The 57,671-nt window shown below is 38.7% G+C and carries 64 protein-coding genes and 1 pseudogene (2 of these 65 only partly in view); 57 read left to right on the top strand and 8 right to left on the bottom strand.

The window, feature by feature from the left end:
* From rplX to DBO93_RS16615, 17 genes are all read left to right on the top strand, one after another.
* Positions 1-35 carry the 3' end of a 50S ribosomal protein L24 gene (gene rplX, locus DBO93_RS16695; RefSeq protein WP_108457341.1) on the top strand. The gene continues 280 nt to the left of window position 1, outside the view, so 35 of the gene's 315 nt are visible here — the last part of the coding sequence; the start codon falls outside the window, past its left edge; its stop codon occupies positions 33-35.
* A 12-nt stretch (positions 36-47) separates the two neighbouring features.
* Positions 48-593 carry a 50S ribosomal protein L5 gene (gene rplE / locus DBO93_RS16690; protein ID WP_085301061.1) on the top strand — a complete coding sequence of 182 codons (546 nt, stop codon included), beginning with the start codon at positions 48-50 and terminating at the stop codon, positions 591-593.
* A 4-nt stretch (positions 594-597) separates the two neighbouring features.
* The gene (gene rpsN, locus DBO93_RS16685; protein WP_081151052.1) at positions 598-903 is read left to right on the top strand and encodes a 30S ribosomal protein S14; all 306 of its coding nucleotides are present in this window, start codon (positions 598-600) and stop codon (positions 901-903) included.
* A 13-nt stretch (positions 904-916) separates the two neighbouring features.
* Positions 917-1,312: a 30S ribosomal protein S8 gene (rpsH, locus tag DBO93_RS16680; protein WP_182253916.1), complete on the top strand. Its 396-nt coding sequence runs from the start codon at positions 917-919 to the stop codon at positions 1,310-1,312.
* An 11-nt stretch (positions 1,313-1,323) separates the two neighbouring features.
* Positions 1,324-1,857 (top strand): 50S ribosomal protein L6, encoded by a 534-nt coding sequence (rplF, locus tag DBO93_RS16675; protein ID WP_108457340.1) that lies wholly within the window; start codon positions 1,324-1,326, stop codon positions 1,855-1,857.
* Positions 1,858-1,866: 9 nt separating this feature from the next.
* Entirely contained in the window at positions 1,867-2,220 is a 354-nt protein-coding gene (gene rplR / locus DBO93_RS16670; RefSeq protein ID WP_108457339.1) for a 50S ribosomal protein L18, read from the top strand.
* Between the two features lie 9 nt (positions 2,221-2,229).
* On the top strand, positions 2,230-2,739 hold the full coding sequence (gene rpsE, locus DBO93_RS16665) for a 30S ribosomal protein S5 (RefSeq protein WP_081151056.1): 510 nt from the start codon (positions 2,230-2,232) through the stop codon (positions 2,737-2,739).
* Between the two features lie 6 nt (positions 2,740-2,745).
* A complete protein-coding gene (gene rpmD / locus DBO93_RS16660) occupies positions 2,746-2,925 on the top strand; it encodes a 50S ribosomal protein L30 (protein WP_077287469.1) in 180 nt (59 codons plus the stop codon).
* 2 nt (positions 2,926-2,927) lie between these two features.
* Positions 2,928-3,362 (top strand): 50S ribosomal protein L15, encoded by a 435-nt coding sequence (gene rplO, locus DBO93_RS16655; RefSeq protein WP_085331336.1) that lies wholly within the window; start codon positions 2,928-2,930, stop codon positions 3,360-3,362.
* Between the two features lie 8 nt (positions 3,363-3,370).
* Positions 3,371-4,696 carry a preprotein translocase subunit SecY gene (gene secY, locus DBO93_RS16650; RefSeq protein WP_081179730.1) on the top strand — a complete coding sequence of 442 codons (1,326 nt, stop codon included), beginning with the start codon at positions 3,371-3,373 and terminating at the stop codon, positions 4,694-4,696.
* Between the two features lie 30 nt (positions 4,697-4,726).
* Positions 4,727-4,840: a 50S ribosomal protein L36 gene (gene rpmJ / locus DBO93_RS16645; RefSeq protein ID WP_085301067.1), complete on the top strand. Its 114-nt coding sequence runs from the start codon at positions 4,727-4,729 to the stop codon at positions 4,838-4,840.
* 133 nt (positions 4,841-4,973) lie between these two features.
* The gene (rpsM, locus tag DBO93_RS16640; RefSeq protein WP_081151060.1) at positions 4,974-5,330 is read left to right on the top strand and encodes a 30S ribosomal protein S13; all 357 of its coding nucleotides are present in this window, start codon (positions 4,974-4,976) and stop codon (positions 5,328-5,330) included.
* Positions 5,331-5,343: 13 nt separating this feature from the next.
* Entirely contained in the window at positions 5,344-5,733 is a 390-nt protein-coding gene (gene rpsK, locus DBO93_RS16635) for a 30S ribosomal protein S11 (protein WP_076420861.1), read from the top strand.
* 33 nt (positions 5,734-5,766) lie between these two features.
* Positions 5,767-6,387, top strand: a complete 621-nt coding sequence (gene rpsD, locus DBO93_RS16630; RefSeq protein ID WP_077287458.1) for a 30S ribosomal protein S4 — start codon at positions 5,767-5,769, stop codon at positions 6,385-6,387.
* A 24-nt stretch (positions 6,388-6,411) separates the two neighbouring features.
* Entirely contained in the window at positions 6,412-7,401 is a 990-nt protein-coding gene (gene rpoA, locus DBO93_RS16625; protein WP_081151061.1) for a DNA-directed RNA polymerase subunit alpha, read from the top strand.
* Positions 7,402-7,443: 42 nt separating this feature from the next.
* Positions 7,444-7,851 carry a 50S ribosomal protein L17 gene (rplQ, locus tag DBO93_RS16620; RefSeq protein WP_108457338.1) on the top strand — a complete coding sequence of 136 codons (408 nt, stop codon included), beginning with the start codon at positions 7,444-7,446 and terminating at the stop codon, positions 7,849-7,851.
* Between the two features lie 168 nt (positions 7,852-8,019).
* Complete coding sequence (locus tag DBO93_RS16615; RefSeq protein ID WP_108457337.1) at positions 8,020-8,919, top strand: phosphoribulokinase; 900 nt, start codon at positions 8,020-8,022, stop codon at positions 8,917-8,919.
* A 73-nt stretch (positions 8,920-8,992) separates the two neighbouring features.
* Here the strand turns inward: DBO93_RS16615 and DBO93_RS16610 are convergent.
* A pseudogene (locus tag DBO93_RS16610) lies at positions 8,993-9,396 on the bottom strand (OsmC family protein).
* An 818-nt stretch (positions 9,397-10,214) separates the two neighbouring features.
* Between DBO93_RS16610 and petA the strand changes: the two are divergent.
* From petA to DBO93_RS16585, 5 genes are all read left to right on the top strand, one after another.
* Complete coding sequence (gene petA / locus DBO93_RS16605; RefSeq protein ID WP_108457336.1) at positions 10,215-10,805, top strand: ubiquinol-cytochrome c reductase iron-sulfur subunit; 591 nt, start codon at positions 10,215-10,217, stop codon at positions 10,803-10,805.
* Positions 10,805-12,073 (top strand): cytochrome bc complex cytochrome b subunit, encoded by a 1,269-nt coding sequence (locus DBO93_RS16600; RefSeq protein WP_108457335.1) that lies wholly within the window; start codon positions 10,805-10,807, stop codon positions 12,071-12,073. Before petA ends, DBO93_RS16600 begins: the two co-directional genes overlap by 1 nt.
* Positions 12,070-12,768: a cytochrome c1 gene (locus DBO93_RS16595; protein ID WP_108457334.1), complete on the top strand. Its 699-nt coding sequence runs from the start codon at positions 12,070-12,072 to the stop codon at positions 12,766-12,768. The genes DBO93_RS16600 and DBO93_RS16595 overlap by 4 nt, the downstream gene beginning before the upstream one ends.
* Positions 12,769-12,863: 95 nt before the next feature.
* Positions 12,864-13,505, top strand: a complete 642-nt coding sequence (sspA, locus tag DBO93_RS16590) for a stringent starvation protein SspA (protein WP_081150077.1) — start codon at positions 12,864-12,866, stop codon at positions 13,503-13,505.
* Between the two features lie 10 nt (positions 13,506-13,515).
* Positions 13,516-14,007, top strand: a complete 492-nt coding sequence (locus DBO93_RS16585; protein ID WP_108457333.1) for a ClpXP protease specificity-enhancing factor — start codon at positions 13,516-13,518, stop codon at positions 14,005-14,007.
* A gap of 133 nt (positions 14,008-14,140) precedes the next feature.
* Here the strand turns inward: DBO93_RS16585 and hemL are convergent, their stop codons facing one another.
* From hemL to DBO93_RS16565, 4 genes are all read right to left on the bottom strand, one after another.
* On the bottom strand, positions 14,141-15,424 hold the full coding sequence (gene hemL / locus DBO93_RS16580) for a glutamate-1-semialdehyde 2,1-aminomutase (RefSeq protein ID WP_204100631.1): 1,284 nt from the start codon (positions 15,422-15,424) through the stop codon (positions 14,141-14,143).
* 40 nt (positions 15,425-15,464) lie between these two features.
* Positions 15,465-16,475, bottom strand: coding sequence for an aspartate carbamoyltransferase (locus DBO93_RS16575; protein WP_182257482.1), 1,011 nt, complete (start codon positions 16,473-16,475; stop codon positions 15,465-15,467).
* Between the two features lie 198 nt (positions 16,476-16,673).
* On the bottom strand, positions 16,674-17,105 hold the full coding sequence (locus DBO93_RS16570) for a CopD family protein (protein WP_108457331.1): 432 nt from the start codon (positions 17,103-17,105) through the stop codon (positions 16,674-16,676).
* Entirely contained in the window at positions 17,102-18,793 is a 1,692-nt protein-coding gene (locus tag DBO93_RS16565; protein WP_108457330.1) for a chloride channel protein, read from the bottom strand. The genes DBO93_RS16570 and DBO93_RS16565 overlap by 4 nt, the downstream gene beginning before the upstream one ends.
* 59 nt (positions 18,794-18,852) lie before the next feature.
* Here DBO93_RS16565 and DBO93_RS19040 point away from each other — a divergent pair, with 59 nt between their 5' ends.
* The 3 genes from DBO93_RS19040 to DBO93_RS16550 all read left to right on the top strand — a co-directional run bounded on the left by DBO93_RS19040 (position 18,853) and on the right by DBO93_RS16550 (position 21,698).
* Entirely contained in the window at positions 18,853-19,353 is a 501-nt protein-coding gene (locus DBO93_RS19040) for a DUF6776 family protein (RefSeq protein ID WP_239059027.1), read from the top strand.
* Positions 19,354-19,659: 306 nt separating this feature from the next.
* Entirely contained in the window at positions 19,660-20,001 is a 342-nt protein-coding gene (erpA, locus tag DBO93_RS16555; RefSeq protein WP_108457329.1) for an iron-sulfur cluster insertion protein ErpA, read from the top strand.
* Positions 20,002-20,288: 287 nt separating this feature from the next.
* Complete coding sequence (locus DBO93_RS16550) at positions 20,289-21,698, top strand: M20/M25/M40 family metallo-hydrolase (protein ID WP_108457328.1); 1,410 nt, start codon at positions 20,289-20,291, stop codon at positions 21,696-21,698.
* A gap of 105 nt (positions 21,699-21,803) precedes the next feature.
* Here the strand turns inward: DBO93_RS16550 and DBO93_RS16545 are convergent, their stop codons facing one another.
* Positions 21,804-22,973: an HD-GYP domain-containing protein gene (locus DBO93_RS16545; RefSeq protein ID WP_108457327.1), complete on the bottom strand. Its 1,170-nt coding sequence runs from the start codon at positions 22,971-22,973 to the stop codon at positions 21,804-21,806.
* Positions 22,974-23,053: 80 nt separating this feature from the next.
* Positions 23,054-24,076 (bottom strand): DUF484 family protein, encoded by a 1,023-nt coding sequence (locus DBO93_RS16540; RefSeq protein WP_108457326.1) that lies wholly within the window; start codon positions 24,074-24,076, stop codon positions 23,054-23,056.
* A gap of 267 nt (positions 24,077-24,343) precedes the next feature.
* Between DBO93_RS16540 and DBO93_RS16535 the strand changes: the two genes are divergently transcribed.
* The 8 genes from DBO93_RS16535 to DBO93_RS16500 all read left to right on the top strand — a co-directional run bounded on the left by DBO93_RS16535 (position 24,344) and on the right by DBO93_RS16500 (position 32,541).
* Entirely contained in the window at positions 24,344-24,961 is a 618-nt protein-coding gene (locus tag DBO93_RS16535; protein ID WP_108457901.1) for a tetratricopeptide repeat protein, read from the top strand.
* Positions 24,962-25,074: 113 nt separating this feature from the next.
* Positions 25,075-27,516, top strand: coding sequence for a ribonuclease R (gene rnr / locus DBO93_RS16530; RefSeq protein WP_108457325.1), 2,442 nt, complete (start codon positions 25,075-25,077; stop codon positions 27,514-27,516).
* Between the two features lie 184 nt (positions 27,517-27,700).
* Positions 27,701-28,459, top strand: coding sequence for a 23S rRNA (guanosine(2251)-2'-O)-methyltransferase RlmB (rlmB, locus tag DBO93_RS16525; RefSeq protein WP_108457324.1), 759 nt, complete (start codon positions 27,701-27,703; stop codon positions 28,457-28,459).
* A 385-nt stretch (positions 28,460-28,844) separates the two neighbouring features.
* Positions 28,845-29,288: a 30S ribosomal protein S6 gene (rpsF, locus tag DBO93_RS16520; protein WP_108457323.1), complete on the top strand. Its 444-nt coding sequence runs from the start codon at positions 28,845-28,847 to the stop codon at positions 29,286-29,288.
* 25 nt (positions 29,289-29,313) lie between these two features.
* Positions 29,314-29,628, top strand: a complete 315-nt coding sequence (gene priB / locus DBO93_RS16515; protein WP_108457322.1) for a primosomal replication protein N — start codon at positions 29,314-29,316, stop codon at positions 29,626-29,628.
* A 65-nt stretch (positions 29,629-29,693) separates the two neighbouring features.
* Positions 29,694-29,921: a 30S ribosomal protein S18 gene (gene rpsR / locus DBO93_RS16510; RefSeq protein WP_085330283.1), complete on the top strand. Its 228-nt coding sequence runs from the start codon at positions 29,694-29,696 to the stop codon at positions 29,919-29,921.
* Positions 29,922-29,941: 20 nt separating this feature from the next.
* Positions 29,942-30,394 (top strand): 50S ribosomal protein L9, encoded by a 453-nt coding sequence (rplI, locus tag DBO93_RS16505; protein WP_081150055.1) that lies wholly within the window; start codon positions 29,942-29,944, stop codon positions 30,392-30,394.
* Between the two features lie 296 nt (positions 30,395-30,690).
* Positions 30,691-32,541: an EAL domain-containing protein gene (locus DBO93_RS16500; protein ID WP_162533814.1), complete on the top strand. Its 1,851-nt coding sequence runs from the start codon at positions 30,691-30,693 to the stop codon at positions 32,539-32,541.
* On the opposite strand, the gene DBO93_RS16495 is transcribed toward DBO93_RS16500, so the two are convergent.
* Positions 32,495-33,439, bottom strand: coding sequence for a pyridoxal-phosphate dependent enzyme (locus DBO93_RS16495; RefSeq protein ID WP_108457320.1), 945 nt, complete (start codon positions 33,437-33,439; stop codon positions 32,495-32,497). The two genes, DBO93_RS16500 and DBO93_RS16495, sit on opposite strands and share 47 nt — an antisense overlap.
* 107 nt (positions 33,440-33,546) lie before the next feature.
* Between DBO93_RS16495 and DBO93_RS16490 the strand changes: the two genes are divergently transcribed.
* The 24 genes from DBO93_RS16490 to rng form a co-directional block, all read left to right on the top strand.
* The gene (locus tag DBO93_RS16490; RefSeq protein WP_108457319.1) at positions 33,547-34,446 is read left to right on the top strand and encodes a hypothetical protein; all 900 of its coding nucleotides are present in this window, start codon (positions 33,547-33,549) and stop codon (positions 34,444-34,446) included.
* 1 nt (position 34,447) lies between these two features.
* Positions 34,448-35,044: a PilN domain-containing protein gene (locus DBO93_RS16485; protein ID WP_108457318.1), complete on the top strand. Its 597-nt coding sequence runs from the start codon at positions 34,448-34,450 to the stop codon at positions 35,042-35,044.
* A 4-nt stretch (positions 35,045-35,048) separates the two neighbouring features.
* Positions 35,049-35,759 (top strand): hypothetical protein, encoded by a 711-nt coding sequence (locus tag DBO93_RS16480; RefSeq protein ID WP_108457317.1) that lies wholly within the window; start codon positions 35,049-35,051, stop codon positions 35,757-35,759.
* A 28-nt stretch (positions 35,760-35,787) separates the two neighbouring features.
* Entirely contained in the window at positions 35,788-36,069 is a 282-nt protein-coding gene (locus tag DBO93_RS16475) for a general secretion pathway protein GspB (RefSeq protein WP_162533813.1), read from the top strand.
* The gene (mshL, locus tag DBO93_RS16470) at positions 36,066-37,772 is read left to right on the top strand and encodes a pilus (MSHA type) biogenesis protein MshL (protein ID WP_108457315.1); all 1,707 of its coding nucleotides are present in this window, start codon (positions 36,066-36,068) and stop codon (positions 37,770-37,772) included. Before DBO93_RS16475 ends, mshL begins: the two co-directional genes overlap by 4 nt.
* A gap of 10 nt (positions 37,773-37,782) precedes the next feature.
* Positions 37,783-38,691 (top strand): AAA family ATPase, encoded by a 909-nt coding sequence (locus tag DBO93_RS16465; RefSeq protein ID WP_108457314.1) that lies wholly within the window; start codon positions 37,783-37,785, stop codon positions 38,689-38,691.
* Positions 38,688-39,866: a tetratricopeptide repeat protein gene (locus DBO93_RS16460; RefSeq protein ID WP_162533812.1), complete on the top strand. Its 1,179-nt coding sequence runs from the start codon at positions 38,688-38,690 to the stop codon at positions 39,864-39,866. Before DBO93_RS16465 ends, DBO93_RS16460 begins: the two co-directional genes overlap by 4 nt.
* 1 nt (position 39,867) lies before the next feature.
* Positions 39,868-41,583 (top strand): GspE/PulE family protein, encoded by a 1,716-nt coding sequence (locus DBO93_RS16455; protein WP_108457312.1) that lies wholly within the window; start codon positions 39,868-39,870, stop codon positions 41,581-41,583.
* 11 nt (positions 41,584-41,594) lie between these two features.
* Positions 41,595-42,833 carry a type II secretion system F family protein gene (locus tag DBO93_RS16450; protein WP_108457311.1) on the top strand — a complete coding sequence of 413 codons (1,239 nt, stop codon included), beginning with the start codon at positions 41,595-41,597 and terminating at the stop codon, positions 42,831-42,833.
* 28 nt (positions 42,834-42,861) lie between these two features.
* Complete coding sequence (locus DBO93_RS16445) at positions 42,862-43,368, top strand: hypothetical protein (protein ID WP_108457310.1); 507 nt, start codon at positions 42,862-42,864, stop codon at positions 43,366-43,368.
* A 124-nt stretch (positions 43,369-43,492) separates the two neighbouring features.
* Positions 43,493-44,107, top strand: coding sequence for a prepilin-type N-terminal cleavage/methylation domain-containing protein (locus DBO93_RS19145; protein WP_108457309.1), 615 nt, complete (start codon positions 43,493-43,495; stop codon positions 44,105-44,107).
* Positions 44,108-44,131: 24 nt separating this feature from the next.
* The gene (locus DBO93_RS19140) at positions 44,132-44,620 is read left to right on the top strand and encodes a type II secretion system protein (protein WP_108457308.1); all 489 of its coding nucleotides are present in this window, start codon (positions 44,132-44,134) and stop codon (positions 44,618-44,620) included.
* A gap of 238 nt (positions 44,621-44,858) precedes the next feature.
* On the top strand, positions 44,859-45,344 hold the full coding sequence (locus tag DBO93_RS19135; protein WP_108457307.1) for a prepilin-type N-terminal cleavage/methylation domain-containing protein: 486 nt from the start codon (positions 44,859-44,861) through the stop codon (positions 45,342-45,344).
* A 26-nt stretch (positions 45,345-45,370) separates the two neighbouring features.
* Positions 45,371-45,868 carry a prepilin-type N-terminal cleavage/methylation domain-containing protein gene (locus DBO93_RS16425; protein WP_239059026.1) on the top strand — a complete coding sequence of 166 codons (498 nt, stop codon included), beginning with the start codon at positions 45,371-45,373 and terminating at the stop codon, positions 45,866-45,868.
* Positions 45,858-46,235 carry a type II secretion system protein gene (locus DBO93_RS16420; protein ID WP_108457306.1) on the top strand — a complete coding sequence of 126 codons (378 nt, stop codon included), beginning with the start codon at positions 45,858-45,860 and terminating at the stop codon, positions 46,233-46,235. The genes DBO93_RS16425 and DBO93_RS16420 overlap by 11 nt, the downstream gene beginning before the upstream one ends.
* Positions 46,236-46,461: 226 nt before the next feature.
* Positions 46,462-47,289 carry a type II secretion system protein gene (locus DBO93_RS16415; RefSeq protein WP_108457305.1) on the top strand — a complete coding sequence of 276 codons (828 nt, stop codon included), beginning with the start codon at positions 46,462-46,464 and terminating at the stop codon, positions 47,287-47,289.
* The gene (locus tag DBO93_RS16410) at positions 47,279-47,731 is read left to right on the top strand and encodes a pilus assembly PilX N-terminal domain-containing protein (protein ID WP_108457304.1); all 453 of its coding nucleotides are present in this window, start codon (positions 47,279-47,281) and stop codon (positions 47,729-47,731) included. The genes DBO93_RS16415 and DBO93_RS16410 overlap by 11 nt, the downstream gene beginning before the upstream one ends.
* 224 nt (positions 47,732-47,955) lie before the next feature.
* Positions 47,956-48,504 (top strand): PEP-CTERM sorting domain-containing protein, encoded by a 549-nt coding sequence (locus DBO93_RS16405; protein WP_108457303.1) that lies wholly within the window; start codon positions 47,956-47,958, stop codon positions 48,502-48,504.
* A 256-nt stretch (positions 48,505-48,760) separates the two neighbouring features.
* Entirely contained in the window at positions 48,761-53,197 is a 4,437-nt protein-coding gene (locus DBO93_RS16400; protein WP_108457302.1) for a DUF6701 domain-containing protein, read from the top strand.
* A gap of 258 nt (positions 53,198-53,455) precedes the next feature.
* Positions 53,456-54,499: a rod shape-determining protein gene (locus DBO93_RS16395; RefSeq protein WP_081148217.1), complete on the top strand. Its 1,044-nt coding sequence runs from the start codon at positions 53,456-53,458 to the stop codon at positions 54,497-54,499.
* A 32-nt stretch (positions 54,500-54,531) separates the two neighbouring features.
* Positions 54,532-55,413: a rod shape-determining protein MreC gene (gene mreC, locus DBO93_RS16390; RefSeq protein ID WP_108457301.1), complete on the top strand. Its 882-nt coding sequence runs from the start codon at positions 54,532-54,534 to the stop codon at positions 55,411-55,413.
* Positions 55,410-55,889: a rod shape-determining protein MreD gene (gene mreD / locus DBO93_RS16385; RefSeq protein WP_108457300.1), complete on the top strand. Its 480-nt coding sequence runs from the start codon at positions 55,410-55,412 to the stop codon at positions 55,887-55,889. The genes mreC and mreD overlap by 4 nt, the downstream gene beginning before the upstream one ends.
* Before the next feature lies 1 nt (position 55,890).
* Positions 55,891-56,478: a Maf family protein gene (locus DBO93_RS16380; protein WP_108457299.1), complete on the top strand. Its 588-nt coding sequence runs from the start codon at positions 55,891-55,893 to the stop codon at positions 56,476-56,478.
* Positions 56,479-56,490: 12 nt separating this feature from the next.
* Positions 56,491-57,671, top strand: the 5' portion of a protein-coding gene (gene rng / locus DBO93_RS16375; RefSeq protein WP_108457298.1) for a ribonuclease G. Its footprint extends 283 nt past the window's final position; only the first 1,181 of its 1,464 coding nucleotides appear in the window; it begins with the start codon at positions 56,491-56,493; its stop codon lies off the right edge, out of view.

The raw sequence follows: 57,671 nt of genomic DNA, 5'->3' as shown, positions 1-57,671 counted from the left end.
CTCGTTTTTTCAAATCTAATAACGAATTAATTTAATTGGAGTAAACGATGGCGAAACTGCATGATTTTTACAAAGATACAATTGTAAGCGAACTTCAGAAGAAGTTTGAGTACAAAAGTGTCATGCAAGTCCCTCGGATTGAAAAGATCACCCTTAACATGGGTGTTGGCGAAGCGATTGCTGATAAAAAAGTATTAGAGCACGCCACAAATGATCTTACTGCAATCTCAGGTCAAAAACCTGTCACGACAGTAGCACGCAAATCAGTTGCGGGCTTTAAAATTCGTGAAGGCTACCCTATTGGCACAAAAGTAACTCTACGTGGCGAACGTATGTGGGAATTTTTAGAGCGTTTAATCTCTATTTCTATTCCTCGTATCCGTGATTTCCGTGGCTTGAATCCTAAGTCATTCGATGGTCGTGGTAACTACAGCATGGGCGTACGTGAGCAAATCATTTTCCCTGAAATCGAATACGATAAAATCGATAAGATTCGCGGAATGGATATCACTATCACTACAAGTGCGAAGAATAACGAAGAAGGTCATGCATTATTGACTGCCTTCAACTTCCCATTTAAGAAGAAGGTGTAGAGTTATGGCTAAAACGTCAATGAAAGCTCGTGAAGCTAAAAGAACCAAGTTAGTTGCACAATATGCTGAAAAGCGTAGTGCACTAAAAGCTATCATCTCTGGTGTTGATTCTTCTGAAGAAGAACGCTGGGATGCAGTATTGAAACTTCAAAGTTTACCTCGTGATTCGAGCAGTAGTCGTCAACGTAACCGTTGTAACATTACTGGCCGTCCACATGGTTTCTTACGTAAATTCGGTTTAAGCCGTATTAAATTACGTGAAACTATGATGCGCGGTGAAGTTCCAGGTCTTAAGAAAGCTAGTTGGTAATTCACGGGAGTAAATGGTTATGATGACTGATCCTATCGCGGACATGTTTACACGCATCCGCAACGGTCAATCTGCAGCAAAGACTGCAGTTACAATGCCATCTTCTAAGGTAAAAGTTGCACTTGCCAACTTGCTTAAAGAAGAAGGTTACATTTCAGATTTTTCAGTTACTGGCGAAGCAAAGCCTGAGTTAACTGTAGAATTGAAATATTTTGAAGGTAAAGAAGTAATTGAAGTGATCAAACGTGTTTCACGTCCAGGTCTTCGCGTATACAAAGGTGCTCAAGAGCTTCCTAAAGTATTAGCAGGCATGGGTATCGCTATTATTTCTACTTCTAAAGGTCTAATGACTGATCGCGCCGCTCGCAATGCGGGTCTTGGCGGTGAAGTTCTTGGTTTCGTAGAGTAAAGGAGCAGAATATGTCTCGTGTCGCAAAAGCACATGTCGCAATCCCTGCAGGCGTTACTATTACGTTATCAGGTCAAGACATTAAAGTTAAAGGTCCAATGGGTGAATTATCTCACACGATCCATGGTGCTGTTGTTGTTTCTCAAGAAGAAAACAACATTATCACTAATATCGTTGCTGATGTTAAAGGCGCTTGGGCTCAAGCCGGTACAGTACGCTCTTTAATCAATAATATGGTTGAAGGTGTAAGTAAAGGTTTTGAAAAGAAATTATTGTTAAACGGTGTTGGTTACCGTGCTAAAGCTGCGGGTAAGAACTTAAACTTATCTTTAGGCTTTTCACATCCGGTTGACCACGCAATTCCTGATGGAATTACTGTTGAAACTCCTAGCCAAACTGAAATCATACTGAAAGGTGCTGATAAACAGTTGGTCGGTCAAACTGCAGCGAACATTCGCGCATACCGTAAACCTGAGCCTTATAAAGGTAAAGGGATTCGTTATAGCGATGAGAATGTACGTCGTAAAGAAGCTAAGAAGAAGTAGGGTAATACTATGGATAAGAAAACATCTCGTTTGCGCAGAGCTAAACGCTCTCGTGCAAAAATTAGCGAGTTGGGTGCGAATCGTTTAGTTGTATTCCGTACTCCTCGTCATATTTACGCGCAATTGATTGCACCAACAGGTTCTGAAGTAATCGCGTCAGCGTCTACTTTAGACAAAGAAGTTAGTGCTCAGTTAGAAAAAACAGGTAACGTTGAAGCAGCTACGGCTGTAGGTAAGGCAATTGCAGAACGTGCAGTAGCTAAAGGCATCACTAGTGTTGCTTTTGACCGTTCAGGTTTCCGTTACCATGGTCGCGTGAAAGCGTTAGCAGATGCAGCTCGCGAAGCTGGTCTTCAGTTTTAGGGGTTGATAATGGCTAATCATAATCAAGAAAACTCACAACAAAGTGATATGGCTGAAAAGCTAATCGCAGTTAACCGCGTTTCAAAAGTGGTTAAAGGTGGTCGTATTTTCAGTTTCACAGCACTAACCGTAGTTGGTGATGGCGCTGGTCGCGTTGGTTTTGGTTACGGTAAAGCACGTGAAGTGCCTGCTGCAATCCAAAAAGCAATGGAAAAAGCACGTCGTAACTTAGTAACCGTTGATTTGAAGGGTACTACTCTTCAGCATGTCGTTATCGGCAAGCACTCTGGTTCAAAAGTTTACATGCAACCAGCTTCTGAAGGTACAGGTATAATCGCCGGTGGCGCTATGCGTGCAGTACTTGAAGTTGCAGGCGTACAGAACGTATTGTCTAAGGCATACGGTTCTACTAACCCAATAAACGTAGTTCGCGCTACTGTTTCTGCTCTTGCGAATATGCATTCGCCTGAAGCTGTTGCAGCAAAACGTGGCAAAAGCGTTTCAGATATTCTGGGGTAATTGAGCATGGCTAAAACAGTTAGAATAACTCAGTTAAAAAGTTCTATCGGTCGTTTACCGAAGCATAGAGCTACATTAAAGGGTCTTGGTTTACGTCGTATCCGTCATACAGTAGAGTTAGAAGATACTCCATCTGTACGCGGTATGATTAATCAAGTATCTTATATGATTAAGGTGGAGGATTAATAATGCATTTAAATACTTTATCTCCTGCACCAGGTGCTAAGAAAGCCAAGAAACGCTGTGGGCGTGGTATTGGTTCTGGCATAGGTAAAACAGGCGGTCGTGGTCACAAAGGTCAGAAATCTCGTTCTGGCGGTAGTGTACGTCCTGGTTTCGAAGGTGGTCAAATGCCATTGAAACAACGTTTACCTAAGTTTGGTTTCACGTCACGTAAATCTTTGGTTCGCGCTGAAGTACGTTTACATGAACTAAACAACATCACAGGTGATGTTGTCGATATCTTTGCCCTTAAAGATGCTAACTTAATCACACGTAATATTGTTGCAGTGAAAATCATGCTTTCTGGTGAAATCACTCGTCCAATTACTGTACGTGGTTTAGGTGTTACTAAAGGCGCTCGTGCAGCTATTGAAGCTGCAGGCGGAAAAATCGAGGAATAGTACAGGTTATGGCTACACCAGGAATTGATAATAAAGCAAAAGGCGGATTGTCTGAGCTTAAACAAAGATTGTGGTTTGTATTCGGTGCACTTATCGTGCTTCGTTTGGGAACATTTGTGCCAATCCCTGGTATTGACGCCGCTGTATTAGCTCAGTTGTTCGAACAACAAAAGGGCACCATTGTAGAAATGTTTAACATGTTCTCCGGTGGTGCACTTGAGCGAGCCTCTGTATTGGCACTAGGTATTATGCCGTACATCTCAGCTTCTATCATTATGCAATTGCTTACGGTTATGCACCCGGCAATGGCAGAATTGAAAAAAGAAGGTGAAGCTGGACGACGTAAGATCAGTCAATACACCCGCTACGGCACTTTAGTTCTAGCGACTGTACAATCAATTGCAATAGCAAGAAGTTTACCGGGGATGATGCCAGGTCTAGTAATGGACGCAGGTTTCGGATTCTACTTTGCTGCGGTAGTAAGTTTGGTTACTGGTACCATGTTTTTAATGTGGTTAGGTGAGCAAATTACGGAACGCGGTATTGGTAACGGTATATCTATCTTGATATTCGCAGGTATAGTTGCTGGTATGCCGTCAGCTGTTGGTCAAACAGCAGAGGCGGCGCGTCAAGGTGAATTGCACTTATTGGTATTATTGCTAATTGGCGTAATTATATTTGCTACGACTTTCTTTGTAGTATTTGTGGAACGTGGTCAACGACGTATCGTTGTTAACTACGCTAAACGTCAGCAAGGCCGTAAGGTTTTCGCTGCCCAAAGCACGCATTTACCACTTAAAGTCAATATGGCAGGTGTTATTCCACCAATTTTCGCCTCAAGTATTATCTTGTTTCCAGGCACGCTTGCGAGCTGGTTTGGTCAAGGTGAAGGTATGGTTGCTGATTTCCTACAAGAAGTATCAATTGCTATTTCTCCAGGACAGCCGCTATATGTAATGTTACTTGCAGCAGCGATAATATTCTTCTGTTTCTTTTACACGGCTCTTGTATTCAATCCGCGTGAAACAGCAGATAACCTGAAAAAATCCGGTGCGTTTATTCCTGGGATCCGTCCTGGTGAGCAAACGTCAAAATATATAGATAAAGTAATGACTCGTTTAACCTTAGCTGGTGCGATGTATATAACCTTTATCTGTTTGGTACCTCAGTTTATTATTATGGCATGGGACGTTAATTTTTACTTTGGCGGCACATCACTACTTATTATTGTAGTTGTAATAATGGACTTTATGGCACAAGTACAAACGCATTTGATGTCTCATCAATATGACAATGTACTTAAGAAAGCAAACCTTAAGGGCTACGGTCGTTAGACTGGGCCTTTAGGCAACGGAGTATATAAAATGAAAGTACGTGCATCCGTAAAAAAGATTTGTCGTAATTGTAAAGTTGTTAAACGTGCTGGTGTAATTCGTGTAATCTGCGAAGAGCCAAAGCACAAGCAACGTCAAGGCTAAATCTTTAAGCAGTAGCATTATGCAGATAAGTCTGTATAATGCCGCTTCGATTTGCAAAGAAATGCGGCTGGTTGAGTATCCTAACGGGCTTTTCAACTGGCAAATTTTAAATTAAAAATAGGAGATGTGTTTAGTGGCCCGTATCGCTGGCATTAACATCCCTGATCGTAAGCATGCAGTAATCGCCATTACTGCGATCTTCGGTATCGGAGCAACACGTGCGAAAGCAATTTGTGTTGCAACTGGTATTGCAGAGTCAACTAAGATCAGTGAATTGGACGAAGCTCAAATTGATTTGCTTCGTGCAGAAGTGGATAAATACACCGTAGAAGGTGATTTACGCCGTGAAGTTTCAATGAACATTAAACGTCTTATGGATTTAGGTTGTTACCGTGGTATTCGCCACCGTCGCAGTCTTCCTCTACGTGGTCAACGCACTAAAACTAATGCGCGCACCCGTAAAGGTCCTCGTAAGCCAATTAAGAAGTAAGAGGAACTAGACAATGGCTAAAACACCTGTACGTACGCGTAAACGCGTAAAAAAACAAGTTGCTGACGGCATGGCTCATATCCATGCATCTTTCAACAACACAATCGTAACTCTTACTGATCGTCAAGGTAACGCCTTATCATGGGCGACTGCTGGTGGTTCAGGTTTCCGTGGTTCACGTAAATCTACTCCATTTGCTGCGCAAGTAGCTGCAGATCGTGCTGGTAAAGCAGCACAAGAGTTTGGCTTGAAGAATATTGAAGTGTTCGTTAAAGGTCCGGGTCCAGGTCGTGAATCTGCTATCCGTGCTTTAAATGCTGCTGGTTTTAAAATCACCAACATTACTGACGTTACACCTATTCCTCATAATGGTTGTCGTCCTCCTAAGAAACGTCGCGTTTAATCGTACTTTTTTTAGGATAGTTGGAGAAAGAAAATGGCTAGATATTTAGGTCCTAAGTTAAAGCTTAGTCGCCGCGAAGGTACAGATTTGTTCCTTAAAAGCGGTGTTAGAGCAATTGACACTAAATGTAAAATCGAAACAATACCAGGTCAACATGGCGCCCGTCGCGGTCGTTTATCTGACTACGGTATTCAACTTCGTGAAAAACAAAAAGTTCGTCGTATATATGGCGTACTAGAAAAACAATTCCGCAACTACTATAAAGAAGCGGCTCGTCTAAAAGGCAATACAGGTGAAAACTTGTTGCAACTTTTAGAGAAACGTCTTGATAACGTAGTATACCGTATGGGCTATGCAAGCACTCGTGCTGAAGCTCGTCAACTAGTTAGCCACAAAGCTATCGTAGTTAACGGTGTTGTTGTTAATATTCCATCTTTCACTGTTAAAGCCGAAGATGTAGTTTCTGTACGTGAAAAGTCTAAAACTCAAGCGCGTATCATCGCAGCTTTAGAATTAGCTGAGCAACGTGAGAAGCCAGTTTGGGTTGAAGTAGATAACAAGAAACTTGAAGGTGTTTTCAAACGCGTTCCTGATCGTTCTGACTTGTCTGCCGAAATTAATGAACAGTTGATTGTTGAACTTTACTCTAAGTAAAGTTGCACTTTAAGAGAGGACATAATGCAGGGTTCTGTAACCGAATTCCTTAGACCACGATTGGTAGATATTGAAACTATTAGTGCTACTCGTGCTAAAGTAACTTTAGAGCCATTAGAGCGTGGTTTTGGTCACACTTTAGGTAATGCGTTACGCCGCATTCTTTTATCTTCAATGCCGGGTTGTGCTGTAACTGAAGTTGAAATTGACGGTGTACTTCATGAGTACAGCAGTAAAGAAGGTGTGCAAGAAGACATCATCGAAATACTGTTAAACCTTAAGGGACTAGCGATAAGTTTAGAAGGCAAAAATGAAGCTGTTCTTACCTTAACTAAGTCCGGTGAAGGCCCTGTAACGGCTGCCGATATCCAACATGATGGTGATGTAGAAATTGCAAACCCAACTCATGTAATCTGTCATTTGACAGGTGATGGTTCTATCAGTATGCGTATAAAGGTTGAAATGGGACGTGGTTATGTTCCTGCTTCAGCTCGACGCGACGCCGAGGAAGAAGATCGTGCAATTGGACGTTTGTTAGTTGATGCTTCATTCAGTCCAGTTGTAAGAATTGCCTATGATGTTGATTCTGCACGTGTTGAACAGCGTACAGATTTGGACAAACTGGTCTTAGACATGGAAACTAACGGTACGTTAGATCCTGAAGAAGCAATTCGTCGCGCTTCAACAATTTTAGCTGAACAGCTAGATGCGTTTGTAGAGCTTCGTGATGTAACTGAAGTTGAACCAAAAGAGGAAAAACCACTGTTTGATCCTATTTTGCTTCGTCCTGTTGATGACCTTGAACTTACTGTTCGTTCAGCAAACTGCCTAAAAGCAGAAGCAATTCAATATATTGGCGATTTAGTACAGCGTGCTGAAGTTGAGCTTCTTAAAACACCTAATTTAGGTAAGAAGTCTTTAACTGAAATCAAAGACGTTTTGGCGTCTCGTGGTTTGTCTCTAGGTATGCGCCTAGAAAACTGGCCACCTGAAAGCATAGCTGATAACGACTAAGTCGATCATCGTTTTTTTAATAGTTGAGAGAAGGATTAACTTATGCGCCATCGTAAAAGCGGTCGCCAGTTAAACCGTAATAGCAGTCATCGTAAAGCGATGTTCCGCAATATGGCAAGCTCTTTAGTAAAGCACGGTTTGATCAAAACTACCGTTGCTAAAGCTAAAGAACTACGTATGGTAGTAGAGCCATTGATTACATTGGCTAAAACCGACAGTGTTGCAAATCGCCGTTTAGCGTTTGCTCGTACACAAGATAAAGAAGTAGTAGGTATTTTATTCAACGAACTTGGTGCACGTTACCAAGAACGTCCAGGTGGTTACACTCGCATTTTAAAATGTGGTTTCCGTACTGGTGATAAAGCTCCTATGGCTTACGTTGAACTTGTTGACCGCCCAGCAGCTGAAGAAGCCGCTGAAGTAGTTGAAGAAGTTAACGCAGAAGCATAATTTAGTACTTGTACTAAATTTATTCTGAAAGAATTAAAAGCGGAGCTTAGGCTCCGCTTTTTTGTTGTGCAAAATATAGTTTTTGAAATTAGAACATCAGGTTAAAGCTTGACCCGTCTATAAATACCTCGTATAACAATTGTCCATCTATTATAAGGTTGAAGTACTATGTCGTCACGTAATCCAATTATTGCTGTTACCGGTTCATCGGGAGCAGGCACTTCGACGACAACAGAATCGTTCGAGCATATATTTCGATCGCTCGGCATTACATCAGCCACTGTTGAAGGAGATAGCTTTCATCGTTATTCTCGTCAAGAGATGGATATGGAAAAACGTAAAGCCAAAGAGCAGCAACTTAAAATTAGTTATTTTGGTGATGCAGCTAATGACTTTGATGCACTTGAAAAGCTATTTAAAGACTACTCAGAAACAGGCAAAGGGAAAATGCGTCGTTATTTGCATACCTTTGATGAAGCTGTTCCATATAATCAAATGCCAGGAACATTCACACCTTGGGAAGATCTAGGTGATGGGACTGATCTCTTATTTTATGAAGGCTTACATGGCGGAGTTGTTACTGAAAAGAATGACGTTGCTAAACATGTTGATTTACTCATAGGCATGGTGCCTATTGTAAACTTAGAGTGGATTCAGAAAATTATTAGGGATACAAACAAGCGTGGACATAGTCGCGAAGCTGTAACACAAAGCATTGTTAGGAGTATGGAAGATTACATTTCTTTTATAACACCTCAGTTTTCACGTACACACATAAACTTTCAGCGCGTACCAACTGTGGATACATCAAACCCCTTTAGTGCTAAAGCAATACCAACATTAGACGAAAGCTTTGTTGTTATTCGTTGCAGAGAAGCCAGTCAGCTAGATTTTCCATATTACCTGAGTATGATAGATGGATCTTTCATGTCGAGGATCAATACCTTGGTTGTGCCAGGTGGGAAGATGGGTTTAGCTATGGAGCTTTTACTGACGCCCTTAATTAAAGACTTAATGCTTAAAAAGAATGAAGCAAATAAGCAACTTGACTGGATGAGTGATCTATAAAATTTATTATGAATATATAAACTGTTAGTGCAGATGACATTCTTAGCACTAACAGCAGTATATTTTTAGCTTGCTAAATATTATTTATCTCAAAATCATGCGTTATATTCACTGATTTATTCAGCATTAAAGCGACAGAACAATATTTATCAGCCGATAAGCTTACTGCCCGTTCCACATGTTTCTCACTCACATCGTTCCCTTCAATTACAAAGCGTAAATGTATATCAGAAAATAACTTTGGTACTGTATCCACTCGAGTAGCTGAAATTAGGACATTACAACTTTTGATATTTTGTCGTGCCTTTTGTAAAATGCTAACGACATCCACAGAAGAACAGCCCCCTAATGAAATCAAAACACTCTCTAATGGACTTGGGCCAAAGCACCAGCATTCGCATCTAATACAATTGTATGGCCGCTCTCTGAGGTGCCTACAAACATTTCTTCACCAATCCATTTTACTTGTGCTTTCATTGTGATTATTCCTGAGTAATATTAGTGCTGAATATTAGCGATATATTGTAATTTAAGCTAGTGATCACATTAAGTATATTAGGGCTCTTTAAAACCTTTAAAAAAAACATTCTCATTAAATTATTGTGTAAGAAAAAAAAGACGAAAGCTAATTTAAATACGTGTTAGGTATATTAGAAATTTAAAATACTAACCAAAAAACAACAACATCATTATTTTGAACTTTAGCAGCCATTATATTATTTTAATGATCTTGTTTTTAGTTTGGGAAGCGAACGACATTTTATTTTTTTCGAACTTTACGAGTGAAGTTGCAGATGAAAATATTTCAACATAAAAGTCTTTAATATGATTTACGACTTCATTTTAAGAAGTCAGGCTAAATATCTCCTGACTGGAGGTTAATTTTGTATATCACATTTATATTTTAGAGAAAGATACATATTACGCAGCTGTGGAAAATGTTAGTCCAACTTCATTTAAACTGTATTTTTTAGTCAAAGGGGGAGATTGTATTTAATATTTCTAAGTTGTTTCTCGCTTTAAAGTTTTTAGCGATATATATTTGTATTAGGCTAGATAAAAAGCCGATTAATGAGAATGGTTGTTATTTACTGCAATAGACAATTTATATTTAACTTATATTCATATAAACCTGCAGTGAAAAGGTTAATTACCTTGTAAAAAACAAGGGTTTTCTTTATTATCAGAACAATTTTTTTTTCGTTGATTTAGTCGATCAGCAATATACACTTGCACTGAGGAGATTTCTTAGTCAGCTGTTATTGTTTTAGCTAGATAATAATTGGAGAGTTTGAATGAGCAATGCGCCTGTTAACAACAGCCGTCGACGCTTTTTAACTGCAGCTACTTCGGTAGTTGGTGGTGTTGGTGTTGTCGGTGTGGCTGTGCCTTTCATTGGATCTTGGAACCCTAGCGCTCGTGCGAAAGCTGCAGGTGCGCCGGTTGAAGTCAATGTAAGTAAGATAGAGCCAGGTCAATTAATTCGTGCTGAATGGCGCGGTAAACCTGTATATGTTGTACGTAGAACAGAAGAAATTCTATCTACTTTGAGTGCTCATGATGGTCAATTGAAAGACCCTCAGTCAGAAGTACCACAACAACCAGTTTATGCAACTAATGCATACCGTTCTATTAAGCCTGAATTTTTAGTGGCATTAGGCGTATGTACTCATTTAGGTTGTGCTCCTACTTATCGCAAAGGCGACTTTGATCAAGAAGTAGAAGGCGTTAAAGACGGTTTCTTTTGTCCTTGTCATGGTTCAAAATTTGACATGGCTGGTCGTGTTTTCCAAAGTGTACCGGCACCAACTAACTTGATGGTTCCTGAACATTCATTTCCTACTGATGACACATTATTAATTGGTGTGGCCGGAGGAGCAGCATAATGTTTTCTAACTTAATGGCTTGGATCGAACAGCGTCTACCTTTGATGGACGCAATGAACAAACATGCAGCACAATACCCTGCACCAAAGAATTTCAACTTTTGGTATGTTTTTGGTATTTTGGCGAGTGTTGTTTTAGTAAACCAATTATTAACTGGTGTATGGTTAACAATGAACTATGAGCCTTCAGGCGATGGCGCATTTGCTTCTGTAGAATACATCATGCGTGACGTCGACTACGGTTGGTTATTGCGTTATATGCACTCAACGGGTGCTTCAGCATTCTTTGTTGTTGTTTATATGCATATGTTCCGTGGCATGATGTACGGCTCTTACCAAAAACCGCGTGAATTACTTTGGTTATTTGGTATGTTAATCTTCTTAGTATTAATGGCCGAAGCCTTCATGGGCTACTTGTTACCTTGGGGTAATATGTCATATTGGGGTGCGCAAGTAATCATCTCTATATTTGGTGCTATTCCCGTTATTGGTGATGACTTAACACTATGGATCCGTGGTGATTATGTTATATCTGGGGCGACACTAAACCGCTTCTTTGCCTTACATGTTATTGCCTTACCATTAGTGTTAGTTGTGTTGGTTTTCTTACACATTTTAGCGCTACATGAAGTGGGTTCAAATAACCCAGACGGCACGAATATTAAAAAGCCTAAAGGTAGTGTTCCTCCTGAAGAGCAAAGTAAATTTACTTTCCATGAGCAGTACACTAAGAAATACGATATTGTTGATGCGATACCTTTTCATCCTTATTACACCGTTAAAGATTTAGTTGCAGTAGTCATCTTTTTGATTATATTTTGTGGCGTTATGTTCTTTGCACCAGAAGGTGGTGGTTACTTTATTGAGGCGCCAAACTTTGAACCTGCTAACGGCTTGAAAACGCCTGAGCATATTGCTCCAGTATGGTACTTTGGTCCTTTCTATACTATTTTACGTATTATTCCAGATAAGCTGTTAGGTGCCGTAGGTATGTTTGGTGCGATTATCGCATTATTCATGTTGCCTTGGTTCGACCGTGGTACGGTTAAATCATTGCGTTACCGTTGTACTGCCCATACGGTAAACCTTATTCAGTTCGCTATTTGTTTTATCATTTTAGGTGTTTTAGGTACTTTACCTTCAAACCCACTAAATAACATGATTGGTACGATTGCGAGTTTCGGTTACTTTGGCTTTTTCGTTGCGATATGGATTTACAGTAAAAACGAAAAAACTCAGCCAGTTCCAGAGAGGGTGACAGGAAAATGAAAAAATTAATTTTAGCAGTTTTAGCTGTGCTACCTATGTTAGCAATAGCATCTGGCCCTAGTCTAAAGTTAGATGAAGCTAATAATGATTTACGTGACAAAGAGTCTCTAAAACGTGGTTTTGAAGCTTACATTAATAATTGTTTAGCTTGTCATGAATTAAAGTATCAGCGCTATAATCGTACGTTCGCTGATCTTGGGATTTCTGATGAAGATGGCGCGGCTAATTATATGTATACCGGTGAAAAAGTCGGTGATCATATTACTAATACTATGCCAGGCAAAGAAGCGGCGAAGTGGTTTGGTAGCACACCACCAGATTTAACACTTGAAGCTCGTTTTAGAAGTCCTGATTGGATATACACTTATTTGCGCTCTTTCTATGTTGATGAAAGTCGTCCGTTTGGTGTAAACAATAAAGTATTTAAAGATGTTGGTATGCCACATGTACTACAAAATCTTCAAGGTGTTCGTACAATAGATGAGCATGGTAACCTTTCTGAGGCTACTGGCGGGTCTATGACCACCGAAGAATATGATGAGTTCGCTCGTGATTTAGCCAACTTCTTAGAATATACCGGTGAACCAAATAAACTTGAGCGTGAAAGCTTAGGTTATTGGGTTATTGGTTTCCTATTTATCCTACTATTCTTTGCATACTTACTGAAAAAAGAATACTGGAGAGATGTACACTAGTTATTAATGATTTTAATACAGTGTAAACTTTAGATATTACTGGGGGCTTTGGCCCCCTTTGTTAGTTTTTTTAATTAAAAATTTTTGGAGGCATTATGGCCATAGCCGCAAACAAACGCTCTGTTATGACTTTATATTCGCATGCAGATGATATGTACAGTCATCAAACCCGCATTGTGTTGGCAGAGAAGGGTGTCGGTGTAGACATCCATTTGGTTGACCTAGCCAATTTACCTGAGGATTTACTTGATTTAAATCCTTACGGTACTGTGCCAACGTTAATTGATCGTGAATTAGCACTTTATGAAGCGTCAATTATTATTGAGTACTTGGATGAGCGTTTTCCTCATCCACCACTAATGCCGGTATACCCAGTGTCTCGTGGTCGTAGTCGTTTAATGATGCATCGTATCGAGCAAGACTGGTACAGCTTAGCAAAAACTATTTATAACGGACCAGCAGATGCCGCAGCAAAAGCTCGTCAGGAATTAAAAGAAAGCTTGTTAAGTGTTGCTCCTATTTTAAATGAAGCACCCTACTTTATGAGTGAAGAGTTTAGCTTAGTTGACTGTTACTTGGCTCCATTGCTTTGGCGTTTACCTGTTATGGGTATTGAACTTGAAGGTCAAGGCTCAAAAGAGCTGAAATCTTATATGTTAAAAGTATTTGAACGTGAGTCTTTTCAAGCGTCATTAACTGAGTCTGAGCGTGAACTACGCTTTGGCGCACCAGTTTAAGCACTAAGTTATGACAAACGCGATGACATCAACTAAGCCTTATATTGTTAAGGCTTTCTATGACTGGATTTCAGACAATGGCTTAACACCTTACATTGTAGTCGATGTAAATGTTTATGGTGTTATGGTGCCAATGTCATATGTAAATGACGGTCAAATCGTGTTGAATGTTTCTCTATCCGCTGTTGGTAGTATTTCAATGGGTGCAGAGACGATCGAAGTTAGTGCTCGCTTTGGGGGCAAGCTTGAAAATATGAGCGTGCCCTATGGCGCTATTGGTGCCATTTATGCCAAAGAAAATGGTGCAGGTACTTCCTTAGAAATTGAGCATCCTGATCAAGATGATATTGTTGAAAAACCTGCGCAACCACCGGCTAAAGTATCTTCGGTGAAAGCAGTAGATAATAAAGTGGATGGAAAAGTGTCAGGAAAACAAGAAAACGCTGATATATCAAAAGCAAAAAGGCCAAGCCTTTCGGTTGTTAAAACCAAAAAAGATTAAGCTTTTTGAGTTCAGACATTCTAAGTTACCTAGTTTTCATCATGAAAGAAACAGCACTAAATTGAATCAGGTTGTATAAATATTAAAAAAGGTAAGCGTAATGCTTACCTTTTTTGTTTTCTGGTATTCTAAATTACAATTGAGCGAAACAACGATCCGCTGCAGCTAAGGTAAATGCAATTTCATCTTCGCCATGTGCCGTAGAAACAAAACCCGCTTCAAAAGATGAAGGCGCCAGATAAACCCCTTCTTCTAGCATCAAATGAAAGAATCGATTGAACTTCTCGGCATCACATGCAGTTGCCTGAGCAAAGCTGGTTATATTTTCTTCTTCAGTAAAGAAGAAACCGAACATTGCCCCAACGTAATTAATTGCGAGTGACACACCATTGCGTTCAGCTGCTGCTTTTAAGCCCATAGCTAGCTTTTCTGTCGCATCACTTAGCTGTTGATGTTTATTGCCTTTACAAAGCTCATTTAACGACGCTAAACCTGCAGCCATCGCTATTGGGTTTCCTGATAACGTGCCTGCTTGATATACTGGGCCAACAGGTGCAATGTAGTCCATGATTTCTTTTTTACCACCGAAAGCACCAACAGGCATGCCTCCACCAATAACTTTACCGAGAGTAGTTAAATCTGGCAAAATATTATAGTGGGCTTGTGCACCACCTAATGCGACACGAAAGCCAGTCATAACTTCGTCAAAAATTAAAACGCTTTTATATTGATCACAAATTGCGCGTAAGCCTTCCAAGAAACCTGCTACAGGCGGTATACAATTCATGTTGCCAGCGACAGGCTCAACAATAATACAAGCAATTTCATTACCAAATTTTTCAAATATCTCTTTTACTTGATCAATATCGTTAAAGCTTACCGTTAAAGTATGTTTGGCAACATCTTCGGGTATACCCGGCGAACTTGGAACGCCCATAGTGAGCATGCCAGAGCCAGCTTTAACTAATAAAGAATCTGCATGACCATGATAACAGCCTTCAAATTTTAATATCTTGTCACGACCTGTGAACCCTCGCGCTAGTCTAATAGCACTCATGGTGGCTTCGGTACCAGAACTGACCATACGTAATCTTTCCATCGATGGAACAATCTCACGTACTTTTTCAGCCATGGTTATTTCTAGTTCGGTAGGGGCACCAAAGCTAAGACCATTTTGAGCCGTTTCAATAACAGCCTCAAGAATAGCGGGATGGTTATGACCTAAAATCATAGGTCCCCATGAACCGACATAATCGACATATTTTTTACCGTCGGCATCGAAAATATAAGCACCTTGTGCTTTTTTGATAAATAATGGTGTGCCACCAACGCTATTAAAAGCACGAACGGGGGAGTTTACGCCACCGGGAATAACTTCTTGGGCTTCATTAAATAATTGCTGAGAATTTTTTGTCATAGTCATCTACTCGTTGTTAACGTTACATTTGAGATTGAAATTAGTATTTATTGGTATGCCAGGTAACGGGTTTCTCATAATGGCTAAGTCGGCTTTCAACGCCTAAACTCAATGCAAATAATGCCATGCGAACCAAAACACCATTTTGTGCCTGACGAAATATCGCCAAATTATCTAGGTCGTTTAAATCGATATCTAACTCGTTAGCTTCAACACGAGAATCGCGCGGTAGTGGGTGCATGATTACGGTGTGTTGATGGCAGTATTGCTGATATATTTTTCGGTTTAAACTAAAGTGACCACGGTATAAATCAGCTTCATCTTTGCTTGCAAAACGCTCTTGTTGAATTCTAGTTTGATAAATTACGTCACAAGCCAAGTTGCCTTCAATTTTGTCGGTCATCACCACTTCATGTCCAGCATTAGTCAGTGTATCTACTATGCTATCAGGCATTTGTAATGCTTTAGGCGCAATCATAGTGACTTTTATATTGTTGTATAAGCTGATTAATTTAGAAAGCGAGTGTACTGTTCTGCCGTGTTTAAGATCGCCCATTAAAACGATGTTTAAACCATCAAGCCCCATATCGTAACGCGCCATTTCTGACTGAATAGTAAATAAGTCCAATAAGGCTTGAGTCGGATGTTCATTAGCGCCATCTCCTCCGTTGATTACTGGAACACTGCTACCTTTAGCGAAATCAGCTACAGAGTGCATGGCAGGATGGCGCATTGCTATTACATCAGAATATCCGCTAATAACGCGTGCGGTATCAAATAACGATTCGCCTTTTGAAAGAGAAGAGTTTTCCTGCCCAACTGTTTCTCTAACAAAACCGCCTAATAAGTTAAAAGCTGTACCAAAACTAACGCGCGTTCGGGTGCTGGGCTCAAAAAATAAATTGCTTAAGATTGCACCATCGAGGACATGACAGCGTTTTTTTCGCATGGCGTAAGGGGCCATTAGCGTTGAAATCTCTAGAATACGGGAAATACTTTCTCTATCGAATTGCGATACAGATAGGATATGGTTCCCTTCAAATTTCATCATGAATAATACCTAAATTATAAAGTAGATTAGCAATGAGACAATTCGCTATATTGTTAATCTCTTTTATTTATAATAAATAGCGGGCTGATACATAAAAATAACAGCAAAAATTTGCAGCGAAATATAGCACAAAAGTTACGTGCAGAATATGTATTATCTAATTTCTATTAAGAATTTTGTTTGATTTCTAGCCAAGATTTAAAAAGGTTTAATGTAAGCTAAAATCACAATAATTAGTAATATTATGATGGGTATTTCGTTGAAAAATCTATAGAACTTCCCAGAACGTGTGTTCTTATCCTCAGCAAATGTTTTGACAAGTTTAAAGCAGTATCCATGGTAGAGCAGCAATAAAATGACTAAGCCAATCTTTAAGTGTAACCATTTAGCAGCAGCAAACCATGCATAGCCATATTGAACAATAATCGCAATACCCAGTAGCACAGTCAAAAGGGCAAAAGGTGTAACAAAATAAAGTAATCGGCGTTCCATACCTTTAAAATGTTGGTGTACCAAGGGTTCTTTAGATTCAGCATGATTTACAAAAATACGGGGTAAATAAAAAATGCCTGAAAACCAGGCTACCATAAAAAAAACATGAAATGCTTTGAGCCAAAGAATGGTTGTCATTTGTCGGTTTTTCCTTTTAATAGGTAAGAGCGAATATAGTCAAAAGTTATTATACCCATAATTTGATCGGGATTATCTTGGTATATATAAACTCCACCCTCCCTTGTTTTGACTAATAATAAATAAGCTTCAGCCAATGTAGCCTGACTAGAAAGTGGCAATAGCGTATGTTTCTCTATTGAAGGGGTATCTTCAATATTGGTGGTGTTTTGCTGATAAAAAATAAATGTTGCCTGTTCGTTATTGCGACTCACTTTACAAATAAGGTTATCTTGTGGGGTTTGTTCCGATAGTGCGGCGCTAATTGCATCTTCACTGGGGTTATCCAGTAGTGTGAAGGCTTCCTCCATTACCCCAATTACTCCTATACGTTGGAGGGATTTTTCAATAGGGGGTCTTCGGTAAGGTAAACCTTGTACTTCTAGCTGCATTATAAATATTGAGCGGTTGCCAAAAAATTGACCAGAGAAAACACAAGCACTCGTAATAACAATCATGGCAGGAACAATAATTTCAATTTGATTAGACATTTCAACTACACAAAGCAAGGCAGCTAAAGGCGCGTTGAGTGTAGCAGCCATAAAACCTGCCATGCCCATTAAAGCAAAGTCACTGGCGGAAAAATTTCCGGTCATAAAGTAGGTAGCTATAACGGAGCCACAAATTCCTGCAATAGCGCCAATGCCAAGAATTGGACCAATAATCCCACCAGGTATACCTAAGCCTAGGGCGAATATGGTCATCAGTACTTTTGCGACTAATAAGCCAAGTAATAACTGTAATTCTAAATTGTTTTGTAAAGAAAAATTAATAGCACTGAGGTCAGTTCCCATGGCATAAGGTACTGCATAGCCTAACGCCCCGGTTATAAATGCAGCTGTAAGTATTCGCGGAACAATATGAAAGCGAGCACTGTGTTTTATCACTAAAATTAAGTAGCGATTAAACACAAAGGCAATAAGACCCAATATCATACCTAAAATAGCTAAGATGAAATAATGATCAATATTTAAAGTGATATCGGTGAAATATCCGAACTCGTGTGTTGGCCCAAAAATACTACTTGTCGTCATAGAGCCAACAATAGCGGCAATCATTACCGGTATGAAAATATGGACTTTATATTCGCGTAATATTACTTCCATCACAAATAAAACCGCGGCAATAGGGGTATTAAAACAAGCAGCAATGCCAGCAGCAATACCGCAAGCACTTAAACTTCGAATTGCGTTATAGGGTAAGTTTAATTTATTGCCAATATAACTACTACAAGCGGCACCTAGATGTACCGCAGGGCCTTCCCTACCAACAGAGAAACCAGCAATCAGTGCTACTGCACTCCCAATGAACTGATTAACCGTGTTACGAAAAGGTATTACACCATTGGCAATCTTCAAACGATGCAAAACAAAAGGAATGCCACTACGAATGTATTTATATCCCGTTAGCCAAGCAAAGAATAGAATGACAACCGCACCGATTATTGGTAATTGGAAACGACTTAAAGGGGTTAAGCTGTTATAGTCGTCTTTTTCGCTCATAAAAAATGATTGAACACCTTCTATGGTGAATATGAAAAGCACAACCAGCATTGCTGATGCAAAACCTCCAATAGCCGCTAATAAACATAGCTGCCAAGATGTTTGAGGTAGAGCAAGGCGTTTTTTAAGTTGGTTTATTGTCTTCATATTGAGTTGTTTTTATTGGACATATTTACAGACATTGCGGATATCATAATACTTTTCAAATGAATTGGTTAGCAAAAATAAATTTCAGCACCGTAGTAAAGCGCTTAGGAACATTTAGTTCGGCGATTTTACTCTTGATCATTGTCGCTATATTACTATTCTGTGGTTATAGAATAGGTAATTTCTATCATGGCTATCAAACGCAAACCTTAGCACAACAACAAAACCGATTAGACTTTACTTATCAGCAACTGGTTGAGAAAACTCAGCGAATAAATACCTTAGAAGTTGAATTAGAAGTTGAGCGTATGGCGAATATCCAAAGCCAGCAAACGTTAAAGTCTATTGAACAAGCACACTATCAAGTTAAAAAAGAACTCGCTTTTTATGAAAAAGTTATGGCGCCAGAAAAACAAGCCAATGGTTTAGTTATCGATGGTGTAAGCCTAACTAAATCAGAAAGTCCGGGCATTATCGCTTTCAAGTTGTCCTCGTTCAGCAGTTATTACGCAAACGATATGCAAAAGGTTATATCGAGATCTCGATTACGGGTAGTTTAGATAACAAGCCAACTAATATTGCTTTATCTCAGCTGTCTACCTTAGAGCAGAAAGATTTATCATTTAGTTTTCAGTACTTCCAAATTATTGCGGGTGAATTAACTCTGCCTGAAAATTTTATTCCTGAAACTATTAATGTCGCTGCGATACTGCCAAAAAGTAAGTGGCAGAAATACAATCGTGTCGACCACAGTTATCCATGGCTAAAAAGTATAGATAATATTACACAGAGTCAGCCATAATACTTGACTAAAACAGTCAAGTTTAAGATAATTACCCTAGTTAACCTGTTTTAAGTTGAGTTTTATGTCAAATCCTGAATTACCTATTAAATTTTCCGACGCTGCGGCGACTAAAGTATTGACGTTGATCACTGAAGAAGAAAACCCAGACTTGAAATTACGTGTTTATGTTACGGGTGGTGGCTGCTCTGGTTTTTCGTATGGTTTCACTTTTGATGAAAAAGTCAACGACGGTGATATGACGATAGAAAAAAAAGGCGTTACTATGGTAATCGACCCAATGAGCTTGCAGTATTTAGTTGACGGTGAAGTCGATTATATTGAAGGCCTAGAAGGTAGTCGCTTTTTAGTGAAAAACCCAAATGCAACGACCACCTGTGGTTGTGGTTCTTCTTTTTCGATCTAATATTAAGCATTTAGTGTAAATAAAAGCCGACTAAGTGTCGGCTTTTTTGATCTTCGACCACTTAGAGGTAAGCGAGTTGATAACTCAATAAATAGCTTGCTCATCAATAACCTCTTAAATGACAGATCTACATTATTGCTTTAAGTGTTGAAGGGCAGTAAATCTTTACAATTGTTGCAAATATTTAAGGAATGATATCAGCTGAATCAAGGGATGTTATTGCAAGTCAGGTGCCTTTTATAGATACTTAAAGGCAAATTGTAAAAATAATTGATTTAAGGAAAAACATGGTTTCTAAAACAAAATTAATTGCCAGTACTGGTTTAGCCGCTCTAATAAGCGTAGTCAGTTTCTTCGCGTCAGCACAACAATTGAATGCTGAACAACAAACCCAATTGAATACGCTAAAGCAAACGGCGCTACAATCAGATTTATCCTATCAATTAATTGAATCGTTAACTACAGAAGTTGGTCATCGCTTAATGGGGTCTGAAGGCGATAAAAAGTCGATTATTTGGGCCGTAAATAAAATGAAAGCTTTAGGGTTCGATAAAGTTTGGACCGAAGAAGTTACCGGAAGTTATTGGTTACGTGGTGAAGCAAAAGCTCGAATTGTCGCTCCTTATCCGCATGACTTAGTTGTTTTAGCACTGGGTGGCAGTATCGGTACAAAACAAGAAGGTTTAACCGCTAATGTTGCTCATTTTGAAACCTTTGCTGACTTAAAAGCGGCACCAGATAACAGCCTTAAAGGTAAGATCGCTTTTGTTTCTTATCAAATGGAACGTCATATTGATGGTGAAGGATATGGGCCAGCAGTAGGTACGCGAGTCGGTGGTGCTGTAATTGCAGCACAAAAAGGTGCTTCAGCACTAATTATGCGCTCTGTTGGAACTGATAATAACCGAACGGCACATACTGGTGTTATGCGTTATAACGATCAAGTTAAAAAAATTCCAGCGGCCGCTTTATCGAACCCTGACGCTGATTTATTAGTGAACCAACTCAAGCGTGGTAAAGCGGTGAGTTTATACTTAAATATGACCGCTAAAACGAATGCTGAAGTTGTTGCAACATCTGCTAATGTTATTGGTGAATTTACGGGCAGTGAATTACCTGAAGAAATTGTTTCATTAGGTGCTCACTTAGATAGCTGGGATGTTGGTACAGGTGCATTAGATGACGGTTTAGGCATAGGTATGGTAATGGCTGCTGCTCACCACATTGGGCAATTACCTCAACGTCCTAAACGTACTATTCGCGTTATTCTTTTCGCTGCTGAAGAAGTTGGTTTATTAGGCGCTAAGCAATATGTAAAAGCGCATAAAAATGATATGGATGCTCATGTACTGGGTGCTGAATGGGATTTCGGCATAGGGCGCATTTATAAAATGACCCCAGGGGTTGGCGCGCAATCATTAAACGCTATTCGTGAATTAGCTCAATATTTGGCTCCAATGGGCGTAGCGTTAGCACCAGAGAATAATGCCAAAGGACAATCCGATATGAGTGCATTGAGTGATGCAGGTATGCCAAGCATCAACTTTTCACCAGATGGCTCAAATTATTTCGATTATCACCATACTGAAAATGATACTTTAGACAAAGTTGAACCAGAAGCTTTAAAGGTTAATACTGCTATTTATACTATGTATGCTTACTTCGCAGCTCAGGCGATGGTGGACTTTAGAAAATAAATAACAAATGTAAAAGGGCTAACATATCTCATATTAGCCCTTTTTATTTATACTTTTTTATACACTGAAATCTATAAGTATATCTTGCCCCAATAATCACTTTGATTAGCCTTCTTGTAATAAGAATTCGATAATCCGATTGTGATCAATATCAAAATCTGCAGCATTAACACCTCGAATAATAAAGTCGGCTTCTTTCGCTAGATCAATATTTTTTGCCATGATATATCGTTGATATTTTATATTGTAAAAACAACGTACCTTGGGGTTGATTGGATCGTCCTCATTTCTGCTTTCAACAATAGCAAGGCGGTGAGAGTTAAGCTCTACTATGCTACCAACAGGGTAGACACCTAAACACTTAATAAACAAATCTACTAGTCTAGGCATAAGTTTACCGTCAACGGCCAAGCGTCTTAATATATTGAATGCTTTAATTGGGCTGTAATTTTTTTTGTAACAGCTCTCTGCTGTTAGCGCATCAAAAATATCACAGATGGCGATCATCGCCCCGTAGTTAGAAATGTTGTCTTGTTTTAATTGTTGCGGGTAGCCAGACCCATCTGAACGCTCATGATGAAGCGCAGCAACCTCTAAACTTAATGGCGAAATATCGGGTATCGCTTTAATAATTTCAACGGAATGATTGACGTGTTCCTTTATAATATGGAACTCTTGATCTGTTAACTTTTCTACTTTATTGAGGATATGTTCGGGGACTTTAATTTTACCTACATCATGTAGAAATGCACCAATGGCAAGCTGCTGAGTAATATCACGATCTATTTTTAAAAATCGAGCAAAAACAGTCATAAGTACAGAAACAGAAACAGAATGCTCTAATAAATATTCATTTTTGTCACGAATATTTATCACACAAACTAACGCATCAGGATTTTTAAATATTGCTGTTATGATGTGTTGAGTAACTTCAATAATAGGCGCAAGGTTGATAGCACGGTTCTCTTGGACATCAAGGAAGATTTGTTGCTGAATTTTTTTTGATTGCTTGAATAACTTTTTAGCTTTGGTAACCTCGAGGATTAAAGGCCCAGGTTTTTCTAATTGTTCGGGGAGATTGGCCTTGAGAGCTTCGTCGATAGTTTTAGTGGTATCAATCAATACAGAGTCGACACCCTTAGCTTTTAAGCTGCGGATTATGTCTTTATTTTTGATATGTCCAGCACGTGCTAAATTATAGGTACCATGTTGTTCGGCAATATCGACTACAAAGTGGCCTTTTTTTAAATCATTAATACTAACTTTTATTATCATAATGCAATTACTTAGGACAGATACCTTATATAGTAGTCACTGGTTAATAAAAGGAAATTTATTTTATCAAAAAATTATTCTTATAGCTTAAACACCATGCCATTATTTGCTTTTTTATTTACATATAGGTTTTTGTCGGCAGTTTTTAACAATTCATCCATCGTCTCAGCACCACTGCTTGCCGCAGCTCCACAACTAATGCTAACAGGTAACCGGCTATTTTGATAAGGCATAGGATTCTTCTCAAAGAACTGACATAAACGATCACTAGCTTGTTCAGCTTCTAACAGTGTTTGGCTGGCAAGGACAACGACAAACTCATCACCAGCATAGCGAAAGCATTTATCATTCTCCCGCACTAACTCCTGTAATTGACTCGCCACATAAGTCAAAACTTTGTCGCCACAGTCATGCCCATAGGTATCATTTATCACTTTAAATTTATTACAATCAATAAATAACACCGAAAAAGGTACACCATAACGGCGTTGGCGAATCTGCTCTTCAGCGATACAAACTTCCATTAAGCGGCGGTTAGCTACACCGGTTAATCGATCATAATGCGCCATGTATTGCAGTTGCTCTCGAATTAAGACATTTGATAAACAAAGGCTGACTTTAACCGCGAGCTGTTCTAAATGAAAAGTACCTAAGTCTTGATGAAATCGAGCAGATGATTTATCGGTAAACAATAAGCTACCAAATAACTTACCTTCTAATGATAATGGCGTTAGTGCCGCCGACTTTGCACCGACTAATAAGGTTTTTGGTACAATGTTATCCAGTTGTTCTAACTGGTTAGTTAACATCGGTTTCTTGTCTATATGTAATAAACTTAATTTTTCAGCAGATATTTGAGAGGTGTTTTTTTGATGCCAATTAGATTGTAAATTACCATTAATGAGATAACTTATAGGTGTTGGTTCAGCAAGGAGCAAGGAAATCCCAGACAATTGAAATTTAGTTTGAATCAGCCCAAGTAAGCGCTCTAGAAGCTCCTCACTAGATTGACAAGCAAGTACTTCTGTTTCTATTTCAAATAATTTACGGGCAATACTTTCGTTTACTTTTGAATTTTCAATTAACTGATGAATTTGCGACATTGAGTTCGCCTTGATTGCTCAGATCTTTATCATTGTTATATTTTATCTTAGAGAGTGCAAGTATATTCCTAGCAGTATTAATTGTGCTTGAAGACAGAAAACTAAGCGTTAGTAAAATAAAAGGGCTTTAATGGTATTATATTTGCTTGTTAAGCAGATTAAATAGGTTAATTTTAGCAACAATTGGCTAAGCTAATTGAGATAATGGCCGATATAAAAATAACTCCAATTAAATAGCATCATAGGGAACGAAGTAATATGCAACCAATGCGAAAATTACTTATAGCAATCTTATTTACTTGTGCGCAGATTATCAGTGTTTCGGCTGCAGAATTAACTGCTGTACAAATTTATAGTGATAACGTGTTGCTTGATTTAATAAAAGAGAACAAGCACTTAAGCCAAGTTGTTATTGATGATTGCCAATTAGTACAAGATATTGAAGCGCGTGCGGTGAAATCTCAGATGCCGTCCTATCAATTTCTCTGGGGCGACATGCTGGCTTACGGAGTTTGCGTAAAGAAAGATGTGCCGTTAGGTTTGCATTATATGCAGGCTTCTGCCGATCAGGGGTTATCTGAAGCACTAGAGCAAATGGGGCGTTATTACCATGTTGGTAAGTTTGTACAAGTTGATATTAATCAAGCCATTATGTTTTTAAAGGAGTCAGCGGCATTAAATAACTTAAAAGCTCAGCTTAGATTAGCCGATTTATATTTAGCCGGTCATGGCAGCCCATTAGACTTTCCTCAGCTATATACCCAGTTACATCAATCTGTTACCGATGATAAAAAAGAACATAAAGTTATCGCTCAGCATTTGGCTAAATTAGCGCAAAAAATGCCTGACCGTGTCGTGAATGCTGCCAGTAACGGAAAGTATTAACCGCTTATACCGGCAAAATATTGTTCTTATTTGTAATAACCTCAGGCTTTTATCTCGCTTGGGTATATAGTTAATCTACGATATACTACAAAAAAAACCATTACTGAATAAATGTGACCGATAAAGACCCACACAAACAGCGTGAAGCTGACAAATATGATAAACCGGTAGCAAGCCGAGAGCTGTTATTGTCGCTGATCGAAAAATCTAATATCCCGCCAACCTTTAAAGCTATTGTTAAGCAGTTGCAGTATACCGACGAAGAAATGATTGTCGGAGTAAAACATCGTCTGCGCGCCATGGAAAATAGCGGTCAAATTGTGTTTAACAAATTTAAACAATACGCTGTTGCAAATCGTAGTGATGTTTTAACGGGTAAGGTTATTGGTCATCGTGATGGTTTTGGTTTCTTTGCCCCCGATAGTGGCGACAAAGATTTCTATATTTCATCTTATGAAATGAAGCGGGTTATTCATGGTGATATAGTCGAAGCTATACTGATTGATCGTACCGATCGAAAAGGTCGCAAAGAAGTTAAGATACTTGATGTTATTAAACCTCGCACTGCTGGAGTTGTAGGTCGATTTTATGTTGATCATCATATTGCCTGTGTTGTGCCCGATGATGCCCGTATTCAACAAGAAATTTTGATTCAACCAGATAAAAAGTTAGGCGCCCGTCACGGCGAAGTCGTTGTTGTTAATGTTATTCAAAGACCGACTAAACGTTCAAATGCGGTGGGTGAAGTGATTGAAGTGTTAGGTGAGCATATGGCTCCCGGTATGGAAATTGAAATTGCTTTACGTGAGCACGATCTTCCAAATCAATTTTCTCCTGAAGTTATTGCTGAAGTTAGCGGCATTGCAGATGAAGTTGAAGAATCTGCAAAAGCACCAAGAGTTGATCTTCGTGAACTACCCTTAGTTACTATTGATGGTGAAGACGCACGAGATTTTGACGACGCGGTTTATTGTAAACCTATTGCTGATGGTGGTTGGACGCTTTGGGTTGCTATCGCTGACGTAAGCTATTACGTGCGTGATAAAACCGCATTAGATGAAGAAGCTATTTCTCGTGGTAATTCAGTGTATTTTCCAAGCCAAGTTATTCCTATGTTGCCGGAAAAGCTTTCTAATGGCTTATGTTCATTAAATCCTGATGTTGACCGGTTGTGTATGGTTTGCGAAATGACCATCAATGCAGCGGGCGAGCTAGCCGGTTCGAAATTCTATCCTGCGGTCATGCGCTCTAAAGCACGTTTTACTTACAGTAAAGTAGCAACCATATTAGGTGTGAACCCAGAGCAAAAAGACGAAGATTATCGCGCAGAATTACGAACACAGTATCAAGCATTGATCCCAGATTTAGATAACCTAAATACTATGTATCATGTGCTGAGTAAAGCGAGAACTAAGCGTGGTGCAATTGCTTTTGAAACCACTGAGTCTCAATTTCTTTTTAACAGTGATAGAAAAATAGAATCTATTGTGGCGATGGTACGTAACGATGCACATAAAATCATTGAAGAATGTATGATTTTAGCCAACGTTGCTACGGCAGAGTTTATCGAAAAACATAAAAAGCCAGGTCTATTTCGTGTTCACGATAAGCCGAGTGAAGACAAGTACAATAACTTTCTTAGTTACGTTAACGAGCTTGGTCTCGACCTATCTTCAATGGGAGAGCGTAAGGAACAACCTGAGCCGCAAGACTATTGTCACATATTAGAGAAAATAGCCGACCGACCTGATCAAGAGCTCATTCAAACCATGTTATTGCGCTCAATGCGACAAGCGGTATATCAAAGCGATAATATTGGCCATTTTGGTTTAGCATTACCATCATATAGTCACTTTACTTCGCCTATACGCCGTTATCCTGATTTGGTGGTACATCGCGTTATTAAAGCTATTTTAGATGAACAAGCTAAAGATGAAGCGAACGCTGGCGCGCATAATTATACCCCTGAAGCAGTAATAGAGCTTGGTGAACATTGCTCTATGACCGAGCGTCGTGCTGATGATGCAACACGTGATGTTTCAGACTGGCTTAAATGTGAATATATGCAAGATCATGTTGGTGATACATTTACTGGTGTTATATCGACTGTAACTAACTTTGGTTTATTTGTACGTTTAGCTGACTTACACATTGAAGGCTTAGTACATATTACCTCGTTAGGCCATGACTATTATCATTTTGATGATGTACGCATGTGTTTAACAGGCGAAAATACGGGTGCTAAGTATCATATTGGCGACACGGTAGAAGTACAAGTTGCAGCGGTTAATCTTGATGAGAAAAAAATTGACTTAGCACTCGCTGGTGCTAATGCTGTTATCAAACGTGCAAAACCACAAACGAAAAGCAAAAGCTCAGATAAGCATAAACGCGGTAAACGCTCTGCAGGTAAATCAGTATCAGAAGACGCAAAAGCGAGTTTTGATGAAAAAGCTCAACCAGCTAAAGCCGGCGATAAAACTACAACAAAAGCTAAGAAGCGCAAGGCGAGAAAAAAGCGTCCAGGTAAAAATGCTCGCAAAGCCGTTGATTAACTTATTAATGGTGAAATTATAACGGATTGCTTGGCACTTATGTCGTCAGTTTACGTTGTCGCCAGTTAACCTAATAAAACCCGTCTAGATTGTAACTTATTTAGCTGCAAAGACATGTTATACCAAGTCTTCACGAAATCAGTTGAGTTGGTAAAAAGTAACTAATAGAGAAAGAATTAAATTTATGGCAAAGCAAGAAGAGTTAGTCATTGGCATTCATGCCGTAAAAGCCTTGATGGAACACGCACCAGAAAGGTTTATCGAGTTATGGTTGCTCAAAGGTCGTGATGATGACCGTTTAATGCCTATTATTAATTTAGCGCAAGAGTACGGTATCCTTGCGCAAATGGCGAATCGCAAAGTACTTGATGATAAAAGTGAAGGTGAACAGCATCAAGGTGTTGTTGCTCGTGTTAAGCCTGGTAAAGTTTTCACTGAAGCCGACTTAGAAGACATTCTTGCAGAAGCTGAACGTAAAGAACAAGCGCCATTTTTACTGATACTTGATGGTGTAACTGATCCTCATAACTTAGGTGCATGTTTGCGAAATGCTGATGCAGCGGGTGTACAAGCGATTATTGTTCCAAAAGATAATGCTGCGCGTTTAACCGCAACTGTTCGTAAAGTTGCAGTTGGAGCTGCTGAAAGTGTGCCATTAGTACAAGTAACTAATTTATCAAGAACCATGAAAGCATTGCAACAAATGGGTGTATGGATTATCGGTACTGCCGGTGAAACCGATACTTGCCTATACGACGTAAAATTAGCTGGCCCAATGGCATTAGTAATGGGCGCAGAAGGTAAAGGTATGCGCCGTTTAACACGCGAAAATTGTGATCAACTGGTTAAATTACCTATGGCAGGCAGTGTGTCTAGTTTGAACGTATCGGTAGCAACGGGTATCTGTTTATTTGAGATAGTACGTCAACGAATCGTGAGTTAACGCACAAAACTAATGAAAGCAAAGTAAGCTGAAACTTATTCTATTTAAGATAGCCTAAGCTTACTCTGCATTTTTTCAAAGATATCCTTAAGCATAATACTTATTTATTCGAGTTAACGACTAAAACACTCACCTCTCCACTTCATTTATCTCTATCCAATATAAATTTAACCATTTTTGGCTAGATTATCTGCTTAATATAATATGCCAAGTGAATGAATATTAAGTTTAAATTACTTTAAATAAACTATATGAAGCATCTTCTTGCCTTTTTTGCTGATTTTCCCTACAATACGCGTCCTTAATTCAGCCTGAACTTTTGTTCCTTGCCTCAACTGGTGTTGGCTGAGCCAGACAATGAGGCTACAACCGTAAGGAGCTCGTAATGCGTCATTACGAAATCGTATTTATGGTTCACCCTGACCAGAGTGAACAAGTACCAGCTATGATTCAGCGTTACAGTGACATCGTCACTAATGCTGAAGGCAAAATCCACCGTCTTGAAGACTGGGGCCGTCGCCAATTAGCTTACCCAATCAATAAATTGCACAAAGCACACTATGTTTTAATTAACATTGAAGCGCCACAAGCCGTTATTGATGAATTAGAAACTTCTTTCCGTTATAACGATGTTGTTATACGTAACATGATCATGCGCACTAAAGACGCGGTTACTGAAGCTTCAGCTATGGCTGTTGCTAAAGAAGACCGTCGTGATGAGCGTCGCGAAGTGAAGAAAGACGTTACTGACGCACCAGCTACTGAAGCATCAGATGTTGAAGCACCAGCTGCCGAAGCACCAAAAGAAGAAGCTGCGAGCGAAGAATAAGTAACCTGTGACCGTTCCTCTACCTATGAATAATAGTATAGAGAATTGCTTAGTATTGACCGGACATGTGGTAAAGCCACCTAAAACGTCAACTAGCCCAGCGGGTATTCAGCACTGTCAGTTTTCAATGGACCACAAGTCTATACAAAATGAAGCAGGCATGAACAGACAAGCGTTTGTTCGAATACAAGTTGTTGCAACCGGCAAAGTGTCACAACACTTAACTCGTGATTTAATTGAAGGCTGTAATGTTAAAGTGACTGGTTTTATAAACCGTCATGAATCTAGAAACGGTAATCCGCTTTTAGTATTACATGCCCAACAAATTGAAATGATTTAATTTAGGCTATACCTATTTAACGGTGATTTTCACCTGAAGAAAGTAAGCCATTTTAGGAGAAATCCATGTCTCGTTTTTTTAGACGTCGTAAGTTCTGCCGTTTTTCGGCGGAAGGTGCTGCTGCAATCGATTATAAAGATACAGCTGTACTAAGAAACTACATCACTGAAAGTGGTAAAATTGTTCCTAGCCGTATTACTGGTACAAGTGCTAAATATCAACGTCAACTTGGTCGTGCGATCAAGCGTGCTCGTTACTTAGCATTATTACCATATACTGATTTACATAAGTAACCTAATAAGGGGTTTTGAAAATGGAAGTAATACTTCTTGATAAAATCGCCAAATTAGGCGGCCTTGGTGACAAGGTAACAGTTAAATCTGGTTACGCTCGTAACTTTTTATTACCAAAAGGCAAAGCTGTTTTTGCCTCTAAAGCAAACGTTGAGCACTTTGAAGCTCGTCGCGCTGACTTAGAGAAAAAATTAGCTGAGCAACTTAGTGCTTCTGAAGCACGTGCTGCTAAATTAACTGAATTAGCTGAAATCACTATCGCTTCTAAAGCTGGTGATGAAGGTAAATTATTCGGTTCAATTGGTACACGTGATATTGCTGATGCAATCACTGAAGCTGGTGTTGAAGTTGTTAAAGCTGAAGTACGTTTACCATTAGGTAGCATTCGTGAAACAGGTGAATTCGATATCGTAATTCACGTGCACAACGATGTAGATGCAACAATTAAAGTTGTTGTTATTGCTCAAGCTTAATCGCTGCTAGTAATCGTATGATAAAAACCTGAATTCGTCATGAATTCAGGTTTTTTTATGCAAAAAATAAAATCGTATTATGATCAATACTTCTCTTGAAAGTTAATGTTAAGGTTAATGACCCACACATTTTAAAATCAACATAGCGCTAGGTAGTACTCATAAAAGTTTTTAGCAATCTAAATAAATCCGCGTATTTATACTACACTTGAATAAATGTGGAAATTAAAATAAGAATTTCAAAATGATAAATACTAAGGAAAGTTAGAAAATGGATGCTTTGCTACGGAGTGCCAATGTTATCAAAGGTTAATCTACACGAAAAACTCACCGTTAAAACACTATTTTTTTCGATAGCCATGCTTTATATCTTAGTGTGTCTGTTTTCTATTGTGGCTGTCTATCAAACGCAAAATAGCCAGCATAATACGATAGAAGCATTAATACTTAACGATCAACAATTACTTAACTTGGCCAGTACGCCTGCTGTACCTAATAGTGTAATTGGTCGATTAGTAATGACAAATGAAACAAACTCTCGTTTGCTACCTATAGCGAATAGTCGCTGGTACTTAAGTTTTCAGCATCCTATTTATGTGGTGTTTTCTTCTTATTTATTCTGGATATTTACTTTAGTGTTACTTTTAAATGGGGGATTGCTATATAAGAAATTTAAACAGCAACTGGTGATTAATTTTAAACCCCTAAAAGCTTTAGAAAACTGGGCTAACTTATCGATAATTCAAGGTACGTCAAGCAAAATTGATATTGACCATTCATTAAAAGAAACTTACGCGATTACGTCAGCCATCCATCAATTACAGCAGCAAATTAATGACAACATTGAAAGTGACACCGCATGGGATCAAAGTATTCGGTCAAGTGCTTTGCTTGATCAAGAAACCCGAATAGGCAACCGAGCATTTTTCGATAATAGATTACAAGCATTTCTCAAAGAAGAAGAAGTTCAAGGTGCTGTACTTTTAATCCAATTTAAAGAAATTGAACTAGTGCAAAACTTGCATGGCTATCAACAGGCTTTATCACTTTTATTAACCTTAATTCAAGTCACTAAAAATAGACTACAAGGGCAACCTAGCTATTTTCTTGCACGACATAGTGATTATGAATTATCCCTATTACTTCCCAATTTTTTTGTGCAAGAAGTTGAACAGTTAGCAGGGAGGTTAATCAAAAATTTTCAAACAGTCGTCAAACCTGTAGGAATTAGCCAAGAAGAGTTTGTTCATATTGGTATTAGCTATTTTGGTCATGATCAGGTGCCTTATCAGATAATGTCAGAGGCGGATATGGCACTGCGCTCAGCACAGTTACAAGGGCCATCGCAGTGGTTTATGTTTGAAGCTGGAGAGTTAGCAGCCGTAAAAGCAAAAGGCTCACTCAAGTGGCGAACTTTTCTTAATACCGCGATACAAGGTAATAGGTTTGTTATTTTTTTTCAGCCTGTTATTGCGAGCGATAATGCAGAAGTTTTGCATCATGAAGTTTTATCTAAGGTTAGGGATAAAAACGGTGCTCTGATAAATGCGCGCGTTTTCTTTCCCATGGCTAAAAAGTGTGGTTTAACCGTTCAAATAGATTTACTTATTCTTGAACAGGTATGTCGTGTTTTAGCACATGAACAAGATCAGCAATACAGTTGCAGTATTAATGTTTCTATAGACTCACTACTTTCAGCAGGGTTTGCTGATAAATTTATAGCAATAGCGCAACAGTTTCCTGCGGTTAAAGATAAGCTAATGATTGAAATAAGCGAGTACCAATTAGTCAGTCATATATCTGAGTTAGCTTCGACGTTAACTACTTTACATATTGCCGGTGTGAAAATTATTGCTGATAAGGTTGGGCAATATGTAGTAAGCGCTCACTATATTAATGTATATCCAATATATGCGATGAAGTTACATCGAAGTATTGTGATAGATATAGATAAAAAAGTGGAAAACCAGGTGTTTATCCAAAGTTTAAAAAAACTAGCAGAAGCGAAAAATATGCCGGTGTATGCGTTAGGTGTTGAAAACAAGTCGGAGTGGCGAACACTGTTACAACTTGGTGTAAAAGGAGGCCAAGGACACTTTTTTACCGAACCGGTGGCGCAGGTAGCAAAGGCCATTCATCTTGGTTAAGTAAGCCACGTTCGAACATCCCTGCTAAACCTTGTAGACCACCTGTGTGTAATAATACAATTCGGTGATGCTCAGGAAAGTAACCTGACGCTATAAGGTCTAGCAGCGCTAAAATCATTTTACCTGAATATATCGGCTCAAAGTCTATGCCAACTATATGACTAAAAGCACGAATTCTGTCAGCATCAATTTGGCTGAATTTGGCATACCCTCCTCGGTGAAATTCATGTGCTATGCGCCAATTACTACTTTGCTTTATTTGATTAGGTAATAATGAAAGCACCGCTTGCTCTAAATAATGTTGTTGTTTTAGAACAGCAATCCCTAGTAAGTTGTGTTTACATTTGTCACCCATTATAAGGCCAGCAAGGGTTCCTCCACTGCCAACGGGTGTCATAAGTGTATCAAACTCACTTTGCTGGCTTAGCTCTTCAATAACTTCACTGACACCACATAGCGCCAATGCATTACTTCCCCCTTCAGGGATAATAAAATGATCTGGGTATTGTTGCTGCAATTGCTTTAAGTAAGTTTCATCATCTCGCATGCGATAGGTCTTTCGGTCAACAAATTTTAATTGCATGTTCCAATGTTTTGCCCACGCTAAAGTGTAATTATTCTGACTACTTTCCTCGCCTCGTATAATGCCAATAACAGGTAAGCCATGGTCAAAACAGGCAAATGCACAAGCATGAATATGATTGGAAAAACAGCCTCCAAAAGTAATAACGCCTTTAGCGCCAATAGATTTAGCGTGCAGTATGTTGTGTTTTAATTTACGCCATTTATTACCTGAAATAATATTATGAATAAGATCGTCACGTTTAATTTGTACATTTAATTTATGTTGAGTAAAAACTGGATGAGTAATCGTTTGTAAAACTGAGAAAGTAGACATAAGTTTTGTAACTCAAAATAATGAAGTAATTAAAACACTTGCACCGAAAAGAGAATCAGCGATAATGGCTTTATGGTCAAAGATAACTAAGATAATAATATCGCTTAATGACAATTATTACACGGATCAAAAATATTTTCTCATCAGTGAAATCAACTGAATTAATTGGTGTCGCTTTACGACAGCATTCAATTAGCTATTTTGCTAAAAAAAGCAATGGCATTAAGAGTAAGGTTGTTGAAAACAAAGGTAATTCAGTCGTTAATGCGCTGAAAAACTTACTGAGTAGTAAATCGCTTTCAGGCCAATGTCAATTGGTGCTAACACATGCCCATTCACAAATAGTTCAAGTAGATAAACCCAAAGTACCAGACGCTGAAATGAATGCAGCATTAAAATGGCAAATTAAAGACCTGGTCAGTATTTCACCGGAAAATATGATTTTAGATTATTTTGATGGTCCAACACTTGCCGGTGGACATGAAAAAATTAACGTTGTATGTGTCCCTAAAAATGACTTGATTGAATTGGTAGCAACCATTAGCGGTGAAAACTTAAGCATTGGCTGTATTACTACTGAAGAATTTGCTTTTGCCAGTTTACTCCCCATACAACAAGATGCCGTTTTACTCGTTTGCCAACAACCTAATGAAGAAATAAACCTGTTAATTGTTAAGAACGGACAGCTTTTCTTTAGTCGACGCTTACGCGGTTTTGCTCAAATTGCCACTAAAACTGAAGACGAATTAAGCATGGGTGTTATAGACGCTTTAAGCTTAGAAATTCAACGCTCTACCGACTACTTTGAACGACAATTAAAGCAAGCTCCTATCAAAGCGATTGAAATTTTACTGCCCGTTGAACAAGAAGCTTTTTTAGCACGTAAATTGGCAGAGAACACCAATGTAGAAGTTAAGTTGTTTGCTATGGCTACTTCGCTTGAAAACTTTCGAGGTAGTGCTGTAGCTGTTGGGGCTACACAGTTAAACTTTATGGAGCCAAATTAAAATGGCTAAACATTCAATCAACTTATTGCAGGCTGGCCTGTTACCAACAAAAGCGTTATGGTCACTAAATCGTGTTGTCGCAGTATGGGGTATAACCTTGGTGGTAATGCTCGGCATAATATTTATTGTTCAATTGCAGGTCAATAATGTTAAAGCTGAGTTTGAAAGCGTTAATTCAATCAATACTGCTAAAACAACAGAATTAAAGAGTTTAGAGTCTGCTATTAGTAATAATCGTCAAGATTCTAAATTACTCGCACAGCTAAATACAATTAAGCTTGTGATTGCCAATAAAGAGCATTTACATAAGCAGTTAACCGATCCAACAAAAACCTATAGTGCTGGCTTTTCAAGTGCGATGATAGAGTTAGCTGCGTTACATGACAAAAATATTAGTTTACAAAGAGTTAGTATTGGCAATGGGAATATGACCTTTTCGGGACTTGCTAGAACACCAGATGCAGTTCCTCATTGGCTTTCTGGCTTTGAATCATCAACATTCCTTTCAGGCAAACGCTTTATTAATTTTTCTTTAACTGAAAATGAGCAAAAACTAACTGAGTTCGTTGTTAGCTCTGCACCAACTAAAGGAGAGTAGAGTTATGTCGCAGTGGTTAACTTATAGTGAAAAATTCAATAATACGACACCTCGAGAGCAGTATTTAATTATAGCGTCAGGCTTAGTGGCCATCGTTTTTATTTTATATAGTTTATTTTTAGATGAGCCTATTCAAAACATTGAACATTTAAGTGACCAAGTAACTATAGCCAAACAAGATAACGAAAATAAAAGCAATTCTATTCAAATTTTAGAGCAGGCGTTGCGTGAAGACCCAAATATTGCCTTACAAAAAGAGTTATCTCAATATCAGGCTAAGCTGGGAGATGTTGACGAAAAATTACTTGAATTAACCTCAGACTTAATTGACCCCATTCAAATGCGTTACGCCTTGATCAAATTACTCAAATTACAAAAGGGCGTTAAATTACTTTCATTTGAAGTAATGCCGGCAACGCCTGTAACTGAAAACAAAGCTGAAGCCGATAAAACGGATGAAAAAGATAGCATAACGTCAGTTAACGCCAGTCCTAAAAAGTCGCCGCCGAAGCAATTACGTTTATATCGACATGGGATAAAAATTAAGCTTCAAGGTCAATATTTTGAATTAAAAGATTACTTAACCCAATTAGAAAGTTTATCTTGGAAGTTTTTTTGGCAAGAATTTGATTATCAATTAAAAACGTATCCAGTGAGCGAACTTGAAATTGAAATCTATAGTTTAAGCACATCACAGGAGTTTATCGGTGTATAAAGTCATGTTCGTTTTATGCTTACTATTTGTGTCCAACTATGTAAATAGTCAGCAAACAGATCCAACCAGACCTTTTGGCGCGATAGCATCCGCCAATAGCAATGAAAAAAGTACCACTTTAGTTTTACAGTCAATTATCGAAAGCAATAATAAAAGAAAAGCAATTATCAATGGCCAGGTACTTAATGTTGGTGATAAATACAATGGCTTTAACTTGATTACAATTAGTAAGAATGGGGTGGTGTTAGATTCACCACAGGGTAGAATGGAATTATCATTATTTTCAGGTGTAATAGCGAACTCAAAATGAATAAAAAAATTACAAATAAAAAGCACCAAATGAAATTATTATGCTGCTCAGCGGTTATCGCACTCGTAGGTTGTCAGTCAGCGCCGAAACCACCAACGGATGTAACACAAGCATTAGATAAAGCCATTGCGCAAGCGGAACAACCAACCGCACCTAAGCCACTGCAAGCTTTACCAAACTCTGTTCGCCAAGAGCTTATGCAAAAAGAAATTCAACAAGCTCGTCATGGCCTATTGGCAGAAAAACGTTTAGAAATAGCCGCTAGCGGTGTGGCTGCAGATCAATTTTTTGCTGCAATAGTCGATGACTCGCCATACAGTATCGCCGTGCACCCAGAGGTAAGCGGCAACATCACACTGAATTTGAAAAATGTCACCCTAGATGAAACACTCGACGTAGTTGAATCACTTTATGGATATGATATTCGTCGAGAAGGGCGTGTAATTCAAGTTTATCCCGCAGGTATTCGTACCGAAACTATTCCTTTAGATTACTTGTACGTAAAACGCCGTGGTATTTCTAGTACCAGTATAAATTCAGGCGGTGTTTCTGAAAATGATCCAAACAGTAGTAACTCTAGCAACAATAACAACAGTAGCAACAACAATAATAATAGTGGCGGCAGTAGCAACGGACAAAATGGCAACAGTAATCAAAGCAGTAGTAGTGGTGTAAACATTTACACCGAAAATGAGTCGGACTTTTGGACTGAATTAAAAGAAACACTTACCGCCTTAGTTGGCGATGAGAATGGCCGCTCTGTTATTGTTTCTCCTCAAGCAGGCCTAGTAACTATTAAGGCGCTACCTGGTGAAATAGCCGCTGTTAAACGCTTTATTGAAAGCACCGAAGAGCACCTACGTCGTCAAGTTATTATTGAAGCGAAAATTATGGAAGTCACCTTAAATGATGATTACCAGCAAGGTGTTAAGTGGGACCAAGTATTAGGACACATTGAAAGTACAGATATTGGTTTTTCTACAACCGGTAATATTATTGGTAATACTATCTCTTCTGCAGTGGGCGGTGTTACAAGTTTGAGCTTTTTAAATAAAGACTTCAGCGGTGTGATCGACTTATTATCCACGCAGGGCAATGTTCAAGTACTTTCTAGCCCAAGAATTACGGCGACAAATAATCAAAAAGCTATTATTAAAGTGGGTGAAGATGAATATTTCGTTACCGATGTTTCTAGCACTACCACTACCGGCACCTCAACCACCACCACGCCAGAAATTGATTTGACCCCTTTCTTCTCTGGTATAGCCTTAGATGTAACGCCGCAAATTGATGCAAATGGTGAAGTTATTTTACACATTCACCCTTCAGTGACGATAACGGATGAGCAAACTAAAACTATTAGATTAAGCGACCAAGATATTATATTGCCACTAGCACAAAGTAGCGTCAGAGAGTCGGATACTATTATTCGCGCAAGATCAGGCGAAATTGTGGTTATTGGTGGTCTGATAGAAACACGCAAAGTTGATATAGAGTCTAAAACACCTTTCTTCGGTGATATTCCTATTATGGGGGCATTGTTCAAGAGCAAGAGTGAATCTGTTCAAAAGAAAGAACTCGTTATTTTGCTGAAGCCTGTTGTGATTGGCCATGATACTTGGAAAAATCAGTTACAAGATGCACGTGCATTGTTAAAGCAATGGTTTCCAGAAGATGCAGATGCAAGCACAAGCAATAATTAAGTTGTAACTTATGTATTTGTACCATTTTGGTTTAAGGGAACTCCCATTTACCCTGACCCCAAATACCAGTTTTTACTTGGGGTTAGAGTCTCACAATGAGGCTCTTGCGGTACTACTTACAGCGTTAAAAACAGGTGAAGGTTTTATCAAGGTTGTCGGTGAAGTCGGCACGGGTAAAACCTTGTTGTGTCGAAAGTTACTGAATGAAATTCCAGAGCACTTTGTCACTGCTTATATTCCAAATCCGTATTTGAAACCTGATGAATTACGACGTGCGGTAGCGGTTGAGTTAGGTGTAAAACAAGCCCAAAGCATGTCGCTACAACTGCTAACTCAACGTATTCAGCAAAGATTATTGGAATTACATATTAGAGGTCATTCTGTTGTGCTAATTCTTGATGAAGCACAAGCTTTACCTTCTGAAAGCCTTGAAGCATTAAGGTTGTTTACTAATCTTGAAACTGAAACTCGAAAATTATTACAAGTGGTTTTATTTGCTCAACCAGAATTAGATGAAAGATTAGCCGAAAAAGCGTTTAGGCAGTTAAAACAACGCATCACATTTTCTTATAAACTACGTGCAATGAACGCTCGTGAAGTTGATTATTATATTCAACATAGATTACAAGTTGCTGGTCATAAGGGCGTTAATTTGTTTAGCCATTCATTAGCCCATAAAGTCGCTAAAATCAGTGGTGGTATCCCTAGATTGGTTAATATTATTTGTCATAAAATGTTAATGCTGGGCTATGGTCAAGGTAGTTATGTATTGACCAAAAAGCATTTAAATTCTGCAATACAAGATACCGAAGGTTTGCAACTAAGCTCGTCGAAAAAGGTTTATTTATTTAGCCTGTTGCTCGTTGCAATTTTTGTTGGTTTGTACTTTTCATGGGATATTTTTGGGTTGCTAGTATGAGTGTAATAAACCAAATGTTAAAGGACTTAGACAAACGTCAAAGCGAACAACAAGATAATGCTAACGTTTCTGTGCCGGTAACAGTGAAAAATTCAACAACAAAAATTATACTGATTACTGTTGCTGTTATTGTAATCATAAATATTATTGGTATGTTCGGCTGGCAACTTTACAGTGAGAACACACAATTAAAATTACAGGCACAACAAAAAAAGGCATTTACCGTTCAGCCTAATACGACAATAGCTAAGTCAAATGTTGACACTAACGTTAATAAAGAGCCTGTACTTAAGCCTTCAAATCAGACAAAAACAACTGAGTCTGTAGTTGAAAGAAATCACAGTATACAAGTGATACCCGATACCATAGCAACTGAGATTAGTGACAAAAGTAATACCTTTGTCACTAAAAGCTCAAGCGAAGTAGCAAATGTAAAAAACTCAAATAACTCAAATTATTTAGAAGCCAAGATACTAGAAAAAGATGACACGGTTGTTATTGTAGCACCGCTTGAAACGATTAAAAAAGCTGTTCAACCTGAAAGCTTGAGTGTATCGATGCCAGTTAAAGTTAAATCTAGCTTAACCATTTCACGTACACAATTATCACCAAAAGCGTTAGCAGCCAATAAAATTTCTCAAGCTGAAAAAGCAATGGAACGCAATGATATTGCTAAAGCTGAGTCGTTATTTGAAGAAATATTAATGGTAATGCCAACTCATGAAACCGCGCGTAAACAACTTGCCGCTTTGTGGTATGGAAAAAAATATTATCAAGATGCAATTAACTTGTTGTCGCAAGGTATTGCCTTAGAGCCGCAAGCAGAGGAAATGCGCTTGATGAGTGCTAGGATTTACTATGAACAAGGTCAAGCAAGACCCGCATATAACATTTTAAAGCCAGTAAGTCGTAGTAATAGTTCAGAAGTACAAACGTTGTTAGCTAATGTGTCTGCAGAGTTAAACGAACACGAAGATGCCATTTTTGCATATCGCCAACTGATATCACTGCAACCAGACGTTGGTCGATGGTGGTTAGGTGTAGCAGTTTCATTAGATAGTCTTGGAAAGTTTGTACCTGCAAGAGATGCATACAAACAATCTATAGCACGTAATAATTTATCAACAAGTGCGATGCAGTTTGCTCAACAGCGCCTGATAGAGTTAGGAGAATAATATGGCAGCACCTAAATTAAAAATGCGTTTGGGCGATTTACTTGTTCACGAACACATTATTAGTAATGAACAACTTATGCAGGCGTTAAATAGCCAAAAAACCAGTGGTAGAAAGCTTGGCGATACCTTAATTGAGTTAGGGCATATTAGTGAACGTCAATTGTTAGAGTTTTTTGCCCAACAACTTGATGTACCATTTTTAGATATAAGTCAGCGCAGAATTTCTTCTGAAGTTGCTTTGTTATTACCTGAAGTTCACGCACGACGTTTGCGCGCTATTATTATTGAAGACCAAGGCGACTCTGTACTTATTGGTATGAGTGATCCGGCAGATTTAAGTGCACTCGATCAGCTTGAGCAGATGTTAGCGCCAAAACGTTTGAAACTTGCGGTTGTAATGGAATCGCAGCTTTTTAATGCCTTTGATGGTTTATATCGTCGTACTGCAGATATCGAATCTTTTGCTAGCCAACTTGAAGAAGAATACGATCAAAGTAGCGACTTTGATTTATCAAATAACTTTCTAGAAGAAGGTGGAGATGCAACGGTTGGGAAGTTATTACAATCAGTCTTCGAAGATGCTGTGCAAATGCGTGCATCTGATGTTCACATTGAACCAGACGAAAAAGCCTTACGTATTCGACAACGTATTGATGGTGTTTTACAAGAAAACATTTTAAAAGAGAATAAAATTGCCTCAGCGATGGTTTTACGCTTAAAACTGATGGCAGGTTTAGATATATCTGAGAAACGTTTACCTCAAGATGGCCGATTTAACTTGAAAATCAATGGTCATAATATTGATGTTCGTATGTCTACAATGCCCGTGCAATACGGTGAGTCTGTGGTTATGCGTTTGCTTGATCAGTCAGCAGGTTTATTGTCGTTAGACGAAACGGGTATGCCTGAACATTTTGTGAAACGTATTCGTCATCAAATATCACGCCCACATGGCATGGTGTTAGTTACAGGTCCTACCGGTAGTGGTAAAACAACCACCTTATATGCAGCATTAAGTGAACTTAATAAATCAACTAAGAAAATTATTACAGTTGAAGACCCTGTAGAGTATCGTTTACCACGAGTTAATCAGGTACAAATTAACAGTAAAATTAACCTCACCTTTTCTAGTGTTTTACGTACCGCTTTACGACAAGATCCAGACATTTTGATGGTAGGTGAAATGCGAGACAAAGAAACCGTAGAAATAGGTTTGCGAGGCGCATTAACCGGTCACTTAGTGTTATCAACGCTACATACAAATGACGCAATTACCAGTGCTTTGCGTCTATTAGATATGGGCGCAGCAGGTTTCTTAGTCGGGAGTTCATTGCGAGCAATTATTGCCCAACGATTGGTGCGTAAAGTGTGTGATAGCTGTCGCCAAGTTTATCAACCTGATGATCAAGAGTTGATGTGGTTATCAAATTTAGTTGATGAAGATGTTAAAGCAATTGAATTCAGTCATGGACGCGGTTGTCAAACATGTCAATACAGTGGTTATAAAGGCCGTATTGGTGTTTTTGAGTTATTAGAAATGAATGAGCCGATGATGGCCGCTTTAAAACGTGACGATACCGAGGCTTTCACTCAAGCCGCTAAACAACATCCTGAATTTAGACCTTTAGCATTAGCAGCATTTGACTATGCTAAGCTAGGAGTTACCAGTGTTGAAGAAGTACTTAGGTTAGTAGAAACCATTGACGTCACAGGATAAGCAATAACATTATGCCAGCATTTAATTATATTGGGCGAGATGCCAGCGGTACCCAAGTTAAAGGCACTATTGAAGCGGCAGACTCTACTATGGTTGCCGAGCAATTATCTCGTAAGCGCATTATTCCAATATCAATTGAAAGCGCCAGTAAAGCAACAGATGCTGTGGCTTCTCAAAATATCGACTTAAACGCTCTGCTTGGCTTTAATCAAGTAACACTTGATGATTTAATCGTTTTTTGTCGACAAATGTATGCTCTAGTTAAGTCAGGTGTGCCTATTTTAAGAGCCATTAAAGGTATGGCTGAATCGAGTACTTCAGTGAAGCTAAAGTCAGCATTAACTGATATTTCTTCACAGTTAGAAGGCGGTTTTCCGCTTTCAACTACCTTGCATAAACACCCGAAAATATTCACGCCTTTATTTGTCTCTTTGGTTCATGTGGGTGAAAACACGGGTAACCTTGATGATGCATTTTTAAAGCTTGCAGGCTATTTTGAGCGTGAACAAGAAACTCGTAAACGCATAAAAACAGCATTGCGCTACCCTAGTTTTGTTTTAATTGCGTTAGTCGCTGCTTTAGTTATTTTGAATATTTTTGTTATTCCAACTTTTGCTAATATGTTTAGCAAATTGGGCGCTGATTTACCTTGGGCGACAAAAATGTTGATTGGTAGCTCAAACTTTTTTCTAGATTATTGGCCTCATATGCTGATTGCTAGTGTTGTTGGTTATTTCTCTTTAAGAAACTACTTGAGAACACCCTCTGGTATGTACTTATGGGATAAAAGAAAATTAAAACTACCCGTTGTAGGCGGGGTAATAGAACGCTCTATTTTGTCACGATTTGCTCATAGCTTTGCTATTATCTTAAGGGCAGGTGTGCCAATGACCTCAGGATTGTCGCTTGTTGCTGATGCTGTCGATAATACCTATATGCGAGAAAAAATCATGGCCATGCGAGGCAGTATTGAAAGTGGTGAAAGTTTATTGCGCTCAGCGGTTACCAGTACATTATTCACCCCGTTAGTACTGCAAATGATTGCGGTTGGTGAAGAAACAGGCCGTGTAGATGAGTTGTTAGCAGAAGTTGGTGATTATTATGAACGAGAAGTTGATTATGAACTCAGTACATTAACTGCTAGAATTGAACCCATCATGATTGCGATTGTGGCCGCTATGGTACTTGTGTTAGCGCTGGGTATATTTAGCCCAATGTGGAATATGATGTCAGCATTTCAAGGTAAATAGTTATGTTTAATTCTTGTGGGAAAATATCATGACATCGCTACAAGTGGCCGAAAAAAGTGAGAAGTCGTTAACTGAAACGCTTGTTGTTGTGGTTTTAGTCGCTTCGTTAATGGCGAGTTTTATCTTTTATTTTTTTAAACAACAAGAGCAGTTAACACATGCTGGTTTTGAAACGTTAGCGCAAGTATTTTCAGCCAGAATTAATGGAATTCGTGCGCAATGGTTCATGGATCAAAAGCCTAATTACATCATAATTGAGAGTAGTAATATTCAGCCTGATGGAAGTCGTATGATAAAGGTGCCGATGAACAAAAAAGGCTGGATAGAGCCAGAAAATGAGCTATTGGTATGTCAGCAAATTTGGCAATTTGTTATGGAAGCACCTTTATTATATATGAAGCAACCTATTGGCGCTGTTTTGGTTGAACATAAAAATGAAGTTGTGCAATACTGTCAATACAGCTTGCCTAGTGGTGAATATTTCATTTATTATCAAAGTATTGGGAAAGTTAGTGAGGTTAAAATGGCATATTGAATTTCTCTGACCATAGAGTATTTTGCTATGTTAAACTTTTAAGGTGAAATAAAGTGACTAAGTAAGTGACTTCACTAGTATTTCGTTGTTAGAATCAAATTAATATAATTGTTAAGGGGTTGTTATGAATAAGCAGTCAGGTTTTACCCTCATAGAATTAGTTATTGTTGTGGTGATTTTAGGTTTTTTAGCGGTTACCGCTATTCCTAAGTTCCTCGATCTAACTGATCAAGCAAAGCAAGCTAACATTGAAGGCATGGCAGGTGGTTTTGCAACTGCAGTTTCATTAGCCCGAGCACAATGGGAGGCTGAAGGTCGCCCAAAGGATTCAAATAGTCAAAATTCGGTAGATTATGATGGTTCGATATTAGTTCTGACAACGGAAGCTACCGGTGTTCGTCCAGGGTATGTTGTATCTTCAGTTGCGGGTGGTGGCACTGGCGCTACATTAGGCGGTGACTTTACTTCAGCCAACTGTATTGATATTTGGCAAAATATTTTTCAACAACCACCTCGTATCACTAACGCTATAGCAACGTTGAATAGTGATAGTAGCATAGATTACTTATCTGCTAAATCAGGTACAGGCGCAACAACACTATGTCACTTTTATTTAAAGGAAACATTGAATAAAACCGGTAATAACTTTACTGACCCAGGCACAGCAACTACCACTGGTAATAGTTTTACTTACCAACCTGCAGATAGTTCGGTCGTTGTTTATATTAACAATAATTAATTTTATAAAATAAAGGTTTACGTTATGAAGAAGTTAACAAGTAATAATTTTAGTGCTCAAAAAGGTTTTACTTTAATAGAATTAGTCGTTGTGATCGTAATTTTAGGTATTCTTGCTGCAACAGCTGCGCCAAAATTTATCGATTTAACCGGTGATGCTAGACGTTCAGTTATGGAAGGTGTTCAAGGTAGCATTAATAGTGCGGTTAATTTAGCGCACGCAAAAGCGCTAGTTAGTAACCAAACGGGAGCTACAGGCTCAATTACAATTGGTTCTTTAAGTTATGCAATGGTGCATGGTTACCCTGCGGCACTTGCTAACAGCACTGACGGTTTAGGTGTTGGTAGCCTTCTTGAGCTAGATACTGATTCAGACATTGAGTTTACAGATGCCGCTCCATCTGTATTTACCCATAAAGGCACTGCAACGGGTGATGTTTGTACAATATCTTACGCTAACGCAGCAGGCTCAGAAACACCACCAGTAATTACAGCAACACTTACTGATTGTTAGAGTTTTAACTAATACTTAAAGGAGAGCTATGCTCTCCTTTTTTTTGCGCTAATGATTAGTAAAGTAAATGTCAGCCATTAATTGATACTTCCTGAATAAATTTTCCACATAGAAAAATGGAATATATTTTTAGATTAATTATGTCAATTAGATTAAGCTAACAACATAGTATTTATTGGTAAAGTTAAGCTAATTTAGCGTTACAGTAATTTAATTAAAGCAGTTAAAGGTACGTAGTATGAATTCCAAAGGGTTTACCTTAATCGAGTTAATTGTTGTTATCGTCATATTAGGCATTTTGGCTGCTACCGCAGTACCTAAGTTCATTAATTTGAAAGCGGAAGCGCAAACCGCGACATTGCAGGGCGTAAAAGCGACGATGCAAGGTGCGGCTGCTATGGTACATAGTAAATCTTTGGTTAAAGGGAACCAAAAGTTATCATTTACAACGATTAATATAGGCGACGGTAAAGGCACAAGTAGTGATGGAAAGTTATCTATTGTTTATGGTTACCCGTTCGCAAGTGAAACTAGCTGGAAACGGCTGATGGATATAGATGACAACTTTGCATACTTAACGGTGGATACCCAATTAGGCAGTACATTAATTATTTACCTAAAAGGTTCGCCTACGCCATCTAATTTCAGTGATCCTTGTATACTTTATTACAGAGTTGCCAATTTAAATACCCAGCCTCAATATACTTTAAACGAGTGTGTATAATTATAAGTAGCATATGAGGGACTATAGTGACAAACGCCAAATCAAATAATAGATTACTGATAACAAGGTATACTGGATTTTCGCTAATTGAACTGATTATTGTCATCTTAATCTTAGGGATTCTATCGGTTAATGTTGTACCTAAATTTCTTACTTCGAAAGGCTTTTCAGAATACGCTTATCGTAGTGATGTAGTCGCCAAACTGCGCTTAATTCAAACCAAAGCGATGCAGCAAACCAATAGTAGTTTCTGTCATACAGTTTTAGTTACGGCAACAAAACTTGGTGAACCTGATAATTGCACGACAACACCTAGTTTTTCTCCAACATGGCAAGACAGTGCGACAAAATTGCAAGTAGATAGCAATGACAATATTACCTTTTCCAATAATTTTACTAATAATAGTTTCTCATTCGACAGTATGGGGCGACCTTCTTGTGCTGCACCATGCATAATCACCATTATTGGTGAGCAAAGTATTAGTGTTCAGATAGAGTCAGAAGGCTATATTCATGCGCTCTAAGAAAAATTTATCTTCTGTATTTATTTCACTGGCTAGGTATTCACAGCAAGGTTTCACCTTGATTGAAACTATTGTCGGTATCGTAGTTTTATCTATTGCCTTTTCTATATTCACCACCTTAATTTACCCTTTAGCAAATCAAAGCGCTGAGCAAATACATCAGATTAAAGCTGCAGAACTTGGCCAATCAATGATTAATGAAATCTTGGGTAAAGCCTTTGATGAAAACTCAGAAATGTCAGGTGGTTTTTATCGCTGCGGTGAAGACCAAAATAATGATGGTGAAATTAAATCGACTGATGGTGAAACATGCTCAACAGTATTAGCTAATGAAGAGGGGGAGAAAGAGAGTTATTCGATGATGTAGATGACTATAATGGCTTAGCAATAATTGAAAGTTCGCTAGGAGATAGTGACTCGTTAGGCGACATGTATGTCGGTTATCAAGTTAAGGTCACTGTAATTAATGATAGTGACTATGATGGTGATAATGATGGTGCGGATAACAACTATACTGCTAAGCTTATTACGGTAACGATAACTACCCCACAAGATTTTAACTTTGTTTTTTCAGTTTATCGGGTGAACTTCTAATGCCTAAACTTCGTCGCTATCAACAAGGCTTTACTTTGGTAGAGTTAATTACGGTTATTGTAATTCTAGGTGTACTAGCGAGTAGTATTACTTCTTTTTTGCGTTTTGGTACTAAAAGCTATACTGATGCTGCCGATCGAGAAGCGTTAATATCTACGGCAAGGTTTGTTGTTGAACGGCTAAACCGTGAAGTAAGACATGCACTACCCAATAGCATTCGTACCATTGGCGATAATAATCAATGCCTAGAGTTTGTGCCGATAGATAAAAGCGTAATTTATTTGGATATTCCGGTAGCGCCTGAAACTCCAAGTAATAGTGTCGAAGTGGTTATGTTAGAAGATCCGCTTAATACATCAACTGAATATGTCGCCATTTATGCACTAAACAGCGATGATATTTATAACACTGCGCCTGGGGTAATTGAAGCTTTCTCTTCTGTGAATAACACGGGCGACAAACAAACACCTTCAACCATAACCTTTGCGAGTAACATATTGTTTAGTGCTGAATCTCCTACTAATCGTTTATACTTTATAGAATCGCCAGTAAGTTACTGTATTGAAAGTAATTCAGTTTTTCGTTATCAAGGTTACGGTTTTGGCAATTACGCAAGTAATGGTTTGCCCAATGTGGGTACCACAACCGCTCGTGTATTAATGGCCGAGCATATTGCCAATTTTTCAACTTCTGGCAATGTTGCGCCATTTAGTACTTTTCCTGCAACGTTACAAAGAAATGGCTTAGCACTCACTCGATTAAAGTTTGTACGTAACTTAGAGGAGGTTGTATTTAATAATGAGATACAAGTCCCCAATGTCCCATAAACGACCATTTAGAGCAGCTAATTTCCCATATCCTTCCCGACAGAAAGGTAGTGCATTAGTTATCGCTATTTTTATTATTATTGTATTGTCGGCGCTCGGTGCGGCTTTAGTGAATATGCTAGACTCAAGTCAAGAAGGTGTAGCCTATGAGGTTTTAGGTACGCGTGCTTATACTGCAGCGCAGAGTGGCTTACAGTGGCAATTATCTGAGGTTTTTCCTTTAGGTAGTGTCGCTATTACTTGTAAAAATCAAGCCGATATAAACAGTATAACGCCAACTTTTATAAATACTCAGGGCTTATCACAATGCAGTGTCAGTGTATCTTGTAGTGACTTTGAACTCGATAGTATTCGTTATTATTCCATTGTTAGTACTGGGCAATGTACCATCGATGGTGAAGTAACATCGAGAACCGTTGCCGTTGAAGCACGAAGCTTATAAAGACTACAAATATAAATTTGTAATTAGTCGACAGAATTTCCGACAATTTACCTAGATTAGTGTTGGATTATTTTACACTATTATAAAGATGATATTTCAGTAAACTCTAATGCCATTGATTTATAGATGTTTTTAATTGTTGGCTTGTTTTTTGCTTTTAATTATTTATAAGTTAATATAGATTAGCTGTATTACTGCTGTTTTTCATTAGTTGAGGCTTTATAATGATTAAGTTTACATTGAAATTACTATTCCCATTATTATTGTTGATTAGCAACTCTGCAATTGCTGGGTTAATTACCACTGATTTGACTAGAGATACCTACATAACATATAAGGGTTATGATTGGACATGGGCATCTACTATAAATACTACTCTATACTCAGATAGTGCATTCGGTGAGGAAGAAGACCCTGAAGAGAATACGTTTAAAGATGCCGATTTTCACGCCGGTTGGATGGTAATAGTTGGCATCGAGTTGGAAGGGTTATTTGGGGAATTGAAATTAACAAATTTTACAAAAACCAATGGCGACTTTATTCATTCATTATCTTATTGGAATTCAATTTATACAGAGGTTTTTGCTGGAGGCTTTGCTTATCGTATAGGTGCAAAAAATGATGAAAAAGATTCTGAAACAAGAACTTATGATACATTCTATGTTCGTTCGTCAGTAGCACAAGCTCCTGCTGTTGTTCCTGAACCAACAACATTATTTATATTCGGCGCAGGCCTTTTAGGTTTTGCACTTCGTAAGCGAAAAATAAAGTAACTTAACAACACATGTACCAAACCCGCTAACTGCGGGTTTTTTTTGCGCTATGATTTAATCAACACTTCGATTGTTTAACAGATACTCTATAAAAATAAAGTATCGGTTCTGTCTAATCTATTGTTAATTCGATAAAATTACGGTTAACTAACTAGGTAAAGCTTTATCATTCCTGACTTTATAAACTGTGGTAGGATTGTATAAACAATATATAGTAGTTTTTGTAAATAAAAACAGTAGCGTAAAGGTCGGTATTATGAGTTTTTCAAAGTGGTTCATTACTTTCATTATCACTGTTATTTCAGTTTATTCTAACCCACTTTTGGCTGCACTATGCCCAGCTGTATTCCCCGATGTTATTGCCACTCACGGCAATAAAGAAAAAAATAGTAACATTACTTTTGGTCGAGCAGCACAAGTCAAAAACAACCCTGATACAGTATTAACCACTCGCGCAATACAGTTCACGGCTACACCTCTTCTTCCTACTTGTGATAGTGCTGAGTGTTCTGCATCTAATAGTTCTTCGGCGTTATCGGAGCCTGAGTTTGATAATAATAAAAGTTCACAAGATGTTACCGTTACTGACGGCGGTTCAATTACTTTTGGTCTTTTAGGTGTTAATGAATATCGTGAAGTAAACATCAATATCATTGACACAAATGCCGATCCCAAACCTGTCCCCAATTTTGCGACATTAAATTTTGGTAACGATTTCGACACTTACCATTTTAAAAAATTTAATTTAGGGGTTAATACCACGCTAAATCTCATGGCTGGTAAAAGTTACTTTTTTGAAGAAATGACAATTCAGGAAGCCACAACAATAAATGTTGTAGGCCAGGGTACAGCGATAGTTTACATTAAAAAAAAGCTGACTTTTCCCGCAGATACACAAGTTAACTCACCCATTAAGGCCAGTGGTGACGTAACTAAATTAGTGATGCATGTTGATGATGATCTTATACTTAAAAGTGGTGTGACTTTTTCTGGGGCGCTTTACGCCAAAGATATTACTTTTACCGCGGCAAGCTTTTTATACGGTGTTTCAGCAGGCGAGAAAGTTATTATCGAAGAGGGGTCGTTACTTACTTACGATGCTAGAGTTTTTGATGCTGAGTTTGGTCGAGTTTGTGGACCAGAAGATAATACAGTTGCCCCCATTGCAAACTATAAGTTCGACGAAAAAGAATATGCTGATGTAAACGGAGAAGTTAAAAATAGTATCGGATCATTTCACGGCAGGGCTAAATTTTCTCAACCTGTGGAGGGGAAGGTTTGTCGGGCAATCGATTTGTCGACCACAGGTACAAGTGATTACGTAGTACTTGATGAAGCGGTTTTAGATGGACGCACTGAATTCAGTATTTCACTCTGGGCTAAAACTGCAAAAACAGGCTCGCAAAGTATACTTTCAGGCGCAACTTCAGGCAGTCACAATGAACTGCTTATGTGGTTTACGAATGCCACAAGCTTTAGACCTTATTTGCAAGATCAACAAAATGGCTCCTTATCTATTTCATCTATTGCCGGCGACACTTGGCGTCATTTAGTTTGGACACAAGGCAATGATAAAAGTTGTTTGTTTATCGATAAAGTTGCACAAGGGTGTTTAAACCAAACCACAACAAGAGTTGATATTACGAGTTTGATTCTAGGACAAGAGCAAGATAGTGTTGGAGGCAGGTTTTCGGCTTCTCAGGCCTTTAATGGCTTATTAGACGAAATAGTGATATTTGACCAAGTCATTGAGCAGAGCCAAATTGATCAAATATATGAATATCAGAACAATGGCTTGGGCCTTGATGGTGAACCTATCTCTTGTGGTGCTAACTTACTGCTTCAGTACTCAATGGAGGAAACATCATGGAATGGTAATGCAGGCGAAGTGATTGATGAAACAGGAAACTTTAATACTCAAGGTATCAATGGCGTAACTACCGCTAAAAGCACACCAGCGTTAACGGGAAATCCAGGTACTTGTGGTTATGGTAACTTCGATGGTTTTGATGATTACATTCAGATTGATGATGACCCTAAATTAGATTTACAAAAAGAGCTAAGTATTAGCGTTTGGATTAACCCCAAATCGCTACCTACCACAGGTTTGAAAACGATTATTTCTAAAGACGAAAATTATGAGTTTCATTTGAATCCTGCTGGTGAGATTAATTGGTGGTGGCAAACACAATCGTTTTCTACTTCTGGAGCAGGTATTACTCCAGGCAATTGGTATCACGTTGCTATAACCTACGAAAGTGGTAAACAAGTGATATATATTAATGGTGTTGAAAAAGGTTCTAGAACGTTCACCGGAGACTTGATTTTAAACAACGACCCCTTGCAGATTGGTCAAGATCAAGGTATTGCGACTCGATTTTTTTCCGGCTTTATTGATGAAGTTTACCTCTTCGATGGTGCACTCTCGGCAGATGAAATTAATACTATTTATAACAAACGTCACGCATGTGCTGAACCCATTATTCATCATTATGAAATAGTGCATGACGGAAACGGCTTAACTTGTGCTGCTGAAGTCATTACCATTAAAGCTTGTACCAATAGTGACTGTACAATTGAAAGTACAGAGTCTGTAAGCTTAAACTTTAATATTACTAGTCCAACAACTGGCACTACAACAAAAGCTACCCCCACCTTCACGGGGAGTACAACTGTTAATTTAAGTTATACCACCCCAGAAACTATCACTTTATCGATTGATGACGCTAGCATAGCAGCAAGCAATAGCGTTGAGTGTTCTGGTTTTGGTGCTAGTTGTGAAATGACCTTTGCTGATGCAGGTTTTAGATTTCTTTATGATGACACTAATAGTGAAACGATAGGTCATCAAACTGCCGCCGTAAACTTTAAAGAAGTATTAAAGTTACAAGCGGTTAAAAGTAATAACGGTGTTTGTGAAGGTGTTTTTAGCGGTAATGTGACTATTGGTTTGTCTCAACAAAATATGACTCCAGACTTGGCTTTTAATGCCGGTTTAGCATTTCAAACCGGTGGTGTTGATATCGCAAAACATCCGCAGTTTACAGACAATGTTACCTTAGATTTTGGTAATGATAGTATTGCAATTATCCCTTCGCCTACCTACTTAGATGCGGGTAAAATTCGCTTAAATGCTAGGTACGCTAGTGGCGATATTGCTATTGTTGGTAGCTCTAATGATTTTTGGGTAAAGCCAGCAAGCTTTGAAATTACGGCCACGCATTTAAGTACGGTATTAAATGGCAGTACTGCGTTAAGTACCACAACGCATAAAGCCGGAGATAATTTCAATTTTAGCGTTAAGGCACTTAATTTTTCCGGCCAAACAACACAAAATTATAGACAATCTGACGGACAATTACAGCTCAAAGTATCTCGTGCAGCACCGGTATTAAATACTACCGTAGATGGGATATTTACCTATTCTGCAGGTCAGAATCGTACTACTTCAACCAATGCTAACTTTCAGGACGCTACTTTAACTAGCTTTACCGAGGGCGAAAAAGGCGTGTCAGCTTTTAATGCTGCGAAATATAATGAAGTTGGAATTATTAATGTAGATATCCAAGATGTTAATTATGGTGGTCTAGGCAATACAGATGGCTTAGTGTCAGCTCAAGATGTAACCATTGGACGCTTTACCCCCGCTTATTTTAAACAAAGTGTTAACGAAGATCATAAAGGAAAACTAGACAATTTTCACAGTTCAATAGGAACTTGTGCTATTTCTGACTGGGCATATACTGGCCAAAGAACAAACGATAATAAAGGCACTATTACTTACAGTATTGAACCTAAAATAACCATTACGGCCTATAATTCGAATAATGAAATAACCAAGAACTATACCTTGGGTGAGCCTGAAAACTTTATGAAGTTGGTTGCTAGTGGTGTTGATATTACCGCCCCTACGAATGACGCTACACAACAAGTTGTGGGCAGCCTTGCTGGTAATGCTGTTACCATAACTTCGGAGATGGAAACCGGCACTTTAAGTGCGAGTATTGGTGACGAAGGCGAATTTATTGCAGGCGATTGGCTTTACACATTTTCTAATAACGACCATTTTAGTTATGATCATAACGATACGAGTTTATTAGTGCCTTTTGGTGCAAAAATTCCGTTAGTTACAGCACAGGTTGAAGACAGTGACGGGATCTTATTAAGTAATGACACAGATGCAACGGAAGAGTTACTGATAGACGGTGTAGAAATTCGTTTTGCTCGCATGGTGCTTGAAAACTCTTACGGCTCAGAAAAAACTAAGTTACGAGCACCGTTAAATATTGAAGTTTATGATGGCGCTAATTTTATCACTCATACCGATGAATCTTGTTTGTCTACACTTATAGGTGACAAAAAAGCTGGAGCTAAATATTCTGGCAATATGAACCTATGGGATTACCGTTTAATCGACATTGATACCGATGCTATTCAGGTTGGTGATACCTCAGCAAATGTTTCAGGTATTTTTGACCAAGGAATTCAGACACAGTTAGTGTTTAGCAGTCCAGATAAGCAAGGTATGCTTGAATGGGAATATGAGGTACCTAACTGGTTCAAATTTAAATGGAATGATGTAGATGCAGATAATGATGGTAATTTTTATGATGATAACCCTAGTGCTTTATTAAGCTTCGGAATTTATCGAGGAAACGATCGAATTATATCATGGCGAGAAGTCGCTAATTAGGTATGAATGTTGAGTCTTTTGAACATATCAGCATTTGTTTTCGCACATAAATCAAACCTTGGCTTAATCAATAGCAAAATATCTTAAAATTTAGTGAAATTTTTGTCATTGTAATAACACAAGTACTATAGTCTGCGGTATGATAGCGTGTTAATAGTACAAAGTATCATTTGTAAGCTAAACTAGGCTTGCAAATTCAGCACAATTATATTCTGGCAGTATGTTGCCTAGGTAATGTTTAAAGGACATTTCGACAATATGTTTAAGAAATTACGCGGCATGTTTTCTAACGATTTATCAATCGACTTAGGAACCGCAAACACCCTGATTTATGTAAAAGACCAAGGCATTGTTTTAGATGAGCCTTCTGTTGTTGCTATTCGTCAAGATCGTTCAGGTGGCTCTAAAAGTGTTGCCGCTGTAGGTACTGCTGCCAAACAAATGTTAGGCCGTACACCTGGAAATATTGAAGCGATTCGTCCAATGAAAGACGGTGTTATCGCTAACTTTTTTGTCACTGAAAAAATGTTGCAGTACTTTATTAAACAAGTACACAGTAATAACTTTTTACGACCTAGCCCACGCGTTTTAGTTTGTGTTCCTTGCGGATCTACGCAAGTAGAGCGACGTGCGATTCGTGAATCAGCCTTAGGTGCTGGCGCACGTGAAGTGTATTTGATAGATGAGCCTATGGCTGCAGCAATTGGTGCAGGTATGCCCGTCTCAGAAGCAACCGGCTCAATGGTAGTTGATATTGGTGGTGGTACGACTGAAGTTGGTATTATTTCACTAAATGGTGTGGTGTATTCTTCTTCAGTGCGCATTGGTGGTGATAAGTTTGACGATGCCATCATCAATTACGTGCGTCGTAACTTCGGCAGCTTAATTGGTGAAGCAACTGCTGAACGTATTAAACATGAAATTGGCTCTGCATACCCTGGCGAAGAAGTTATAGAAATCGAAGTACGTGGTCGAAATTTAGCTGAAGGTGTACCGCGCAGTTTCACTTTGAACAGCAATGAGATTTTAGAAGCTTTACAAGAGCCGTTAACCGGTATCGTCAGTGCCATTATGGTGGCATTAGAGCAATCTCCTCCAGAGTTAGCGTCTGATATTTCAGAACGCGGTATGATCCTTACTGGTGGTGGTGCTTTACTTAAAGGTTTAGACCGTTTGCTTATGGAAGAAACTGGTATTCCTGTTGTTGTTGCTGATGATCCATTAACGTGTGTAGCGCGTGGTGGTGGTAAAGCGATTGAAATGATTGATATGCACGGTGGCGATTTATTCTCATACGAATAAAAACTAAATTAGCATTTATACAAGTTTAATTTATGAATCCTATATTTAAGCATGGACCGTCCCCGCAGCACCGACTTATTTTGGTGCTGCTTTGTTCTGCAGCATTAATATTTTTTGACCATAAAATGAATAGCTTCGAGTCCGCTCGAGGCTTTTTGCAATCTATGGTGAGCCCTTTACAATATTTAGCCACAGCGCCTAAACAAATGATGAATTGGGCGGCAGAAAATATTGTTACTCGTCGTCAACTCATTGATGATAACGAACAATACAAAATCAACGAATTAGTCTTTCATGAACAGGCACTACAATTAGATATTGTAAAGCGTGAAAACAATCGATTAAGAGCGTTGCTTGCTTCGCCCGTTCGCAGTGATGCTAAAAAAATGGTCGCTGAAATTCTTGCGGTTGATAGTGACCCGTATACACATCAAGTGGTTATAAATCGTGGTGCAAACGATGGTGTTTACGAAGGCCAAGCAGTTATTGATGATGAAGGTGTTGTTGGTCAAATATTGCATGTTGGCACCACGAGTAGTCGTGTACTGTTAATTACTGATGTTACTCACGCGGTGCCCGTAAGAATTAGCCGCAACGGCTTACGGCTTATTGCTAGCGGTGTTGGCGTGATAGACCGCTTGACGCATAATCACGTGCCGCACAGTAGTGATATACGTATAGGCGACATATTAGTAACTTCAGGTTTAGGCAGTAAGTTCCCAGAAGGTTACCCTGTAGCTAAAGTATCTGCTGTTATTCAAGATGAGTCTCGTGCATTCTCTCAAATTCAAAGTCAACCCGTTGCTAAGATCGACCGCTTACGCTATGTATTATTGTTATGGCCAGAACAACCTAATGAACAGCAGCCACAAGTAACGGAAAGTTTGCCAGATAAAAAGGCAGAAAATAAATGACCATAGCAAGTCGCTTGATTATTCTTTTGACCTTTTTGGTGGCATTAATGGCAAGCATTATGCCGTTACCTTTAAGTGTTGATGCTTTTCGCCCTGATTGGGTGTTAGTAGTGTTATTGTATTGGTGTTTGGCACTACCCTCGCGTGTTAATGTTATTTCTGCTTGGGTTATGGGCTTTATTCTTGATGTTTTATTAGGCTCCACCTTAGGTGTTCATGCCGGCGCAATGGCAATTTCTGTTTATATTGTCGCGGGTAACTTTCAAAAAATACGTAATTTTTCAGTATGGCAACAAGCATTGATTGTTGGTGTGTTATCAGCGTTATATCACTTAATTGTTTTCTGGCTTCAACGTTTTTTAACCGACGCGGTATTTTTACCGAGTTATTTATACCCTGTATTCACGACAATAATCCTTTGGCCCTGGGCTTTTTTACTGTTACGTAAAATAAGACGAAATTTTCGAATAAAATAACATGTCTACTACTTTGATTTTAGCGTCGCAATCACCGCGTCGAAAAGAACTACTTGAACAACTCGGTTATCATTTTACTTGCTTACCCGCTGATATTGATGAAAGTGTCTTGGCGCAAGAAAACCCTGAGCAATATGTCTCTCGTTTAGCCATTGAAAAAGCGCGTGTGATTGCCAAGCAATATGATGAAAGTGTTGTGGTGCTCGGCTCAGATACCAGCGTAGTATTTGGTACTCATATATTAGGCAAACCCGCTTCGCTTGATGAATGTATCGCTATACTTAGTATGTTATCAGGTCAAACGCATCAGGTTATTACTGCTGTAGCCGTTGTAAAAGGTGAACGTACTGAGGTTTTTGTTGTCAGAACTGAAGTAGATTTTAAAGTGCTCACCGAACAAGAAATAAGTCGATATTGGCACACAGGGGAGCCGCAAGACAAAGCCGGTGCTTATGGTATTCAAGGAGTAGCTGGGCAGTTTGTTAAGCAAATTCGCGGGAGTTACTCAGCCGTTGTTGGCTTGCCTTTATATGAAACTTCACAATTATTGTCGTTATTCGGCGTACATTCTTCAATAACAAAAGATTAAACAGGAAGCGAAATGAGCGGTGAATTACTTATCAATGTTACACCAAGCGAAACAAGGGTAGCATTAATCGAAAATGGTTCACTGCAAGAGGTTCATATAGAACGAGAAGCCCGTAGAGGACTCGTTGGTAATATTTATCTCGGCAAAATCATTCGTGTTCTACCGGGTATGCAAGCCGCTTTTGTTGACATAAATTTAGGTAAGGCTGCTTTCTTACACGCCTCAGACATCAATTCTAAATTAATATTAAATGACGATAACAGCAGCGATCAGGTACCAGATATTCGAAACTTGGTACATGAAGGGCAGTATATTGTTGTGCAGGTTGTTAAAGATCCCCTTGGCACTAAAGGGGCACGATTAACAACAGATATTACCATTGCAGCAAGGTATTTGGTTTTAATGCCTGATGCTAGCCATGCTGGTATATCTCAACGTATAGAAGATCCTGCAGAAAGAAATCGCCTGAAATCAATCGTTACCCCTTATTGTGGTAAAGATCATGGTTTCATTGTAAGAACGGCGGCTGAAGGTGCTGGTAAAGATGAACTAGAACACGATGCAGAGTTTCTTCGCCGTGTTTGGGCAAAAGTAGTTGAGCGAAAAGAGCGTAAACAAACTAAAGATCCTATCTATCAAGATTTATCTTTAGCATTTCGCATGTTACGAGACTTTGTCGGGGTGTCGCTTGAGCGTATTCGAGTCGATTCAAAACTCACATATGAGCAATTAGTTGAGTTTACCACTGAGTTTGTACCCAATTTAACCTCGGTACTGGAATATTACCCCGGAGAGCGTCCCATTTTTGACTTATTCGATGTTGAAAGTGAAATCCAGCGCTCTTTACACCGTAAAATTGAATTAAAGTCAGGTGGTTCGCTGATCATAGATCAAACCGAAGCTATGACCACTATTGATATAAACACCGGCGCTTTTGTCGGGCATCGAAATTTAGAAGAAACTATTTTTAATACCAACATTGAAGCAACACAAGCTATTGCTCGTCAGCTTAGGTTAAGAAACCTTGGTGGTATTATTATTGTTGATTTTATTGATATGCATGACAAAGAACACCAACGCCGTGTTTTACATAGTTTAGATGTCGCTATGGCAAAAGATAACGTGAAATACAGTTTGTCAGGGTTTTCGGCACTAGGTCTAGTTGAAATGACCCGCAAACGTACGCGTGAGAG

The organism is Colwellia sp. Arc7-D, assembly GCF_003061515.1.
Classification (GTDB): domain Bacteria; phylum Pseudomonadota; class Gammaproteobacteria; order Enterobacterales; family Alteromonadaceae; genus Cognaticolwellia.
The sequence above is the reverse complement of the archived record's forward strand: the minus strand, read 5'-3'. Positions and strand labels throughout refer to the sequence as shown.

Coding starts and splice junctions, on each gene's coding strand:
- rplE (WP_085301061.1), top strand. CDS start 48: ATGGCGAAACTGCATGATTTTTACAAAGATACAATTGTAAGCGAACTT.
- rpsN (WP_081151052.1), top strand. CDS start 598: ATGGCTAAAACGTCAATGAAAGCTCGTGAAGCTAAAAGAACCAAGTTA.
- rpsH (WP_182253916.1), top strand. CDS start 917: ATGGTTATGATGACTGATCCTATCGCGGACATGTTTACACGCATCCGC.
- rplF (WP_108457340.1), top strand. CDS start 1,324: ATGTCTCGTGTCGCAAAAGCACATGTCGCAATCCCTGCAGGCGTTACT.
- rplR (WP_108457339.1), top strand. CDS start 1,867: ATGGATAAGAAAACATCTCGTTTGCGCAGAGCTAAACGCTCTCGTGCA.
- rpsE (WP_081151056.1), top strand. CDS start 2,230: ATGGCTAATCATAATCAAGAAAACTCACAACAAAGTGATATGGCTGAA.
- rpmD (WP_077287469.1), top strand. CDS start 2,746: ATGGCTAAAACAGTTAGAATAACTCAGTTAAAAAGTTCTATCGGTCGT.
- rplO (WP_085331336.1), top strand. CDS start 2,928: ATGCATTTAAATACTTTATCTCCTGCACCAGGTGCTAAGAAAGCCAAG.
- secY (WP_081179730.1), top strand. CDS start 3,371: ATGGCTACACCAGGAATTGATAATAAAGCAAAAGGCGGATTGTCTGAG.
- rpmJ (WP_085301067.1), top strand. CDS start 4,727: ATGAAAGTACGTGCATCCGTAAAAAAGATTTGTCGTAATTGTAAAGTT.
- rpsK (WP_076420861.1), top strand. CDS start 5,344: ATGGCTAAAACACCTGTACGTACGCGTAAACGCGTAAAAAAACAAGTT.
- rpsD (WP_077287458.1), top strand. CDS start 5,767: ATGGCTAGATATTTAGGTCCTAAGTTAAAGCTTAGTCGCCGCGAAGGT.
- rpoA (WP_081151061.1), top strand. CDS start 6,412: ATGCAGGGTTCTGTAACCGAATTCCTTAGACCACGATTGGTAGATATT.
- rplQ (WP_108457338.1), top strand. CDS start 7,444: ATGCGCCATCGTAAAAGCGGTCGCCAGTTAAACCGTAATAGCAGTCAT.
- DBO93_RS16615 (WP_108457337.1), top strand. CDS start 8,020: ATGTCGTCACGTAATCCAATTATTGCTGTTACCGGTTCATCGGGAGCA.
- petA (WP_108457336.1), top strand. CDS start 10,215: ATGAGCAATGCGCCTGTTAACAACAGCCGTCGACGCTTTTTAACTGCA.
- DBO93_RS16600 (WP_108457335.1), top strand. CDS start 10,805: ATGTTTTCTAACTTAATGGCTTGGATCGAACAGCGTCTACCTTTGATG.
- DBO93_RS16595 (WP_108457334.1), top strand. CDS start 12,070: ATGAAAAAATTAATTTTAGCAGTTTTAGCTGTGCTACCTATGTTAGCA.
- sspA (WP_081150077.1), top strand. CDS start 12,864: ATGGCCATAGCCGCAAACAAACGCTCTGTTATGACTTTATATTCGCAT.
- DBO93_RS16585 (WP_108457333.1), top strand. CDS start 13,516: ATGACAAACGCGATGACATCAACTAAGCCTTATATTGTTAAGGCTTTC.
- hemL (WP_204100631.1), bottom strand. CDS start 15,424: ATGACAAAAAATTCTCAGCAATTATTTAATGAAGCCCAAGAAGTTATT.
- DBO93_RS16575 (WP_182257482.1), bottom strand. CDS start 16,475: ATGATGAAATTTGAAGGGAACCATATCCTATCTGTATCGCAATTCGAT.
- DBO93_RS16570 (WP_108457331.1), bottom strand. CDS start 17,105: ATGACAACCATTCTTTGGCTCAAAGCATTTCATGTTTTTTTTATGGTA.
- DBO93_RS16565 (WP_108457330.1), bottom strand. CDS start 18,793: ATGAAGACAATAAACCAACTTAAAAAACGCCTTGCTCTACCTCAAACA.
- DBO93_RS19040 (WP_239059027.1), top strand. CDS start 18,853: ATGAATTGGTTAGCAAAAATAAATTTCAGCACCGTAGTAAAGCGCTTA.
- erpA (WP_108457329.1), top strand. CDS start 19,660: ATGTCAAATCCTGAATTACCTATTAAATTTTCCGACGCTGCGGCGACT.
- DBO93_RS16550 (WP_108457328.1), top strand. CDS start 20,289: ATGGTTTCTAAAACAAAATTAATTGCCAGTACTGGTTTAGCCGCTCTA.
- DBO93_RS16545 (WP_108457327.1), bottom strand. CDS start 22,973: ATGATAATAAAAGTTAGTATTAATGATTTAAAAAAAGGCCACTTTGTA.
- DBO93_RS16540 (WP_108457326.1), bottom strand. CDS start 24,076: ATGTCGCAAATTCATCAGTTAATTGAAAATTCAAAAGTAAACGAAAGT.
- DBO93_RS16535 (WP_108457901.1), top strand. CDS start 24,344: ATGCGAAAATTACTTATAGCAATCTTATTTACTTGTGCGCAGATTATC.
- rlmB (WP_108457324.1), top strand. CDS start 27,701: ATGGCAAAGCAAGAAGAGTTAGTCATTGGCATTCATGCCGTAAAAGCC.
- rpsF (WP_108457323.1), top strand. CDS start 28,845: ATGCGTCATTACGAAATCGTATTTATGGTTCACCCTGACCAGAGTGAA.
- priB (WP_108457322.1), top strand. CDS start 29,314: ATGAATAATAGTATAGAGAATTGCTTAGTATTGACCGGACATGTGGTA.
- rpsR (WP_085330283.1), top strand. CDS start 29,694: ATGTCTCGTTTTTTTAGACGTCGTAAGTTCTGCCGTTTTTCGGCGGAA.
- rplI (WP_081150055.1), top strand. CDS start 29,942: ATGGAAGTAATACTTCTTGATAAAATCGCCAAATTAGGCGGCCTTGGT.
- DBO93_RS16500 (WP_162533814.1), top strand. CDS start 30,691: ATGTTATCAAAGGTTAATCTACACGAAAAACTCACCGTTAAAACACTA.
- DBO93_RS16495 (WP_108457320.1), bottom strand. CDS start 33,439: ATGTCTACTTTCTCAGTTTTACAAACGATTACTCATCCAGTTTTTACT.
- DBO93_RS16490 (WP_108457319.1), top strand. CDS start 33,547: ATGACAATTATTACACGGATCAAAAATATTTTCTCATCAGTGAAATCA.
- DBO93_RS16485 (WP_108457318.1), top strand. CDS start 34,448: ATGGCTAAACATTCAATCAACTTATTGCAGGCTGGCCTGTTACCAACA.
- DBO93_RS16480 (WP_108457317.1), top strand. CDS start 35,049: ATGTCGCAGTGGTTAACTTATAGTGAAAAATTCAATAATACGACACCT.
- mshL (WP_108457315.1), top strand. CDS start 36,066: ATGAATAAAAAAATTACAAATAAAAAGCACCAAATGAAATTATTATGC.
- DBO93_RS16465 (WP_108457314.1), top strand. CDS start 37,783: ATGTATTTGTACCATTTTGGTTTAAGGGAACTCCCATTTACCCTGACC.
- DBO93_RS16460 (WP_162533812.1), top strand. CDS start 38,688: ATGAGTGTAATAAACCAAATGTTAAAGGACTTAGACAAACGTCAAAGC.
- DBO93_RS16455 (WP_108457312.1), top strand. CDS start 39,868: ATGGCAGCACCTAAATTAAAAATGCGTTTGGGCGATTTACTTGTTCAC.
- DBO93_RS16450 (WP_108457311.1), top strand. CDS start 41,595: ATGCCAGCATTTAATTATATTGGGCGAGATGCCAGCGGTACCCAAGTT.
- DBO93_RS16445 (WP_108457310.1), top strand. CDS start 42,862: ATGACATCGCTACAAGTGGCCGAAAAAAGTGAGAAGTCGTTAACTGAA.
- DBO93_RS19145 (WP_108457309.1), top strand. CDS start 43,493: ATGAATAAGCAGTCAGGTTTTACCCTCATAGAATTAGTTATTGTTGTG.
- DBO93_RS19140 (WP_108457308.1), top strand. CDS start 44,132: ATGAAGAAGTTAACAAGTAATAATTTTAGTGCTCAAAAAGGTTTTACT.
- DBO93_RS19135 (WP_108457307.1), top strand. CDS start 44,859: ATGAATTCCAAAGGGTTTACCTTAATCGAGTTAATTGTTGTTATCGTC.
- DBO93_RS16420 (WP_108457306.1), top strand. CDS start 45,858: ATGCGCTCTAAGAAAAATTTATCTTCTGTATTTATTTCACTGGCTAGG.
- DBO93_RS16415 (WP_108457305.1), top strand. CDS start 46,462: ATGCCTAAACTTCGTCGCTATCAACAAGGCTTTACTTTGGTAGAGTTA.
- DBO93_RS16410 (WP_108457304.1), top strand. CDS start 47,279: ATGTCCCATAAACGACCATTTAGAGCAGCTAATTTCCCATATCCTTCC.
- DBO93_RS16405 (WP_108457303.1), top strand. CDS start 47,956: ATGATTAAGTTTACATTGAAATTACTATTCCCATTATTATTGTTGATT.
- DBO93_RS16400 (WP_108457302.1), top strand. CDS start 48,761: ATGAGTTTTTCAAAGTGGTTCATTACTTTCATTATCACTGTTATTTCA.
- DBO93_RS16395 (WP_081148217.1), top strand. CDS start 53,456: ATGTTTAAGAAATTACGCGGCATGTTTTCTAACGATTTATCAATCGAC.
- mreC (WP_108457301.1), top strand. CDS start 54,532: ATGAATCCTATATTTAAGCATGGACCGTCCCCGCAGCACCGACTTATT.
- mreD (WP_108457300.1), top strand. CDS start 55,410: ATGACCATAGCAAGTCGCTTGATTATTCTTTTGACCTTTTTGGTGGCA.
- DBO93_RS16380 (WP_108457299.1), top strand. CDS start 55,891: ATGTCTACTACTTTGATTTTAGCGTCGCAATCACCGCGTCGAAAAGAA.